Consider the following 55512-nt stretch of genomic DNA (forward strand, 5'->3'; position numbering starts at 1 on the left):
CATTACGACAAGAAATAGTTGATTTTCATCAAGAATTAAACTGCCATCGTAAAGTCATTAAAGCAGAGAGTGCCATAACATTTTGTGGTGCACAGGAAGTATTGTCAGCTATTTATCATAGCGTGTTAAATGCAGGAGATGAATTGGTAGTTATGACGCCTAGTTACCCTTCTTTGGTTGATATGGCAAAGTCGATGGGGGTTGTGGTTCGAGAAATACCGCTTTGTGCTGATAATAATTGGCAAGTTAATATTAACGACTTCAAACATGTGGTGAACGATAAAACTAAACTCATCGTGGTTAATTCTCCACACAACCCAACAGGCAGTATTATAACGACTGAACTGGCCGATCAAATACTGCAATTAGCGCAACAATACCAATGTTACTTATTAAGTGATGATGTTTCTCAAGCGAGTAATTATCATGGTCTAGCTTTAGCGCATCGGTATTTAGATTATCAAAAAAGTATTGTAGTTGGGGTTATGTCGAAAAGTTTAGGTTTAGCCGGTATTCGTATTGGTTGGGCAATCACATCGAATAATGAACTACTAGATAGCCTAATTGCGATTAAAGCGGTAAATGCTATTTGTTGCTCTAAAGTCGATGAAAAGTTGGCTTGTTTAGCACTGCAAAATCGCCGTGAAATTTTGGTTATTAACAACAACATTATACTTAATAATATTAAGTTGTTTACGGAGTTTATGGCGAGACATTCAGACAAGCTAAGTTGGAAACCACCCAAAGCGGGTATATTGACGTTAGTTGAAGTTAAGAATATTGTCGAAATGAAACGTTGGTGTTCTAACTTTACTCAACAAAGTGGTGTGCTTTTGTTGCCAAGCGACTTATTTGGTTTAACAGGTAATTATTTTCGCTTGGGCTTAGGCCAAAAGAGTTTTGCTAACACATTGTTAGTATTTGAACGTCATTTGTTATCAATGAGTCACAACATTACTTAAGAGATGAATTTAAGGTTTTAAATTTATAATACCTGCCATTAAAGTACGTAGAAAAATATCATAAAAAAGTGACAAACAGCGGCTGAAAACACAAAAAAGTGCCAAATTGCGTGGCTAAACTTTGAGTTTTTTCTCACATAAAAAATAGTTCCTAGCCCATAAATAATTCCACCTAAGGCGAGTAAAAACATACCTTCTGGTGCGAGTTTATCATTTAGTTTACCGATAAACGTTAGTGAAATTAAGCCAAGCCCTAAATAAGTTGAAAGCGAGAGCTTTTTATATTTATTACCAAATTTAATCTTAAAAACTATGCCCAATATGGCTAAAGTCCAAATAATGGCTAATACTGACGGGCCAATATCGTCGGCTAATGTAACTAACATTAATGGGGTATATGTGCCGGCAATTAATAAGTAAATAGCGCAATGATCGAGCAGTTTAAATATACTTTTTGCCTTTTCATGCAATAACGCATGATATAGCGTAGAGGCGCTAAAAAGTAACACCAAACTGACACCATAAATACTAAAGCTGACAACTTTTACTATGTCAGCTTGTATCCAAGCTAAAGTGACTAAAAGTGTTAAGCCAGCAACACTAAGCAATGCTGCTAGTCCATGACTTACTGCATTGATAATTTCTTCTGCTAAACCATATTCTTGAGTTTGCACGTTATATAATCCTATTTCAGTGTACATGTGTACGCTGAGTATCATAGCAAACCACAATGCATATTACTAGTGGTCTGACCTTTGGCTCTTTTGATAACAATTTAATTTATATTATGCTAATAAAATGAATAACTAAGGAGGATTTTTTAACGAAGGGAGAACAGAAAGTATCGCAATAAAAAAAATTGTGATGTAAAACGCAGGTTAATATCGAACTTATTTACACAAGTTCAAAACTAAAGGTATGACAGAGAATTTTTATCTAAACAAAAGGCACAAATAAATAAAGTTATTTGACTATTATTTTATATGCTCTTTTAATTAAAATTTGCGCTTATAAAAAGCAAGTAAAGTATAAGCGCAAATAAGAGTTACAATGCTAGGTCGATAACCATTTCACGTAACTCATCTTTTGAAATTGAGTTATCATGATTTTTATCAAAGCGATTGAATATGGTTTCACACATGCGAATACCTTTATCCTGTAACAAGCAGTCAATCAATTCGACAAATTCACTTCTATTGATAACCCCATCCTTGTCTTCATCAAACACTTCAAATAGTTCATCTACCCACTGATTTAATTCCATCAGTCATCCTCTTACTTGGCGGTTAATTCCTGTAATAGACTTTATCGTTATTTTAAGAGTATGTGAATAATTAATTATTTTATTTCGTGTAATTGCGTTTTTTTAATGCATTAGCGCACTATTTATCAAGTGTCATGCTCTGAATAAAGAGCGTGAAGGTTAAAGTGCAGACATAAATGGCTAAACGCTTGTAGCAACCAACGTACTTATTTTAAATTTGATCACTTATGACACACGGATTGAGACAACAGCATATATTAAGGTGATGTTTAAGTGGCTGGAAATAAATTCTAATTCTCTGGCTTTTGAAGCGGGATTATTCATAAATACATGCAAAATATAGCGTATAAAATTTAATTTTAAAAAAAGTGTAATAAAGTCACCGTTACTGCGACTAAGTAGTCAGTATTTTAAAAGGAAGTCAAAATGAAGATAAATTGGAAAGCTTTGTTTAGTGTGAGTCTGCTATTGGCGTTATCAAATAGTGGTTTTGCTGAAGAAATTGAAAAGCCACAGCTGTTATTGAAAAGTTGTCATGTAAAAGGTATTAGACAACAAGTGCAATGTGGCTCGTATAGCACTCTTGAAAATTATGCTAAACCCGATGGCACTACATTAAACATCAACTTTGTTGTTTTACCTGCGATTGATAAGAGTCAGGACAAGCTACCATTAATGTTTCTTGCTGGCGGACCCGGCCAAGCCGCCGCTGAACTTTCTGCACATATATATCGTGGTTTTAATGAAATTAGAAAAACACGCGATTTAATTTTGATTGATCAGCGTGGCACAGGGAAATCTAATCCTTTGCAATGTGAAGATTCGTTAGAAGTTAACCCATACACTAGTTTACCGGAAGACTTTTCAGTTGCTGACATAGAACAATGCTTAGAAAAGCTTAAAGGTGACTTAAGCCAATACAACTCAGAAAATGCTATCCGGGATTTTGACGCTGTTCGAGCGGCGTTAGGGCATAAACAGGTACACATTTATGGTGGCTCATACGGAACACGTGCTGGCTTAGTTTATATGCGCATGTTTCCAGAGTCGTTAAAAAGTGTGGTACTCGATAGCGTTGGTCCAATAGAAGTACCTATTGGCTTATTTGGCAAAAGTGCTGAACAATCTTTTAAAAAGTTAATCGATAACTGCCAAAATGAACCCAGCTGTGCAGCAGAATATCCGGCATTGTTAACAGAATTTAATGCTATTACAGACAAATTATCTAAAGCACCGGTAAGTGTTGAAATTGCGCACCCAAGGTTGGGAACGAATACGGTTTTTAATATCAATAATGATAAATTTATTTCGAGCTTACAAATGCAATTGTACTCTATGGAAACTCGAGGATTAGTGCCGCTGTTAATTCACCAAGCCTACATCGGAAACTATAAACCACTGGCGGGGTTAATTGCGCAAAGTGAAGGTGGAATGGGGGTCTATGTTGGTTTGCATTTTAATATCGTATGCAATGAAGATTTTCCAAAAATATCAACTAACATGAAAGCCACAGATGCTGATAATGATTTTGCTCAAGGTATGAGTTTAGAAATGGTCGCCAAAGTTTGTTCTGTTTGGCCTAAATATCAGCCCAGCGATGACTTTTATCAAACGGTTGATGCCGATATTCCAACTCTTATTATGTCAGGCGAGCTAGACCCTGTGACCCCTGCGAGTAATGGTGAGAAGTCGCATGAAAACTTACCCAATAGTCATCACATTATTTCTAAAAATAATGCACACATAGTTGCTTCTACCGTGTGTGGTATTCAAATTGTAAATGAATTTTTAACACAGCAAACACCAAAGGAACTTGATGAGTCATGTTTAGAAGAAATTCCTGATGAGTCATTTATGGTGGGTTTAAATGGCGGTGCATTCCCAGAAGTAAAGCCGCACGCTATGCCAACAACCGCAAAGGAGTAAATCATGATTGAAGTTAATAACTTACATAAAAGTTTTGTGAGTAAGAAAAATACCGTTAAAGCCCTAGACGGATTGTCTTTTACCGCTAAAGACGGTGAAATTACCGGTATTTTAGGCCCTAATGGCGCAGGAAAAACCACTTGTCTGCGAACGCTTTATGGCTTACTTCGCGCTGATGAAGGTTATGCAACTATTGATGGCATAAAAGTAACAGAAGAGCCGATAAAGGCGCGAAAACTGTTAGGTATTTTTCCAGACAAATTTGGTTTATACGAACGCCTAACTGCTTATGAGCAAATTGACTACTTTGCCAGTATTCACGGTATGAAAGGCGCGAATAAGCATGCCGCTATTGAACAAATATTAGCAGATTTAGAAATGACAGAATTAGCACATCGTAAAACAGTAGGGTTTTCTCAAGGACAGCGGATGAAAGTGACATTAGCTCAGGCTTTAGTGCATCAACCGAAAAACTTTGTACTCGACGAACCCACTCGCGGCTTAGATGTTATGAGTACACGCATATTGCGTAACCATTTAGCTAAATTCAAAGAAAAAGGTCACTGTATTTTATTCTCCTCACATGTAATGCAAGAAGTTGCGGCGTTATGTGATCGCGTGATTATTGTCTCTAACGGCAAACTAGCAGCGCAAGGTACACCGCAAGAGTTATGTGATTTAGCAGGAGAAAGCCTTCTCGAAGAGGCTTTCGTTAAATTAATTGGCTCGGATGAAGGAGTAGCAGCATGATGCAATTAAAAGCCTTAATGGTGAAAGAATTTAAAGAGGCCTTTCGAGACAGGCGTGCATTAATGGTTGCGATGAGCATGGCATTACTTATGCCAGTCATGATCATGGTGATGTTAAATGTGGCGATTAAAGAGGCGGTTGATAACCCCGCTGTCTATGTGAAATACAGTGGTGAACAGTACGCACCGAAATTAATTAAGGCAATGATAGACGAGAATATTTTATCGTTTGCTGATGTACCCGCTGATGAAGAGCGTAACTGGAATGAACGTAATATTGAGCTCACTATTCCAGACTCGTTTGCTGCCGATATGGCCGCTGGTAAACCTATCGAACTAACTTTGCGAGCCGACTACAACGAGAAGTCACTTTCTACGCCTATTCGCCGAATTAAAGATGTGATTAGCCAACACTCGTTGGCTATTGGTTACAAGCGTCTATTAGTTCGTGGTATTGATACCAAGCTATTACAGCCAATTAAGCTACTTGAACAAGACACGGCCCTTCCCAGCAGTAATGCGATGATGATCACCTTAATTTTAGGTGTATATTTAATGATGGCGGCATTTATGTCGGGCTTGCCTGTTGCTATTGACTCAAGTGCGGGCGAACGCGAGCGTAATGTATTGGAAATGTTATTGTGTCAGCCAGTGAGTACGCTAAAAATAGTACTAGCTAAGTTAAGTTGTGCAAGCTCAATTTCAATTATCTCTATTATATTAATGCTGGTGCTTACCTCCGTTGCGATGAATTTTGTTGATCTTACTAAAATAGGGGCAACGTTCAGTATTGACGCGAGTACCTTTGTAATTTTACTGATGCTATTGGTTCCTATTTGTTTTCTCGCAGCTTCACTGCAGTTATTGTTTGCTTTTCAAGCCAAGAGTTTTAAAGAAGCACAGTCAACGGTAACTATGTTGATAATGGCTCCTAGTTTTATTCCTTTTGCTCTGATGATGATGGACGATAAACCTGCCTGGGTTGAATGGATGCCTATTTCTGGTCAGTCATTACTTATGGAAGACGTATTTAAAGGCTTACCGATTGACTGGAGTGCATTGTTATTCACCAGTGTTGCAACAATAGCGTTAACCGTGGGGTTGGTGTTAATTTTAGCAAAAAGGTTAACTTCTGAAAAAGTAGTAATGTCACTGAGTTAGTAACGAAGCGTTCATGTTGTATAAAATGAGTAACCCAGTAAAATTAGACATCACAAAACAAAACTGTGTTCAAACGGCTAAACATAAACAGGGTTATTCATTGAGCAATCAAGAGATATTTATTAACTGGATTTCTGATCACGAGAAACTCTTGCGTCATATTATTAACGGCTTTGAAGCGACCCCAGCAATTCAAGAAGAGCTCTTTCAAGAGATAGCTTTAAATATATGGCGAGCTTTACCAAGTTTTCGCGCCGATTCAGCAGTGAAAACTTTTATCGCCCGAATTGCCCATAATGTTTTAGCAACCCATGTGGCAAAAGCGGTCAAAACAGTAAAAACAGAGCAGACTTCTAATGCTGTAGATACTGATGAATTAAGTCATGAAAGCGTGGCGCTGAATATGTCTGTTTGCCCACAACTTACCCCTTATCAATCGTTAGCTCAAAGCCAAAGGCAACAGCGGCTTGCTCAAGCTATTCGATTGTTGACACTTGAGCACCAACAAGTGATCACCCTAGCGCTTGAAGGCATGAGTTATCAAGATATTGCTGACGTGCTCGCCATTACCACGACGCTTGTGGGTGTTAGATTACAAAGAGCAAAAGCTAAATTAATGCAATTGTTGGAGGCAGTATGAGCAAAGAAAGCGATAAAATTAAACTGGCTGGCGAGAATGAAAACCCAATAAATAGTCAGACAACTTCAGCGTTGCTAAATACTGAACAAGAAACTCAAGCGGATAGCTCAGCTGAATTATCCGATGATACCTGGGCAGAGCTTCGTCAAGACTGGCAAAGTCAGCCGTATCAAAAAGTTGATGTTCAAGCATTATTAACTCAAACAAGAAAGCGCACATTTTGGGCTAAATTTTTATTAGCTATAAATATTTTAGCTACCATGGCCTTTATTGTGGTGGTGATTGTTTTATGGATGAATAACTCGCAAGACAAAGCAACTATCTCCTATCTTACTTTTGCCACGATTGGTTCTGTTGTCTTTGTTTATTATGAAATAAAGATTCGTTTAAAAGCTTGGAAGCAAATCTCTGCAAGTCCAGATTTAGCAATTAAAAATGCCATAAAAGGGATTGAATCATCAATTAATTACATTAGATTAACCAAATTTTCATGCTGGTTTTTAATCCCTGCGGGCAGTTGGTATGTAATTGAAATGGCAAAACAAAACGATAAATCAATCTGGTTTGGCTTAATTATAATGAATGTATCTGTCGGCGTTATGTGGGGAATTACGCATTTATTTCACCGCAAACGTAAAATGGAATTAGATAAGTTAATCTCTTCCTTATCTGAACATGATACTGAATAAAAGCCTGTATTTTCTATTCTTGATGAATTTAATTTGAATTTAACTCTTGTATGTTGTTTAAAATTTGTTATTTTGTTATTTATTAGGCAGTATGTTGTAGATATTATTTACTGAAGTGAGTGGTAAAAGTTTTTATGGCTCACTTCAGAGTATATTTGATTGCAAAATGAACTAACAGCACGCAGTTTTTGCGTGTACAAGCACCTTAATTTCAGGCAAAATATGCCGCAATTAATTTTGAACTAACGCCCACACCCCTGTATTGCCAATGGCAAACTATTTGAGGATAAAACATGTTTACACGTGATATGAATATTGCAGACTTTGATCCAGAACTTTATCAAGCAATGAGCAAGGAAGTTGTTCGTCAAGAAGAGCACATTGAACTCATCGCTTCAGAAAACTACTGTAGTCCACGTGTACTTGAAGCTCAAGGTTCACAGCTAACCAATAAATATGCCGAAGGTTACCCTGGTAAACGTTATTATGGTGGTTGTGAGTATGTTGATATTGCAGAGCAACTTGCTATTGATCGTGCAAAAGAGCTATTTGGTGCTACTTATGCAAACGTGCAACCACATGCTGGCTCTCAAGCAAACTCAGCTGTTTTTCAAGCGTTAGTTTCTCCAGGTGGTAAAGTATTAGGTATGAGCTTGGCTCATGGTGGTCACTTAACTCATGGTTCTCATGTTAACTTTTCAGGAAAGTCTTACGAAGCTATTCAATATGGTTTACACCCTGAAACTGGCGATATTGATTATGTTGAATTAGAGCGTTTAGCATTAGAGCATAAACCAGAAATGATCATTGGTGGCTTCTCAGCGTTTTCTGGTGTAGTTGACTGGGCACGTATGCGTGAAATTGCTGATAAAGTTGATGCTTACTTTTTCGTAGACATGGCGCACGTTGCCGGTTTAGTCGCTGCTGGTTTATATCCAAACCCAGTTCCACATGCTCATGTGGTAACAACGACAACACACAAAACTTTAGCAGGCCCTCGCGGTGGTTTAATTGTTTCTGGTTGTAATGATGAAGCGATTTATAAAAAACTAAACAGCGCCGTATTCCCAGGTGGTCAAGGCGGACCATTAATGCACATTATTGCTGCGAAAGCGGTGGCATTTAAAGAAGCATTAGCACCTGAGTTTAAAGTTTATCAACAAAACGTTTTAGATAACGCTAAAGCGATGGTAGCGGTTTTACAAGAACGCGGATATAAAGTTGTATCTAACGGTACTGATAACCATTTACTATTGCTTGATTTAATTGATAAAGATATCACGGGTAAAGATGCTGATGCCGCGTTAGGTCGTGCACATATCACGGTGAATAAAAACTCTGTACCAAACGATCCACGTTCACCATTTGTAACGTCAGGACTACGTTTAGGCACACCGGCTATTACGCGTCGTGGTTTTGGTGTTGAAGAAACAAAAACTACCACAGGTTGGATCTGCGATATTTTAGATGATATCAACAACGAAGATGTTATTGCTAAAGTTCAAGCTGGTGTTAGTGAACTTTGTGCTCGTTTTCCTGTTTATAAGTAATTAGCGTTAGTTTAAAAATTAGCGGTTAATTACGTTATAAAACGTAAATAAATAACTTAGAATGGCCACATTAGTGGCCATTTTTTTTGACTGATTTTTATTTGCTAGGTTATAGTGCGAATAATGCTAAGTTATTTCGCTTAATGAACTGTTTTCAATTAAAATACTGACATTAAAATGCTCATGACTTGTTAACAACGGAATTTATCAATGTATTGCCCCTTTTGTTCAGCCAACGATACTAAAGTTATTGACTCTCGATTAGTCTCAGACGGTCATCAAGTGCGTCGCCGTCGTGAATGTTTAGCCTGTCATGAAAGATATACCACTTTTGAAAGCGCTGAATTAGTGATGCCACGCATTATTAAACGTGATGGCTCTCGCGAACCTTTTAACGAAGATAAAATGCGAAATGGCTTATTACGCGCATTAGAAAAAAGACCGGTTAGCACTGAACAAATGGAGTTGTCGATTAATAAACTGAAATCGCAACTGCGAGCAACCGGTGAGCGTGAAGTGTCAAGTGAAATGCTCGGTACAATCATAATGGAGCAGCTTAAGAGTTTAGATAAAGTCGCTTATATTCGCTTTGCTTCTGTTTATCGCTCGTTTGAGGATATTAAAGAGTTTGGTGAAGAAATTGCACGCTTAGGTGACGACGACTAACCAGCTATATTGAAATAAAACACACTAAAATGATTTAACCTTGAGTCAAAAATGAAAACTTTTTCGTTACAAGATCATCAATTTATGCAACGCGCTATCCATTTGGCAAAGCGTGGGCACTATACAACATCGCCTAACCCGCGTGTTGGCTGTGTTATTGTGCTTAATGGCGAAGTGATTGGCGAAGGGTTTCATCAAAAAGCAGGGCAAGGGCACGCGGAAGTTCATGCCTTAAAACAAGCAGGTGCGAAAGCTAAAGGTGCTACAGCATATGTTACGTTAGAGCCTTGTAGCCATTTTGGGTTAACACCGCCTTGCGCAGAAGCATTAATTAAGGCGCAAGTGGGCCATGTTATTGCTGCTATGGTTGATCCTGATCCTAGAGTATCAGGTCGTGGTCTTGAACGGCTGAAAAGCGCAGGTATCACCACAAAATTTGGTTTATTAGAGCAAGATGCTAGGGCATTAAACCTAGGTTTTATTACATTGATGACGACTAAGCTCCCCTATGTTCGCTGTAAATTAGCAGCAAGCTTAGATGGAAAAACGGCAATGGCCAGTGGTGAAAGTCAGTGGATAACCTCTCCTGAGGCTCGCGAAGACGTGCAACGATTAAGAGCCCAAAGTTGTGGCATTATTTGTGGTGCAGACTCTGTTATTTGTGATGATGCCCAAATGACAGTGCGTTGGAATTCTCTAGGTGAGTTAAAAGACAGTTATGCAGAGGCAGACGTTAGACAACCGGTTCGAATTATTATTGATGGTAAAAATCGTCTAACACCCGATCTCGCTATGTTCAAAACCAGCGGTAAAATATTATTAATTAGATCTTCTATTGAAAATAGCCAAACATGGCCGCATTTTGTAGAACAAGTCGCCATTTCTCAGGCTAAAGATAGCGAGTATATCGATCTCAAACAGTTATTATCTTATCTGGCTCAACAAGGTTTGAATGACGTATTAATTGAGTCTGGTGCCAAGTTAGCAGGCGCGTTTATGAGTAAAGACTTAGTTAATGAACTGATACTTTATCAAGCGCCAAAACTTATTGGCAGTGACGGTAAAAGTTTAGTTAACATGCCTGCTTTATTGCAGTTATCAGATGCTAAAAACCTCAATATTAACGATGTTACTCTGGTAGGTAAAGATATCAGAATAACGGCACAGTTTACTGATAAATCAGTATGAAATTTAAATGTAAATCATCAGTTATAAAGACAACGAGATATAATATATGTTTACAGGGATCATAGAAGCCGTAGGGCAATTAAGCGCTATTAATAGTTCAGCTGGTGGCGCACGAGTTAGCATTAATACGGCGGCATTAGATTTATCAGATGTAAAGTTGGGTGATTCTATCGCCACTAATGGTATTTGCTTAACTGTGGTCGCTTTAGATAACACTAGCTTTAGTGCCGACGTTTCTAGTGAGACTTTAACACGAACGGGTTTAGCGCATTATAAAATTGGTGATAGTGTTAATCTTGAAAAAGCGATGTTACCTACCACGCGATTTGGTGGCCATATGGTATCAGGCCACGTTGATGCAGTGAGTGAAATTAGTGCCATTGAACATAAAGGTAATAGCATAGACTATTGGCTAACAATGCCAGAGGAACTATCACCCTATATTGCTGAAAAAGGCTCAATAACGATCGATGGAACAAGCTTGACGGTAAACAGCTTAAGTGATGATAAATTTCGTTTAACGATTGTACCGCATACCACAGACCAAACAATTATTAGCAAATACCAAGTGGGCACTAAAGTGAATCTAGAAGTAGATTTAATTGCTCGCTACATTGAAAGATTACTTACCAAGCAAACAGCTGATGAGCCAAAAGCATCAGGTGTTACACATGCGTTATTAGCGCGTAATGGTTTTATTAAATAAAGAGGTTGTCATGAATTTACACACGCCACAAGAGATTATCGACGATATAGCTCATGGTAAAATGGTCATCTTAATGGATGATGAAGATCGCGAAAATGAAGGTGACTTCATTATGGCGGCAGAAAAAGTTACACCAGAAGCGATTAACTTTATGGCAACCCATGGTCGTGGTCTCATTTGTATGCCAATGTCAGCAGAGCGTTGCGAGCTTTTAAAGCTGCCGTTAATGGTTGATAAAAATGATGCGCAGTTTACCACTAACTTTACTGTTTCTATTGAAGCTGCTGAAGGCGTAACAACCGGTATTTCTGCTGCGGATCGTGCTACAACTGTTTTAGCTGCTGTTGGCAAAAATGCTAATCACAATTCTATTGTACAGCCGGGTCATATTTTTCCTCTTATTGCTAAAGATGGCGGTGTTTTAAATCGTGCTGGTCATACGGAAGCTAGTGTAGATTTAGCTCGTTTAGCGGGTCTTGAAGCCGCTGCGGTTATTGTTGAAATTTTAAATGAAGACGGCACCATGGCGCGTCGTCCTGATTTAGAAATTATTGCCGAAAAACATGGCATAAAAATGGGCACCATTGCTGACTTAATTGAATACCGTAATGCCAACGAAACAACTATTGAGCGTGTTTCTCAATGTAAATTACCAACCGCCTTTGGTGATTTTGATTTAACGGTATTTAAAGACACTATTGACGGCCAAGCACATTTTGCCTTAACCAAAGGTGAAATTAAGCCTGAAGAGCCAACGTTAGTGCGTGTGCACTTAGAAAACACTTTTAGAGACTTACTGTTTAGCCAGCGTGAAAGTGTTGCTAAATGGCCAATGGCTGACGCTTTAGAAAAAATAGGCAAAGAAGGTGGTGTACTCGTCTTATTAGGTAAGCACGAAACGCCGCTAGAGTTAATCGCCCAAGTACAAAAGTACGCCAAGCTTGACGCAGGTGAAACTGTGAAAGAAGTGAAACGTCATGTCGGCTCACGCAATGTAGGTGTTGGCTCACAAATTTTAGCAAATTTAGGTGTGAGTAAAATGCGCCTGTTAAGCTCACAAACAAAATATCACTCACTTTCAGGCTTTGGTCTAGAAGTAGTAGAGTACATTGCTGATTAACGTTTTTTTACCATGAAATACGTTCAGTATTTCATGGTTTAATAAGACCTACATGGCTGAAAGTATTTAAAGCGGTTTGATATTACTCAAATCGCTTTTTTTGTGTCTAGCTTCTTTCACTTGTCTTTAAATCTTATACTATTTAAGCACTAATATTCTTAGGCACAATGTTTATTGTATCGATGTTTTCAGTTGATTAAGTGATGGTGCTAAATGAGCCAGTGGGCTGGTCATCTTAATGTTTTTTTTCAGATGACTATTGTGATCAGAATTGTGAACAGAATAGTGAAAAGTAGCGTGAATTAAACAATGTAGTATTGAGAAAAATAGGTAGGTTTTTTTAAGCTTACGATTGAGTTAAATAGCGACTTGAGTATTCTTGAGTAATCGACTTCAACACTATATTTTATAGAAAAAACACAGCCATATTCAATGGAAAGTGGCTGCGTTTTAGCATGTGTATGCTATTTATAAATTAATAAACTTACTTATTTTATCAATTATGCCAGTAGCATCTAAACCCAATTCCTGATGGATTTCTGCTTGTGTACCGTGTTTAATAAAGTTGTCTGGTAAACCAATGTTGAGAATTTTTTTCGCCATACCTTGACTAAGAATATACTCATTAACCCCTGAGCCTGCACCGCCTGCTATAGCGTTGTCTTCTATGGTCACAATGTAATCATGACTTTCACATAATGATTGAATTAGCGTTTGATCTAACGGCTTAACAAAGCGCATATCTACCAAGGTGGTATTAAGCGTTTCAGCTGTAATGGTTGCCTCAGCTAACGTTGTACCAAAGTTAAGTATCGCGATTTTTTTGTTAATGCTTTTGTTTTCTAATGAACGAATAACATTAGCTTTACCCAGCTCAATGGTTTCATCAATGCTAGGAAGCTCTGCTCCATTACCACTGCCTCGAGGGTAACGTACGGCTGCAGGCGCGTTTAACTTATAGCCAGTATTTAGCATGAGTTGGCATTCACGTTCATCAGATGGCGTCATGATGGTGATGTTAGGAATACAGCGCATAAAACTTAAGTCGAAAGCGCCTTGGTGAGTCGCGCCATCCGCACCGACAATACCCGCTCTATCAATAGCAAATAACACGGGTAAATTTTGAATGGCGACGTCATGAATAAATTGATCATAACCACGCTGTAAAAAGCTTGAATAAATAGCGACAACAGGTTTTTGTCCACCAATAGCTAAGCCGGCTGCAAAAGTAACTGCATGTTGCTCAGCAATCGCAACATCATAGTATTGTTTAGGAAAACGTTGGCTAAATTGCACCATGCCTGAGCCTTCTCGCATGGCTGGCGTAATAGCGGCAAGTTGTGAGTCTTGCTCAGCGACTTTACATAACCAATCACCAAAAATTGCTGAATAGGTGGGTAAACTTGGCGCACTTTTAGGCAAGCTAGTTTCAGTGTGATCAAATTTTGGTACCGCGTGGTACTTAATAGGGTCTTGCTCGGCTTGTTGGTAACCTTTACCTTTTGTGGTGGCAATATGGAGTAATTGCGGGCCTTTAAGGTTACGCATATTGGTGATGGTATCGACTAAACCATTAACGTCATGACCATCAATTGGACCAATATAGTTAAAACCAAGTTCTTCAAAGAAAGTGCTTGGAACAACCATGCCTTTTAAATGTTCTTCAGCTCGGCTCGCTAATTCTTTGATCGGTGGAATATTGTTAAGTATGCGCTTACTACCTTCGCGGATCCCAGTATAAATACTTCCGGAAAGCATTTTTGCTAAATGATTATTTAACGCTCCAACATTTTCTGAAATCGACATTTCGTTATCGTTTAAAATAACTAGCATATCTTTGTTGATGTCGCCGGCATGGTTTAAGGCTTCAAATGCCATACCTGCTGTCATAGCACCATCACCAATAACGGCAACGACTTTACGGTTTTTAGCTTCTTGTTCAGCTGCAACAGCTAAACCTAATGCGGCCGATATTGACGTGCTTGAGTGACCTACGCTAAGTACGTCGTACTCACTTTCTTCACGCCAAGGAAAAGGGTGCAAACCATCTTTTTGTCGAATGGTATGTAATTGGTCACGACGGCCAGTTAATATTTTATGAGGATATGCTTGATGGCCAACATCCCAAAGTAAATGATCAAAGGGGGTGTTGTACACATAATGTAAAGCGACCGTTAATTCAATTGTGCCCAAACCTGAAGCAAAATGTCCGCTACTTTTACTAACAGAATTTAAAAGATAACGCCTTAACTCTTCGCTGGTTTTTGTTAATTGATTTTTATTTAATTTGCGCAAATCATCTGGACAATCAATGTTGGCCAGTAAAGGATATTCAGCTAGGTTTATAGTCATATTATTCTATTAAATTTAAAAATTAATTTTTGCGGCTAACAATGAAAGTCGCAAAGTCGGACAAGCTTTGTGTATTGTAGGGCAAAGTGTCTAAAGCTTGAAGTGCTTGTTGATATAAGTTTTCTGCTTTTTCTTGTGCACCATGTAAACCCAGTAATGCAGGGTAGGTACTTTTATTGGCAGCAAGATCAGAGCCGGCTGGTTTACCCAGCTCTTCTTCCGTTGATGTAATATCGATTATATCATCACGTACTTGGTATGCTAAGCCAACAAGCTTAGCATAAAGTGCCAGCTGTGCTTTATCTTGTGCTGTGGCATTATTACTGCATTCTGCTGCCATTTTTACTGAAGCTTCAAGTAAAGCACCTGTTTTTAATGAGTGTAAATTTTCTAATTCTGCTAATGAAATGGCTTTATCTGTTGCGGCTAAGTCTAATGCTTGGCCTCCGCACATGCCTTGATAACCTGAAGCGGCTACCAAGTAACGCAATAAGTTTATGCGTTTTTTATCCACAACTTCAGAAAAATCATGATTAGCGATAATATCAAAAGCTAATGTTTGCAAACTATCTCCAGCGAGAATTGCGGTAGCTTCATCAAAGGCTTTATGACAAGTTAATTGCCCACGGCGCAAATCATCGTCATCCATCGCGGGTAAGTCGTCATGTAAGAGTGAATAAGCATGAATACATTCTATTGCCGCGGCAACACCATCAATATCACTTTGTTCTGCATCTAAAGTCGCACCTGTGATATATGCTAAATAAGGCCTCATACGCTTGCCACCAATAAGCAAGCCGTAACGCATAGCGTCTAAAAGCTTCTCATCGTTAATGACTAAACTGTCGAGCTTTTTAGTTAGATAATCATTAATGCGTGTTTGCACATCGTCAATAAAGGCAAGTTTAGTCAATGCTATCAGTCTCGTTAGTATTAAATTTTTCTAATGTTGCTTGGCCGTTTTTTTCGAGTAAAATATTGATTTGCTGTTCAGCACCTTTGAGCTTTTCTTGATTGTGTTGGCTCAAATGCAAACCACGCTCAAATAAGGCCATAGAATCTTCAAGATTCAGATCGCCTTGTTCTAAATTTTGCACAATTACTTCTAATTCAACCAATGATTCTTCGAAGCTTAAGTTTTCTATTTTTTTTCTGGCCATGGACTTTTGTTAGCGTGATATGAACTCTAGGCGCAAACTTACCTTAGCTGGGGCGCTGGGTCAATTAATGATGAATTTAAGACAATATTGCTAATATTCATATTATCTTCTTAAGTTATTGACAATATGGGCGATAATAGAGCTATAACTAACACTATAAGTATTCGCGTAAGACCTATTCATCAGGTATTATCGAACAAGTAATACCAATTGGTATCAGTATATCTAAGAAAATTTATCGGAGGCATTTGTGGATTTAGCAACGTTAATAGGCATAGTCGGTGCAATAGGGTTACTGGTTATGGCGATGTTACTAGCTGGTGACATTGGCATGTTTATAGATGCTCAGTCAGTGATCATTGTATTTGGTGGCTCAATATTTGTTGTGTTGTCCAATTATAATCTAGGCCAATTTTTCGGTATTGGAAAAATCATCGGCAAATCCTTTATGTTTAAGCTAGAAAAACCTGAAGAGCTAATTGAAAAGTCAGTTGAAATGGCTGATGCAGCTCGCAAAGGTGGTTTTTTGGCATTAGAAGAAGCTGAAATATCTAACGCGTTTATGCAAAAAGGGGTCGACATGCTAGTTGATGGTCATGATGCTGACGTGGTGCGCGCTACGATGCAAAAAGATATCGACCTAACGACTGAACGTCATGAAACGGGCTCCAACATGATGATGGCATTAGCCGATGTTGCACCTGCGATGGGGATGATAGGTACCTTGATTGGTCTGGTTGCCATGTTATCTAATATGGATGACCCTAAAGCGATTGGGCCTGCGATGGCTGTTGCTCTTTTAACAACGCTATATGGAGCCTTCTTAGCGAACGTTATCGCCATACCCATTGCCGCTAAATTAAAGCTACGTTTAGCGGAAGAAAAAATGAACCAAGAATTAGTACTTGATGCTGTTTTAGGTATTCAGGATGGTCAAAACCCACGCGTTATAGAAGGTTTGCTGAAAAATTACCTTGCTGAAGGTAAGCGTGCTGTTGATACCACAGAAGAATAGCAGGAGTTAATTATGGCCGATAAATGTAAATGTCCACCTCCGGGACTACCAGCATGGATGGGTACATTCGCTGACTTAATGTCGTTGCTGATGTGCTTTTTCGTGTTGCTTTTATCTTTTTCTGAAATGGACGTTTTAAAGTTTAAGCAAATTGCTGGCTCGATGAAATTCGCATTTGGTGTGCAAAATAAAATTGAAGTGAAAGATATTCCTAAAGGCACCAGTATTATCGCCCAAGAATTTAGACCAGGTAAGCCTGAACCAACACCCATTGAAGTGATTCAACAGCAAACTATGGAAATGACCCAACAAATGTTGGAGTTTCAAGCGGGTGATGAAACAGAAGCTGGTGGTCGACAAGAGCAACGTGGCGCTGAACGTGGCGGACAATCACAAAGTACGGCAGATGCAATGTCGTTAGAAGCTATTCAACAGGCGAAAGATGAATTAGAGCAAGCATCACAAGAAGAAGTGAATGAGCTTGTGAAAAAAATAGCCGAACAATTAGAAAAACAAATTCAGGATGGTGCTATTGAGCTCGAGTCTTTAGGCCAGCAAGTGATTATTCGCATACGAGAAAACGGTTCATTCCCTTCAGGATCTGCATTTTTGCAGCCACAGTTTAAACCGATTATGCGCGAAATTGGGTTGTTATTAAATACGGTACCTGGTGAGATAATGATCTCTGGCAATACCGATAACCAAGGCATAAGTTCTGAATTATTTACTTCTAATTGGGATTTATCAAGCAAGCGCGCGGTAGCTATTGCTCATGAAATTATTAAAGTACCAGGCTTTGACCAATCACGCTTACTGGTTGTTGGTCATGCAGATACTCGCCCCTTAGTGCCAAATACCAACCGGTTAAACAGGCGTCTTAATCGTCGAGTAGAAATTGCTATTAACCAAGGCAAGGCAAAAGAGACTGATCCCATATCAATTAAATAATGAGTTAGGTTAATTTTTCTTAGTTATTAAATTTAACAAGGAGTACAAATGATGTACTCCTTTTTTATGTCTGAATTTACCTGTAAGTCTCTATAAAAACTATGGTAGATAATTGCTCCTTCACTATTATTTAGTCTGAAGTTGTCATGCTTTGTTAGTACTGAAATTTTGCAAATTATAGTCGAACGAGTATATAATGCGCGCCATTCTATGTGTGGGTGTTATTGTTAATGAAATTTATTGTTAAATTACAGGCTGAAATTACCATCAAAAGCCGTCCGGTGCGAAAGCGTTTTACTAAGATTTTAGAGTCGAGTGTAAAAAACGTTTTACGTCGTGTTGATGAGCAAGTTACAACGCGAATGAACTGGGATAACATTGAAGTTAACACCGCTAATAATAGTCCAGAAAATCGATTAAAATTAATCGATACCCTAAAATCGATCCCTGGCATCCCAATGTTTCTTGAAGTTCAGCAGACAGACTTTACTGATTTGCATGATATTTATGAAAAAACTGCAGCTGTACATGCTCAAAACATTGAAAATAAAACCTTTTGTGTTCGTGTAAAACGCACCGGTAAGCACGAGTTTAACTCTATAAAAGTTGAGCAATATGTTGGTGGTGGTTTAAATCAACAGGTTGAATCGGCACGGGTAAAATTGTCGAAACCTGACTTTACTGTGCACCTTGAAATTAAAAATGAAAATCTATTTATTGTTACCGAACGCCACAAAGGTATGGGCGGCTTTCCAATTGCTACGCAAGAAGATGTATTGTCACTTATGTCGGGTGGTTTTGACTCAGGTGTTGCTAGTTATCAAATGATAAAGAAAGGCGCACGTACGCATTATTGTTTCTTTAATTTAGGTGGCGCGGCGCACGAAGTTGGTGTTAAACAGGTTAGTTACTATTTATGGAACAAATTTGGTGCATCACATCGTGTTAAATTTTTCGCCGTTGATTTTGAACCTGTTGTCGAAGAAATATTGGAAAATATTGATAATGGCTTAATGGGTGTTGTGCTTAAACGCATGATGATGCGAGCCGCCGAGAAAATAGCCAATAAAATGGGCATTCAAGCGCTTATTACGGGAGAAGCGGTAGGACAAGTATCGAGTCAAACATTAACGAACTTGAATGTAATTGATCGCGTAACCGAAACGTTAATTCTTCGACCATTAATTGCTTACGATAAACAAGATATTATTGATATTGCACGCAAAATTGGTACGGAAGATTTTGCTAAAACCATTCCTGAATATTGTGGTGTTATTTCTAAAAAGCCAACGGTCAAGGCGGTATTAGCTAAAGTTGAAGCTGAAGAAGCTAATTTTGATTTCTCAATTCTTGATAAAGTTATTGAAGAAACACGTATTTTCGACATTCGCGATATCGGCAAAGAAAGCGAAGAAGAAATTCATGCCGTTGACACCTTAGATAATATTCCCGCTAATTCAATTGTGCTTGATATTAGAAGCCCTGAAGAAGAAGATGACAACCCATTAGCGTTAGATGGTGTAGAAATAATGCACATGCCGTTTTACAAGCTGTCGACTCAATTTGGTGATTTAGATAAATCTAAAGAATATTTATTGTATTGTGACCAAGGTGTTATGAGTAAATTACAGGCACTATATTTATTAGGTGCGGGCTTTACAAATGTCAAAGTCTATCGCCCATAACTTATAAACTAGCGTAAAACGTTAGGTAAATTAAAGCTCTTTAACATCTGTTGTAGGGCTTTTTTTATATCAAAAAATAGTTATTGCTACGCTTCTAACGCTTTAATCTCACGCAGTAGCTTTTCATTTTCTGGAACTGAAAAATTCATTCTGTTTGCTACTTTGACAATATAGCCATTAATATAATCAATTTCTGTTTTTCGTTTATTTAGTATATCACTGCGCATTGATGAGCAGTTTTGTGCGGTACTTTGAGCCACAGCCATGATTTTTTCTCGTAATGCATCAAAGTTAAATTCTATATTTTCAAAAGCAGCAATGGCAATAATTTCAAGTATTAAAGCTGTTATTTTTACTTGGAACTTATCATTGATGAGTTGACCATTGTCGATGTTTTCTAATGCCGTGATTGGGTTTATTACACAATTAATTGCTAACTTAAGCCATTGCTTTTCTTTTATATTATCGGAATAAGTCAGTGTTGGTAAAGCGTGCATGAATGTTGAAGTTATATTGTTGCGGTCGGCATTGGAAATATTGCCATTGATAAGGCCTAAATCACTGTGCCCTAAGCCAGTGTGTTGTGCATGAAAAGGCTGGTTTATTTTACAGCCATGCGTGGTTAATAATGCTAAACACGGTTGCTCAAGTGCTGAAAAATCATTGAATGCTCCTAGGCCGTTATGGCAAAAAATGATTATTGCTTTAGTTGATATTTTATTTTTTAGGGCAAATATTGCCGCATTTACCTGATAAGACTTTACGCAAAGTAATATTACATCAGCGCCAGTTAACGCGTTATCGTCGGCGATATTTAATGAAAATTTAGCGTACTTTTGGTTAATATCTGTAAATTCATAACTCTTAGGCACAGATGTGACGCTTGAAGAACAGTGTAAGCTAACTAAGTTATTAGTTGCTTGTGATAAGTGATGATACCAGAGAAGCCCAATAGCACCTTGACCAATAACGGCTACATTCATTACCGAGACTTACGACTAGAGCGATTGCGATACATAAGAATAGACCACCTAATAATACCAAACATAGCAATACCAATTAAGTCAGAAATAAAGTCACTGACTTGAGCACTGCGAAAGCCTAAATAATATTGCCCTAATTCGGTCAGCACGCCATAAAACGCAACGGTTAACATGGTATTAAATAGCGGTAATTTCAATATGCTATGTAAAACCCAAGTTAAACAAAAAAAACTGATGATATGGCCAATTGAATCAATTTCAGTGCTACGAAAAACGATTCGTCTCAAGTCGGCAGAGCTAAAGTAAAGGCAAAAAAATAGTATGACAATAATAGCTAGAATGGATAAATGATAGCGACTTTTCATTGAGGTGTTAGTCATTGTTCTTTAGAGAGTTAAGTAATATTTATCATATCAGGGCTCAGCAATGAAAACTATCACTGTTCTAAAGTCTTAAATATATTACTCAATTAAAGTTAACTCCTTAGAAATATCGCCAATGGAATTAAATCTAATTAATTGATAATATATGCCTAATTTTTTTAGATAGAGAACTGTCATGCCTTCAATGGATATTGTTTCCGAAATTAATTTGGAAGAAGTAAAAAACGCGACTGAAAATGCTAATCGTGAACTTGCAACTCGTTACGATTTTCGTGACGCTGCAGCAAGCTTTGAATGGAAAAGCCCTGCAGTGACTATGAAGGGTGATTCAGATCATCAATTAAAGCAAATGACAGACGTACTGCGCGGACAATTGGTCAAAAGAAAGGTTGATGCTAAAGCGTTAACATTAGGAAGCATTGAAAGTTCGGGTCGCAACTATAGCCAAGTGGCCACTTTCAAAGAAGGCATAGAGCAGCCTGTTGCTAAAAAAGTGGTTAAGCTGATCAAAGACAGCAAGTTAAAAGTGCAAGCTTCAATCCAAGGTGAGCAAGTGCGCGTTACAGGTAAAAAACGTGACGATTTACAAGCCGTGATGCAATTACTTCGAGAAACAGAATTAGAACAGTCGTTTCAGTTTAATAACTTTAAAGATTAAAGATTAAATGTTTAAGGTTTAAGGTTTAAGAATAGGTCTTCACTAAAGCTGACCGCTGCATATATAGATTTTTTAAAGAGGCATTAGCCTCTTTTTTGCTTTTAATGTCTTTGGTAGTCATAGATAAAAGTAAATTCACTTTCGACTGTAATTTAACCAGTACTTAAATCTTTACGGTGTAAATATGAATTAAAACACCTTTCATGGCGATTTTTCATAAGAAACGCTGTTTTTTTCTTAGCAGTTTAAGTAAATTAGCTTATTCAATAATAATAATGATGATTTTAAATGGCTGCTTCTAGAGGTGCGTTCAGTTCTCGTATAGGTTTTATCATGGCTGCTGCGGGTTCTGCCGTAGGGTTGGGTAATATATGGGGTTTTCCTACACAAACAGCAAGTAACGGTGGTGCGGCTTTTGTACTGGTTTACTTGGTGTTAGCATTTTGTTTAGCATACCCAGCCTTTATGGCTGAATTGTTAATTGGTCGATATGGCCAAGCCAATGCCGTGACTTCCTTACAAAAAATATCGCGAAATATCTTTCATAAGCGCTTTGCCTTTGTCGTTGGTTTTGGCGGTATTATTTGTGCGGCTTTAATTTTAAGCTTTTATGGCATACTCGCTGGATGGATGATGTCGTTTGCTATTGAGCCTGTTACCTCTTTAATGGGCTTTAATGAAGCATCTAATTGGCTTACGTCTCAGTCTATTGGACGTAATTTACTTTTTACAGCATTATTTATGTTGCTGACCATATCCATTATTCGACGCGGTGTTGAACAAGGTATTGAGAAATGGTCGAAACGTTTAATGCCAATGTTGATTGGCTTATTGGTTTTAATGATCATTTATGTCTTCACATTAGATGGTTCAAAAGAAGGCTTTGCAGCTTACTTAAATCCTGATATTTCACGTGTATTTGAACCAGACCTATTGATTAGTGCATTAGGACAAGCGTTCTTTTCATTATCGCTGGGTACCAGTGTTATGGTGATTTACGGCTCCTACATTTCTAAAAAAGAAAACTTAGTCTCACTTGGTGCACAAGTCACTTTAATTGATGTCTCAATCGCTTTTTTAGCCGGCTTATTAATTATTCCTTCAATGTACGTTGCCCAAGCTCAAGGTGTTGCTATTTTCGATGCTGATGGAGGTTTAATCTCAGGTCCTAATTTAGTCTTTGATGTGCTGCCAACCTTATTTGATGGCATGGGAGCTATAGGTTTATTTGTTGGTTTTGGCTTTTTTGTTTTAATGTCAATTGCGGCGCTAACGTCTAGTATTTCAATGTTAGAAGGGCCGGTTTCTTTTGTGGTAGAGCGTCATAATGTTGAGCGGAAAAAAGCTACCACCTTTATTGGTCTAGGTATCTTTATTTTAAGCGCTTTAATTGTTTTAAATTTTGATGCACTGTTTGGCTTGGCAATTTCAATCTCCACTGTCTATGGTCAACCGCTCATTGCGATGCTGTGTTGTGTATTTGTTGGTTGGATTTGGTTTAGAAATGATATTTTAACTGAGTTAAAGCAAGGTAATGATATGGTTGAGCATTCATTATTTTGGAAAATTTGGCCTTGGTATACTAAGTTTGTTTGTCCGACGGCAATTGGTATTGTTTTTTGGCATTCATTGTAAAATTATCAACGAGTAACTTTTAACGTTGAAAAGTAAAAGGGAGCTAATTAGCTCCCTTTCTTGTTTTATATACCGGTAATTTTTAGTGTAACTTAAAGGCTAGGCCAAGAAAGATGCCAAGGAGATGTGATTTTATTAATAGCTTCTACCGTATTTTCATGGCTGAAAAAGGTCCCCGTACTTGGCGGCAGACAATACTGAAACTGTTGATTATTTAAACTAAACTTTAAAGCAAAGGCGTGCAGGTAACCTCGATCAGACACACTATTGGTGTTGTAAAGTGGATCACCCAGTATTGGCACGCCAACGCTATTCAGTGCGACTCTTATTTGGTGGGTTTTACCCGAGTGCGGTTTGATTAAATAAAGTCGTTGTTTTGGTGCTATTGTAAAAGATAAAAATTGACTAATTGCTGGGTTATTATTTGTGCGCAGCAATTTCCACATACCGCGTCGGCTTTTCTCCATATCGCCCTTAATCAATCCTTGTTTTTTATTCGGTTTGCCTTCGGCGATAGCAAGGTAATATTTTTCTACTTTATGCTGTACAAACATCTGTTGAAACGCGCTCGCAGTAGCACTATTTTTGGCAACAATAATCAGCCCGGATGTCATTTTGTCTAATCGATGAACCGGATAAAGTTCTGTAAGCGAAAACTGACTGCTAAGTTGTGCTTTTATTTTTGAAAAAAAACCACTACCGATTTGTTCTTCATCATGAAAACCCATACCTTGTGGCTTATTAATAACGAGAAAGTCAGTTTGGTGATCAACAATCGTTATGAGCTGATCTGTCATTAAAAACTGAGTCCGATGAGTATATAAATTATTAGTGTTAAAACACCGCCAAACAATGCGTAAGGCAATTGCGTTTTAACATGTTCAAAATGGTCACAACCACTGGCAATAGACGCAACAACGGTAGTGTCTGAAATCGGTGAAGCATGGTCGCCAAATATACCACCGCCGAGTACAGCGGCAACTAAAAACTCAATCGGCAAGCCACTTTGTTGAGCAATAGGTACGGCAATAGGAATAAGTATGGCAAACGTACCCCATGATGTACCTGTAGCAAATGCCATAATCGCCGCAGCTACGAATAAAATGGGCGCCATTAAATATAAGGGGACTTCAACATTGATTAATTGACTGACATAAACGCCAGTGCCTAAGGCTTTAATAGCATCACCAAATGCAAAAGATAATACTAAAATTGCAACCGCAGGTGACATGTATTTAATGCCAGTAAGTATAGTTTTAAAGATGACTGTAAGTGACATAAGCTTACGGTGCATAATTAATATCACTAAAAAGACTAGGGCTGTGACCACTGACCAAAATACTGAAAAAGAGCCTGAGCCTCGGCGAATATCACCATCACCTGTAAACCACAGTAAAATAAAAGTACCCACCAAGAGTGTTAGCATAGGAAGCCACATAATATAGGCTGGAGCAATATGGTCTACAGTTGTTTTTTGTTTATCTTCTATCACGGATTCAGCGTATTTTAATGGTCCAAAAACTTTGCCACTAAACGCGGTGTAATAGGCAAGTGCTACCGCAATGATCGCGTAAAAATTATAGCCTATTGTGCCAATTAAAATTCCCACAGGGTCATCAAATGAATATCCATCCAACAAACCTAAAACATATGCACCCCAACCATTAACTAAAAATAAAATACTAATTGGCGCACAAGTTGAATCTACTAAGTAAGCCAGCCTAGCTCGGCTAATTCCATGATGATCAAATAATTTTTGACTCGCCATGCCAGCGGTAAACATACTTAAGTTTGTATCGGTAAAAATTGATGTACCAATCACGGTTGGTAATATACTGGCTTGTCGGCTATTTTTAACTAAATTTAACGAAGCAAGGTGATTGATAAAACCATTCACCGCGCCTGATTGGTTCATTAAGGTGACTAATGCGCCAATTAATAAGCTGAAACTGACAATGTAAACGTTACCTAAAGAGGAAAAAACACCACCAATACCAAAAACTGTAGCCGTTAAACCTTCGATAGGGTTGCCATTTACGGTCATTAAATAACAAAGTGCTACACCAGATAGCAGGGCGAAAAGAGCGTTTTTTCGCCATATTGCAATAACAATAGCGACAAGTGGTGGGAGTAAGCTAAAAACGCTGTCTTGCATAGTAAACCTTTATTATTATTTTATGTCGGAGAAGTTTAATCGTTTGGCTATAACTTAAAAGCCCCTAACTTTACCGTAAGCTCAGGCAATAATAAACTTAATGCTTGGCTAACCGAGCGATAAAAAAGCTAAAAAAGAAATATAGATCGATAAAGTCGGGTCAATATCTGAGTCGATAAAGATAAAAGTGGTATTATATCGTATATTTGTCAATGTAATGTGCTGAGTTCAGCGATAGTTATCAACTTTTAACTTCACGCTTACTTATTTTTTGATTCGTTATTATGCAAATTTAGTTAATAATAAATCACGGTAGCCATTGAAAATTAACATTTCACCCTTAAATAACAGTTACTCGCTGGCGTAACGCATCAGGAACTATTTTGACATTATCACTAAACGAATATATCTCGGCTTTTACCGAACCAAAGCATCAATCTTCTTTAAGCCAATTTGGTCGAGGTATAGAACGTGAAGCACTTCGAGTGCTGCCACAAGGACGTTTGTCTGAACGCGGTCACAGTGAACGATTAGGCGCTGCGCTAACACATCCTAATATTACAACAGACTACTCAGAAACACTGATGGAATTTATTACGCCTGTTAGCCATAAACCTGAAACAGTTATTGCCCAATTAGAAGATGTACAAAAATTTACCTTAAGTCAGCTTGATGGCGAGTTACTGTGGCCGATGAGCATGCCTTGTTTTGTTGATGATGACGATAAAATACCTTTAGCCCAATTTGGTAAATCTAATGTTGGTAAAATGAAAACCGTATATCGCCAAGGCTTGAAAAATCGCTATGGCAGTATGATGCAGGTTATTTCAGGTATACATTTTAACTTTTCATTCCCAAAAAGCTTTTTCCAATCAATGCAAAAAATTGAACAAAATAGTGATGTACTTGATGATTACATCTCTGATAAATATTTTGCATTACTGAGAAACTACAAACGCTTTTGTTGGCTTATTCCATACTTATACGGAAGTTCTCCCGCTATTTGTGGTTCATTTTTAAAAAATAAACCTACAGATTTACCGTTTAAAAAAACCGGTAAAGGCTATTTGTATCTAGAACATGCAACGTCTTTACGTATGAGCGATTTAGGTTATACCAATAGCGAACAATCTTCGTTGCAAATTTGTTATAACAACCTTTCGGGTTATTTAGATGGGGTAAAAAATGCCATTAATTTACCCTCAAAGAAATTCGAAAAAATTGGCATTAAAGTCGATGGCAAATACCAACAACTTAACAGTAATGTTTTACAAATTGAAAATGAATTGTATGCACCTGTTCGACCTAAGTGTGTTGCTAAACCTGGCGAAAAACCATCTGAAGCCTTGAGAAATAGAGGCGTTGAATATATTGAAGTTAGAGCGCTTGATGTTAATCCATTTTCAGCAACAGGTATTACTACTGAACAAGTGAGATTTTTAGATGTTTTTCTTACTTTTTGTATGCTTGAACCTAGCTCGATACTTGATTGTAAATCACAAGAAATTACCGAAGAAAACATGGACGCTATTGTTATACGCGGACGTGATCCAACGTTATTGCTGCGTGACACCTCGGGTGAAAACGCCATAGAAAAATCTGTTAAACAATGGGGCAATGAAATTTTCGCTAAATTAGCGAGTGTAGCAACGTTGTTAGATGAAGCAAATGACAGTCATTTATACACTCAAGTGCTTGCAAATGAAGCGGCTAAAATTAATGACGCTAGTTTAACGCCTTCAGCTCAAATTTTATCTGCTGTTGTTAACGATAATCAGTCTTTAACGCAAATGGCACTTAAAAAGGCAACAGATTATCGCCAACAACTTTTAGGTAATGACTACCAAGCATTTAATGAGGAATACTTTATTAAATCAGTCGCAGACTCACTGAATAAACAAGCTGAAATAGAGCAAAGTGATAACGTTGATTTTGATACTTTCCTACAAAATTATTTTTCCTGATTAAGCTTAATTCTATTCAGGTTTGTGCTGATAAAGCAGGAATATCTATTAGATAAATAGCAGGCAAAAAAAAGCGCGTTAAGATAACGCGCTGGAAATAATAAGAAAGCAGTCCAGGGAGGTTTCGCTTTCATGTATTATGACCAACCAACTCGGTCGTAGTTCATTATTTATACGAATAATTTTAAATCTGCTAATTTTCGATGCAATAAATGCCTCCCCATTAAATACTTATCACTCTTCTTTTATATCTAATTTACTGATTTAAAAATAAAATACTTATTTACATTGCTAGGTGTGTTTTTAAAGCCAGACGCTTCAAATAAAAAAACATTATCGGTTTAAAAGGCTAACGATAAAGAAAGTGCGACTCAGTAAAATAAAGTAATTAATTTCCAGTCAATAGTGTAACTAAATACTAAAGTTATTGGTGTTGTTAACTGTCCTAAAAAAATAAGGTAAAAAATCTTGCGATATAAAAGTTGAATATTTGATGACATTATCATGATAAATAACAAATATTCTGGCATGATATTAACAATTCAACACTAAGTAACCGCGTTCATGACTTTTTTCAAAACTTTCATTATTTCTGCGTTAGCCTGTATAACCTTATCGAGTTGCGCGACAAGTCCACCAAAAAATCCTGAAAACCTCTGTGAAATATTTCGTGAGCATAGAGGATGGTACTTTGCTGCAAAAGACATGCGCGAGCGCTGGGGAGTGCCTATTCATGTTCCTATGAGTATGATGTATCAAGAAAGCTCATTTAAAGCAGGTGCTTTGCCTCCTAGAGATTACTTACTCGGGTTTATACCTTGGGGTAGAGTGAGTACCGCCTATGGCTACTCACAAGCAAAAACCATGACTTGGGAAGATTACACCAGAGAAACAGATAACTCAGGTGCTGATCGCGATGATTTTGACGATGCAATGGACTTTATGGGTTGGTTTATTTTTAAAACTCAAAAAATTAATAAAGTATCTAAATGGGACGCTTATAACCAATATCTAAATTATCATGAGGGATGGGGTGGCTTTAAGCGTAAAACTTATAAGAAAAAAGCTTGGCTAACTAAGGTTGCCCGAAAAGTAGATAGCCGTGCTAAACGTTATTCTAGCCAACTTAAAAGCTGCGAAAAAGAGCTTGATCATGGCTGGTTATGGCGCTTATTCTTTGAGGACTAGTGCTTTATATTTATATTTATCTTTATGAGAGGCATGCCAGTTAATGCCTCCATTTTATATGCTTTCTTAAGTTCCTTACTTTTGACACTTCCTCGCTGTTGGCTTTTCCTTACAACCTATAATCAATATCGGCTCTTTGGCTAAGTCTTAATTTTTTATATTCTAAGTAACTTATCAGTACCACGCATTTATAAATTAATTACTACACTTATTACTATTTCTGTTGAACCCCTGTTACATATGACATCCAATATGTATCAGCAAATGCAAACTTCAAAGGCAAGCACTTTGATAATCGTTTGACCCAATGGATGTTTGCAAAATCAGTAATTTCTAATGGTAATTTAAAGCCAGTATTAGAGTAATTATTACTGCATAGTTCTTGCCAAAGTTGATAAAAAAAACATTATTTTTTGGGGAATCAACGTGAATAAGGGCTAGCAAATATGCAACATAAATTTAATAAAAAACTTCCTTTTTTTACTAAAAATTGATTGCAAAATACAAAGTCGCTTTCCAATAGGGCTTGCAATTGTTATCCACAGAAATTGTGGAAACTTAATCCCCAGATCTAAAGCTGTGCATAACTTTGTTATTAACTTCCCATCAAATTATTTCTATCCACAATAAAACATTTATTGTTTAACATTATGCTTTCAGTGCCAAGCTTTACGATCAGGTTGTACACTGTTTTGAATGCCTTATTAGAGAATAGAGAATAGAGAATAGAGAATAGAGAATAGAGAATAGAGAACTGATAATTTTTAAACTGTTTTAAGGCCGGCTGCATCATCTTTCGATTAATCATAGGAGTAGCTATACGAATAACCCTAACAAAGCCGTTGCTTTTGTATTGCTAGCAAAAAATATCAGCTAGCTTTATGACTAATCAGGAGCAGTATTAAAACTGTTAAAGATGCTAAAGATGCTAAAGAGGTGTTTCTGCTGAAGATGTGAATAAAAAAAAGACAGCGCTGATACTAAATCAGAACTGTCCTTCATAGAGGTAAGTAACGCAATAATATTACGAATTAATACCGTCATAGAAATCGGGTAAGATTCTAACTGTTTTGATCATATTGTCTTTAACTTCGATAATCTCAAGCGGATAACCAGATATTCTTACGCTTAGATTCGCCTCAGGAATATCCTCAAGGTATTCTAATATTAAGCCATTTATAGTTTTTGGCCCATCAGTAGGAAAGCTCCACGTCATTTCTTTATTCACGTCGCGTACGGTTGCGCTACCATCAACTAAATAACTACCATCAGGTTGAATGTTAACTTCGTCGCTGGTGGTAGGTGTCATGGTGGTAGTAAAGTCACCCACTATCTCTTCAAGAATATCTTCTAAGGTGACTAAACCTTGAATATCTCCATACTCATCTACAACTAAACCGAGACGCTCTTTTGCATGCTGAAACTTTAATAGTTGCACATTAAGCGGTGTACCCTCAGGTATAAAGTAAATTTCTCGCACAGCACGCAGTAAGGTCGCTTTGGTAAATTGTTCTTTCGATACGAGACGTAAAGCATCACGCACATGAACATAACCCACAACATCGTCAATGTTGTCACGATATAGTAATACTCGAGTATGATTTGACTGAGTGAGTTGCTTTTGAATACGTTTCCATTCGTTATTGATATCAATGCCGACGAGTTCATTGCGAGGGATCATAATATCTTCAACAGTCACATTTTCTAAATCAAGAATACCAACTAACATATCTTGATCTTTTGACTTTAATAACGCGCCAGACTCATTAACCACTGTACGTAATTCTTCAGAGCTCAAGCTGTGTTGCTCTCTTTGCTCAGAGCTTATGCCTAATATGGCTAATATGCCATTGGTGATCCAATTTACCGCAATAACGAAAGGGTAGAGCAGCTTTAGCAGTATCGTTAGAATAAATGAGCTTGGAAAAGCGACTTTTTCTGGATACAAAGCCGCTAAGGTTTTTGGTGTGATTTCGGCAAATATTAATATAACGAGTGTGAGTAATAACCCAGAGTAAAAAACTCCAGCATCGCCATATAAACGTTGTGCAATAATACCCGTGATAAGGGTCGCAAAGATATTGACCAGATTATTACCAATTAATATCAAGCCAATTAATTTATCAGGTTTAGCAAGTAACTTACTTACCCGTTTTGCGCCACGGTGATGTTGTTTTTCTAAGTGTTTTAGTCGATATCGGTTGATCGACATCATGCCCGTTTCAGAGCCTGAGAAATAGGCTGATATAAATATGAGAATGCCGAGCACGACAAACAGCATATCGGTAGAGATGTTATCCAAAAGGGATCCTATATATTAATGATAATAAGTATTACAGCGCCAGAGCGGAAAAGTAATACAAAGTTAACTTATACGCTAAAATTTATAATAAGAGAAATTCTTTCACAAATCGGCTACCAAAATAAGCCAATGTAAGTAAAAAGGTCGCAATGACCGTTAATGTTAGAACGCGCTGACCACGCCAGCCTAATTTAAAATGCCCCCATAAGGTGACGAAATAAATTACACAGGCGATTAATGATAAAATTGTTTTATGCGCATTTTCTTTTGAAATCATACCGTCGAGAAATATAAAGCCAATAACTTGGCTCAGTAATAAACAAATACTACCCATTAACAAAATAATAAATAACTGTTGTTCTACTTGCATTAAAGGAGGTAAATGATGAACAGCTTGGAAGTTTTTACTCTTTAATTTGGTATTAATATAAGCAACTTGAAAGGCATATAGTGTCGCTATTACAAGGATACAATAGGCAATAAGTGCTAGCGTAATATGGCTTAGCATGGCTATTTTATCTGAAACAATTTCTAAGTTACTCACCGGTGAGATAAAAATCATGCTGAGCTGCCAAAGGCCAGCAAAGCCATAAATACCCGGTAATAATAAATTCACCTTAAAACGCAATGCAACAGCTGAAATAACAAGAGTAATAATTAAACTGACTAAAGAGACGACATTAGGCAATGAGAAGTTAAGGTGGTTGTGAGAATTTAAAAACTGAGAACTGCTTAAAACATGAAAAATAATCGCTAAAGAAGCAAAAATTAAGGTAATAATGATATTCGGGCCTTTCGGGTGAAACAAGCGAGATAAAATTGATATCGTCGCTACGCTGTAACAAACAAAGGCAGTAAATGCAGTGATACTTGAAAATTCCACAAAATGCTCCGAAAAAATGAAAAACTGTTTATCCGCTAGTTTACACAGCGATTCTAGCAGAATAGCTATCAGACACCATAACTATTGTTTATTTTATATCAACAGTTTAAGTCGTTGTGTAATCGTTAAGTAGAACAGGTGTTATGTGTTCACCGAACCCATAATAGATAGCCGGAATATCAGCAGTTTATCATAAAATTTTACAGTGATATTAACCGATATATCTGTTTTATACTTTCTTTATAGCTTAGTGATTACTTTAAAAGCATAACTTCTACTTTCGCTAATTAATTGTACGGGTATAATAGAGCTAATTTTTTGCGCAAAGTTAATATTTGAGTCCTTTATGTTTGAGAATCTTTCCGATCGTTTAACGAAATCACTAAAAAATATCAGTGGCCGTGGTCGTCTAACTGACGACAATATAAAAGACACTTTACGTGAAGTGCGAATGGCATTGCTAGAAGCTGATGTCGCCTTACCGGTTATTCGCGAGTTTGTTGCTAAAGTCAAAGAGAGTGCTGTAGGGCAAGATGTTTCTAAAAGTTTAACGCCAGGGCAAGTTTTCGTAAAAATAGTTCAAAAAGAACTTGAATCGGCAATGGGTGAAGTGAATGAAGCCCTTAACTTAAAAACTGCACCACCAGCTGTTGTCTTGATGGCGGGTTTACAAGGGGCGGGTAAAACTACCTCTGTTGCTAAACTAGCTAAATTTTTAACCGAGCGTGAAAAGAAAAAAGTATTAGTCGTTAGTGCCGACGTTTATCGTCCAGCAGCAATAAAACAACTTGAAATGTTGGCCACTGAAATTAATGTGGGTTTCTTTCCAAGTGATATTAAGCAAAAGCCTATTGATATTGCCAATGCTGCAATTGACCACGCAAAGAAAAACTTTTTTGATGTGGTAATTGTGGATACCGCCGGTCGTTTGCATATTGACGGCGAAATGATGGCTGAAATTCAGCAATTACATGCCGCCATTAACCCAATTGAAACGCTTTTCACGGTTGACGCCATGACAGGGCAAGATGCTGCCAATACTGCTAAAGCATTTAATGACGCCTTACCATTAACGGGTATTATCTTAACCAAAACTGATGGTGATGCTCGCGGCGGGGCGGCATTATCTATTCGCCATATTACTGGCAAGCCAATCAAGTTTATGGGTGTTGGTGAGAAAATTGAAGCCCTAGAGCCTTTTCATCCAGACAGAATAGCTTCACGCATATTAGGGATGGGTGATGTACTGTCTTTAATTGAAGAAGTAGAACAAAAAGTTGATCGTAAGCAAGCCGAAAAGCTAGCTAAAAAAGTTAAGAGTGGTAAAGGTTTTGATTTAGAAGATTTTCGTGACCAACTCGTACAAATGAAAAGTATGGGCGGCATGATGGGTTTAATGGATAAGTTACCTGGTATGGGTAATATGTCAGAACAAGTAAAAGGGCAAATGGATGATAAAGTCACTATCCGCATGGAAGCGATGATTAATTCTATGACCAAAGCTGAACGTCAACGTCCTGAACTGATCAAAGGCTCACGTAAACGTCGTATTGCTGCAGGTTCAGGCACGCAAATACAAGATGTAAATAAGTTATTGAAACAATTTACTCAAATGCAAAAAATGATGAAAAAAATGTCAGGTAAAGGTGGCATGCAAAAAATGATGCGCTCAATGAAGGGCATGATGCCACCAGGTGGCGGAATGGGCGGTGGTATGTTTGGCCGTTAATTTACTCGCCATTGATTTTTTTAACATAAAAAAGGTAGCTAATAGCTACCTTTTTACATTCTGTCGGTTAAATTTAATTATTTGAATGCATGTTTATCGGTTTCAATGCATACCTAAATAATAGCTGATCTAAACGCAATTATTTTTAAACCCTAAATAGTGTTTCACCATGTTTATATTTTTTCTATTCAGTATTCTGTCACCAAGTGCGGTTAACATTGAGCCACAAACAACCAAACCCGCGCCAATATAAGCGAGTATATTTAGATGCTGTGCTTGGAAAGTGTTTGGCCAAACTTGCTCTGCGATAGTAGCAAAAACAACAGTCAGTAGTGGTGTTATGGCTAAAGTCGCGCTGACTTTTGCCGTTGGCAAATATTCTAATGACTTAGCAAAAGTGCCATAGGCTATTAACGTGTTTGCGCAGCAAAATAATAACAAGAGCAAAGCCGTATTATCTAATGACGTTATTTGTGAAGGACTGGCCAACGGTAAAAAGAACACTGAGCTTAATAAGTAAATGCACCACATAATTTGGTTTGAGCTGTAATATCCCAACATCTGCTTTTGAATAATCGCATAAGCCGCCCAAGTGACTGCTGCGCCAAACATGATCATAAAGCCAAATAAAAAGTCACTATTATCAAGGCCCGTATGATTAATAAACTGCTGATTAAAAAACAGCACCAAACCGGAAATAAGCACCAAAGAACCCACCATTTGGCCACGGCTAAAATGTTCTTTCAAGACAACAACACTGCCAAGTAACATGAAGAAAGGGGCCATTTGAATTAGCATTTGTGCGGTTTCTGCTGGTATATAATGCAATGAAATCAGATATAAAATGTAGTTTAAGCTCAGCAGTATGGCTGCAAATAACAGTCGTTTCATTCTACTAACACTTTTTAGCGCTGAGCTGGGGATCTTATTTTTGGCACATAACAATAAGGTGACGAAAAAGGCGGCGAACACAAAACGATACCAAGTAATGGTATAAGCATCCATCAGTAACAAAACAGATTTTAGCGCCAGCGGTAAAATTCCCCACATAATTGCCGTGATCATGGCTAGCGTTAATCCTTTTGCACTATTATTTACGAGTTGAGTCATCGTTTATCCAGTCAGAAAAGACAAATTACAGCGCAAATGATGTGCGCTTAGTTACTAAAGTGTGGGTGTTGAACTATATCTTTATATTGATTATTACGGTACTAATTTGCGAAATAATTCATCTAATACTCGCTTTAGGTTGCTTTGTCAGCAGAAAAGCGTAAAATACGCGAGCTTTTCTGTCGCTGAGGCGATGGAAATGTCTGGAAAATTCGTTTTAACACTTAAATTATATAGAGGACGATATGGTTACCATTCGTTTAGCTCGTGGCGGCGCAAAGAAGCGTCCATTCTATCAGGTTGTTGTTGCAGATAGCCGTAACTCTCGCGATGGTCGATTCATCGAGAAAGTTGGCTTTTTCAACCCTACAGCGCAAGGTCAAGCGGAAAAATTACGTTTAGACTTAGACCGTGTCAACCATTGGGTTGGTCAAGGTGCAACTGTATCTGATCGTGTGGCCAAATTAGTTAAAGATGCTCAAAAAGCAGCTTAATTAACTTTGGTAGGTTTTAGGAGTTTGTTGTGGAAGTAATAGGTAAAGATGTCACTTTAGGTAAAGTAGGCGCAGTCTACGGTATCAAAGGTTGGTTGAAAATTCATTCATTCACAGATGACCAAGAAGCCATACTAGACTATTTTCCTTGGTCTTTAAAATTAGGAAATAAAGTTCAATCAGTAGAAATTACCGATTGGCGCAAACATAACAATGGTCTTGTTGTTAAAGTTGCAGGTATTGATGATCGTGATATAGCCCAAAAGCTAGTTGGATCAGAAATATTTGTTAGCGAAGATGCGTTATCAGACTTACCCGAGGGTGAGTTTTATTGGCGTGATCTAATCGGCATGGCAGTAGTTACTGACAAAGGTTACGACCTTGGTCATGTTTCCGACATAATGGAAACAGGCGCTAACGACGTACTGGTTGTTAAAGCTAATCTGAAAGATGGCTTTGGGAAGAAAGAAAGGTTAATCCCTTACTTAATGGACCAAGTTATACTTTCGATCAGCGCTGAAGATAAACAAATTTGTGTTGACTGGGACCCAGGTTTCTAACTTGAGTAATAGTGTATCAACAAACAAGCTTAGCAATAAGAAAATCTGGATTGGGGTGATAAGCCTTTTTCCTGAGATGTTTGACGCAATTACTGAGTATGGGGTGACAGGCCGAGCGATTCGTAATGGCTTAATTGAGTTTCACACGTGGAACCCAAGAGAGTTTGCACATGATAAACATCGTACTGTGGACGACCGACCTTACGGCGGCGGACCAGGGATGCTTATGATGGTGCAACCATTACGTGATGCTATTCAAGCTGCAAGAAAAGCTGCAGACGAAGATAGCAGCCCTGAACTTATTAAAGCAAAGGGTAAAGCGAAGGTTATTTATTTGTCGCCGCAAGGACGGAAATTGGACCAAGCTGGTGTACGCGAATTAGCACAGCATGACCGACTGATATTTATAGCAGGACGTTATGAAGGCATAGACGAGCGACTAATTGAGTCAGAAATTGACGAAGAATGGTCGGTTGGAGATTACGTATTAAGTGGTGGGGAATTACCTGCTATGAACGTAATTGATGCCGTAGCACGCTTTGTGCCCGGAGTATTAGGACATCAACAATCAGCTGAGCAGGATTCATTTTCTGACGGTTTATTGGATTGTCCACATTACACTAGGCCAGAGGTTATGGATGTTTCGGATAACGAGGCAAAGTCTGTTCCCAAAGTGTTATTAAGTGGTAATCACGAACATATTAGGCAATGGCGCCAATATCAGTCTTTAGAAAGAACGTGGACTAGAAGACCAGAACTTTTAACTAACCTAGCTCTGACAGCAGAGCAGCAAAAAATGTTAACAGCTATAAAAGCTGATAACAATAATGCTACTGATGACTGTGAAACCTAGGAAGAAGGTATTATGAGTAATATTATTAAGCAGCTTGAAGCTGAGCAAATGAAAAAAGATGTACCAGCATATTGCCCGGGCGATACTGTTGTTGTACAAGTAAAAGTTACAGAAGGTGATAAATCACGTCTTCAAGCATTTGAAGGTGTTGTAATTGCTATTAAAAACCGCGGCATCAATTCTGCATTCACTGTTCGTAAAATCTCGAACGGTGTTGGTGTAGAGCGTGTATTCCAGACACATAGCCCAATCGTTGATTCAATTGAAATCAAACGTCGCGGTGATGTACGTCAAGCTAAGCTTTACTATCTTCGTGAGCGTTCAGGTAAATCTGCACGTATCAAAGAGAAATTGGGCAAAAGATAATTCCTCTTTTATTAGAGCAATATCTGCTAATTTTTTAGTAAAGAAAGATGATGAGAAAAACCTGTTTGGGAAACCAAACAGGTTTTTTTGTGACTTTTTTTTGATAACAGTGATTTTACCTTTCAATAAATAACACTTGTATCTCTGGTTATACCAGATGTTAAATCAATGTAACTTATGGCTTTTACTTATAAAAAATTGAATAATAATTGCAAGTGTAACTAAATGTGTGTAAGTTTGTAACCGAAATGTTAATGGATTAATTTTTTCTAAAAATAACTTAAAATAATAACTTAGGAAATCCATTAATGCGCAGTTTGCAATTATTTAAACACATCCTTATTACAACTCTATTGATATCTTCTTGGTCATCTTCCGCATCGGTTATACAACGTGATTACATTGAGAAAGGTGATGGTGGAATTACTTATGATGATGTTAGTGGCTACGAATGGCTTGATTTAACGTATACGAGAACATTAAGTTTTGAGAAATACCAAGAGATTTTAGCTCGCACTACAGAAGGGTGGGAGTTTGCTGACACTCAACATGTCGCTGATTTATTTGCGCAGTTTACATTCACGGATGAAGTTAATGATGAATACGGTACAGCGATCCCTGAGCATATTACGCCTAAATCAGAATCAGATCCGGCATACCTAGCTTATTACTATTATAGCCCTCAAACTTCAGCGTTTAATGATCTTGTTGAAGACCTAACAATTTTAGGCGAAACTTTGAGTATCGGTACACAAAACGATGTTGTTAAATTTTATGGTGTTAGAGGCTATGTTGATACTGGTATTAAAGGTGAAACTAGTCAATATATGGCTTACAAAAATGAAAGTATTGGTGTAGCTTCCTTAGGTGATTTCAGAGGTAAACCCATTGGTAATAGATATGAATCTTTTTTTACATATCGTTTAGCGCAAGCTGAGAATAATTTCGACGTGCTAGGCATACGTGCTGCCAATGTTGATTTTCCTGCCATACCTGTTTCTGAACCGGCTACGTTTGGAATGTTTACCATGATGCTATCTATATTAGTTTTTCGACGTTCTAAACGATAAATCTATAAAAGAGTTAAGGTCTTAATATGAATACTGAGGCCTTAACTATAATTTAACCTCTATTTTTCAGTTCTTCTATTCCTACCATCGCAATTTCTATATTCTTTAGTCTGTTAAAAATATCTGATAGAAAACTCAACAATATCAGACTTTAGTAGGGTATTCTGAGGCATAAACTTACGTTATTATGACTGTAAGAGACCTGACAGTCAGTTGATAGCAACTCTAGTTTTATCTGTCAGCAAGTCATCAGATATTAAGTTCAAAAGGATTAATCATGCAAAAACTTAAAAGCCATTATCCAGTATTAGCACAGGCAAAAGCCCATACTTACATTGATGCAGAAAAATACGATGTAATGTATAAGCAGTCAATTGAACAGCCTGATGTTTTTTGGGCAGAACAAGCTGAAGAGTTTCTTGATTGGTATAAACCTTGGGACAGTGTGTCAGATGTAGACTTGAAAACTGCGGATATTAAATGGTTTTCTGGTGGTAAATTAAATGTTAGCTATAACTGTATTGACCGACACTTAGTCAGTAAAGCTGACGAAACTGCTATTATTTGGGAAGGCGACGACCCGAGTGAAGATAAAAAAATAACCTATCAAGAACTGCATGATCATGTGTGTCGCTTTGCTAATTTACTAAAAGCACGCGGCGTGAAAAAAGGTGATCGTGTGTGTATATATATGCCGATGATCCCCGAAATTGGTTACGCCATGTTAGCCTGCGCGCGCATAGGTGCCGTTCATTCTGTGGTATTTGGTGGTTTTTCAACTGAAGCTATTCGTTCTCGTATTATCGATGCTGATTGTAAGGTTGTTGTTACTTCGGATGAAAGCCTTCGTGGTGGTCGTGTTATTCCGTTGAAAGTAAATGTTGATGCGGCCGTTGCCGACTGTCCAAATGTTCATTCCGTGATTGTAGTACAACGCACTGGCGGAGACGTGGCTTGGAACAACAAAATTGATGTCAATTATCAAGAAGAAGTCGCCAAGCTACCAGCAGCATGTGAACCCGAAGTTATGGATGCTGAAGATCCGCTGTTCATCTTATATACCTCAGGTTCAACAGGGACACCTAAAGGTGTTTTACATACTTGTGGTGGTTATTTACTTTATGCCGCAATGACCCATAAATATGTTTTCGACTACAAAGAAGGCGAAATATATTGGTGTACGGCAGATGCAGGTTGGATAACCGGACATTCTTATATTTTTTACGGACCATTAGCCAATGGCGCGACAACCTTAGTATTTGAAGGTGTTCCTACTTACCCTGATGCTGGCCGATTTTGGCAAGTATGTGATAAACATCAAGTTAATGTATTTTATACCGCCCCAACAGCTATTCGTGCACTGATGAGTGTTGGTGATAGCTTTGTTGAAAAAGCAGATTTGTCATCGTTACGTTTACTGGGCACTGTTGGCGAACCAATTAACCCTGAAGCATGGCATTGGTATTATGAAGTCGTCGGTAAAAATAATTGTCCTATTGTTGATACGTGGTGGCAAACAGAAACTGGCGGCATTTTAATTACATCACTGCCAGGTGCGGTTGATATGAAACCAGGTGCTGCAGGCAAACCATTTTTTGGTGTTAAACCTGCATTATTTGATAAAGACGGCAATACCTTGGAAGGTGCTAACCAAGGTTTATTAATGGTAACCGGAAGTTGGCCGGGGCAATTACGTAGTGTTTATGGCGATCATGAGCGTTTCTATCAAACATACTTAAGCCAATATCCTGGAAATTACTTTACTGGTGATGGTGCAAGAAGAGATGAAGACGGCTTTTATTGGATCACCGGGCGTGTTGATGATGTTTTAAACGTTTCTGGTCATCGATTAGGTACGGCTGAAATTGAAAGTGCATTAGTGCTGCACCCTGCTGTTGCTGAAGCTGCGGTAGTAGGTTATCCGCACGAAATTAAGGGACAAGGCGTTTACGCTTATGTCACCTTAATGAATAACGCGACAGAGTCTGAAGAGTTATTAAAAGAATTGACAGAATTTGTAGCTAAAGAATTAGGTCGCTTTGCTAAACCGGATTACATTCAATATGCACCGGGATTACCTAAAACACGTTCAGGAAAAATTATGCGACGAATTTTGCGTAAAATTGCCGAAAACGATCTTGATACTTTAGGGGATACTTCAACCTTGGCAGATCCTGCAGTAGTGGAGCACTTGGTCAATAATCGCATTGTACATAGCTAGCCACTAATCTTATTTGAGATAAAAGCGCCGAGAGGCGCTTTTTTTTGTTCTATATTTAACAATAGGGCTGTACCCAGATAAATTATAGTGTAATATAAACGGTACGAATTAAGTAAACTTAAATTTACAGCTGAAAGGGTTTGGAAAGTGCACATTCTGCAAGATCTATATTATTACCTCCCATACTTTATCTAGTCGCTTTTATGCGGCCTAGTTATTAGCAGGCAATAGCTGCTAACCGAAAATTTTACTTAACGATTCAACTTAACAACTTACATTTATTGCTACATATTCAGGAAAGAACCATGTCAAACGTAACCGAAATACCTAAAAGCAGATTGAACGATATTCATGTGAATGCCGAAGACGTCTTGATTACTCCTAATGCTTTACGAGAAGAATTACCTTTACCTGAAGCTGGACGGGTTTTCGTTAAAAACGCTCGAAATATTATTGCTAATATCATTCACAAAAAAGATCATCGATTATTAGTTATTTCTGGTCCATGCTCTGTTCATGACTTAGATGGTGCAAAAGCTTATGCAAGAAAATTAAAAGCCTTGCACGATAAATATCAAGACAGTTTATACATAGTAATGCGCGTGTACTTTGAAAAACCACGTACAACTGTTGGTTGGAAAGGGCTGATTAATGATCCGCATATGGATGGCTCATTTGACGTAGAAAGCGGTTTACGAAAAGCCCGAGAGTTACTCATTTATCTTACTGAGCTAGGCTTGCCTTTAGCAACTGAAGCACTAGATCCTATTAGCCCACAATACTTGGCTGAATTGTTCAGCTGGTCGGCAATTGGCGCTAGAACCACAGAATCACAAACTCATCGTGAGATGGCTAGTGGTCTATCAATGCCAATTGGCTTTAAAAATGGTACGTCTGGCGGCTTAGGTGTTGCAATTAATGCTTTACAGTCTGCAGCATCTTCACATCGTTTTATGGGCATAAATCGTTTGGGACAAGTTGCTTTAATTAAAACATCGGGTAACCCAGATGGTCATGTAATTTTACGTGGCGGAAAAAAACCAAATTACGATGCTGAAAATGTAGCCTTGTGTGAAGCTGAGCTTGCAAAGCAGGATTTAGAGCCTGGTATAGTCGTCGATTGTTCTCATGGAAATTCGAATAAAGATTACCGCCGACAACCTATTGTAGCGGATAATGTTTTTGATCAAATTTGTGCTGGCAACAAAACAATTATTGGTATTATGTTAGAGAGTAATATTAACGAAGGTAATCAAAGTTCAGATTTACCATTTAATGAGCTTAAATATGGTGTTTCGGTAACTGATGCTTGCATTGATTTTGAAACCACTGAGCAGCTTATCGCCTCAGCGAGTGCTAAGCTTGAAACTGCTTTAAAGAATCGTATCGTTTAATTATTATTGTATAGGAATAGTCTTGGTAATGAGCAATGAACTTACATTTGAACAGCAACTAGGTGGGTTGCGTGACGAAATTGATGAAATAGATAGTCAACTCGTTGCGTTGCTAGCTAAACGCCGTGCTGTTACCACGAAAGTTGGATTACTTAAAAGCGCGGTAGGTATGCCAATTTTTGCACCTGAGCGTGAAGCCAATTTATTAAAGATTCGTCGTGAGCAAGCTATAGAAGCTGGATTATCACCCGAGTTAATAGAAGATATTCTTCGTCGCTTAATGCAAGATTCTTATATTAGCCAAGATGCCAGTGGCTATCGTTGTGTAAATCCTGATTGCAAAAAAGTGGTTATTATTGGGGGTGAAGGGCAATTAGGACGAATATTTGTCGATTTATTTAAACGCTCTCATTATCAAGTTGAAACTTTAGAACAAGATGACTGGCCAAACAGTGCTCAAATACTAGCAGATGCAGGTTTAGTCATTGTAGCAGTGCCTATTCGATTAACCGCTTCGGTAATTCAAAAGTTAGGCGCTTTACCTAAATCATGTATTTTGGCCGACGTTACCAGTGTTAAAGAAGCGCCATTGTATGAAATGATGAAAGTGCATACCGGTCCTGTAGTTGGCTTACATCCAATGTTTGGACCCGATGTAACCGGTTTAGTAAAACAAACTATTATCGCTTGTGAAGGACGTTTTGAAGATCAATATCATTGGCTTCTCGAGCAATTTAGAGTCTGGGGAGCTAAAATTCACCCAGTCGAAGCACATACGCATGATCAAGCGATGTCTATGGTGCAAGTTATGCGACATTTTTCGACGATTGCTTATGGTTATCACTTAATGGCTGAAGGCGCAGATATCGCTCAATTGGTAGAAATGAGCTCTCCTATTTATCGCTTAGAGTTGATCATGGTTGGACGTTTATTTGCCCAAAATCCAATACTTTACACCGATATTATTTTTGCTAATCAGGATAATATTGCTATGATGAAACGCTTCGCTTATCGATTTCTAGAGTTGCTGGAAGATGTGCAACTAAATGATAAAGATGCTTTCACTAAAATGTTCTCACAAGTTGCTGATTGGTTTGGCGATTATGCTGATGTTTTTATGCAGGAAAGCAAAGTGATGTTAACAAAAGCAGATCAGCTTAAAAAACACTAAACAAATTATAGGGATGTAGCTGTGATAATAATTACAGCTAGCGTGAGTGAATAGGGAACATATGAACAAACTTTCAGCGATGTTATTCAGTATTATTATGGTAGTAGTTTCTGCATGTGCTAGTAGTCAGTCGGAAAAGGTTAACTTGGCAATAGGTGAAATAAGCCAACAGCAATTATTGAGTGACTATCCATATTTTCAACAGAGTTATCGAATGTATAACTTATCGGATGAAGAAATTATGGCAATAAAACGTTGGCCAACAGATTTGCACGTTGCCGTTTACTTTGGCACCTGGTGTCACGATAGTCAGCGAGAAGTCCCTAGATTTTTAAAGATTTTAAATGAAAATATGAGCATATCATCTCGCTTAATTGGTCTTGATTATAATAAGTCAGAACCAAACGGTACGGCTAAAAACCGTGGTATTAAGTACACACCTACTTTTATCATTTACCGAAATAATAAAGAGATTGGTCGAATTATTGAACGGCCTAAAGTATCGATAACTGCCGATATTTCAGCCATGCTATAGCTACACTTAACTACAGTAAAATCGCATAGAATTAACATTTTATGCGATTTTTTTATGCTAATTAAATAGCAGTAACGTTAGTCGCTAAATAAAGTGTTTTAGGCAGGTGTTGTAATATAAAAGGTATGTACTATAAATGATTTGAAGTATCGACTGGCAATAAAGTCGAACAGTTTAATTGAATGGCTTTATATAAATAAACTGTTACTTCGAGCAATGTTAAATATTGTTTAAAGTAACAGTTTGAAAATTAGGTTTTGGCTCAAATTAAGCTAAGCTGCGTTAGGCTGAGTTAAGTTAGAACAAGTTACATTTAACTCAAATGTAACTTGTTCTAAGAAAAGTTTAATCAGCATACTGCTTAGTAGATTTATTGTTATGGCATTTAAAACTTAATAGCAATACCAACAGCAATAGAGCTGTCTATCCATAAAGAGTTATCAAAATTTGCACTACAGATATCTTGTTGACAAAACATGGCATCATCTTCATCAATGAGAGTCGCATAAGCTCGTAATTCTGTTACTAACGCCATTTGCTTAGAAAATTCGTAACGAGTGCCAAAAGCAACACTGGCTGAAGGGTAAACTTCATTATTACCTTGTTCAGCATCGAAATGTGCACCACCAAAGCCTAAGCTTAACGTTGTAACGTAATTTTGCTGGCGAAATAAAGCGACGCCATTAAAGTGTGCGTAAGTGATATCAAGTGAGCTCTGCTCTGCGTTTTCGCCAATAAAATCATGGCTAACACGGTTTAATAGAACTTGGCCTTGACCATTCACATTTTCTTGCCAAGCAATACCAATAGCAATATTGCTTCCTGAGTCAGTATTAATATCGCTGCTATCGCTTGCAACCAAGTCAGAACCATACATTTGCCCAGCCATAACGCTGACCTCAAGTTGATTTGCTTGCACCGCATTTGAAATAAATAAAGAGCAAAGCATTGCTATTGGTATTAATTGGCTGTTCACTTTCATTACGACATATCCTATGGTTTTTATTTTTATAAACCTAGCTGTAATCAACGGTTGATTTAGCTAGGGTTTTACCACTAAAGCATTGAAATTAACCAAATAAGTCGGTCAATTTCTTTTTAGCTTTTTCTTTAAGCTTTTCTTTGGCGTCATCAGTTAGCTTTTTCTTTTGTGTCTCTTTCGCTTGTTGCCAAATTTTAGATAATGCTTGTTTAACTATTTCACTACCTAGTTGGCTTGCAGGTAAACCGGCGTCACCACCAACATTGCTTAGCGTAATATCAGGCAAAGTTGCACTATGTTCTTTATTACCAAAAGCACTTAAATCAATTGTGAGTGCAGTACCTGCAAGTATAATCTTACTGACTTTAATTTTTGGTTCTGCGCCACCCGCTGTATCTTCAGCGTCAGCACCTGCTTTAGGTGTGTTGCGTTCAATTGCATCTAAAAGATCTTGAATGTTAGAACCACCAGTTTGAGTAAACTGAACAAAAGCTTGAGGTGACTTGATAACGATTGCATCGATAATAATAGGTGTTGAGGTCAGACTTTCTAAATTAATATCAAGAGTAACTTCATCTAAAGCGAATGCATTTGGTTGGCTATAGCTTTTAGGGTTAGCTAAATTCACACCTAGAATACTACCTGCGCCACTTGCGAGTTTAATATCTACAGCTCTAACTTTTACTGTCTGTTCTGTAACTTGTGTACCAACCGTTTCAATTTGATTTTTAATATACTCATTGAGTGAGCCATTAGCTAAAAACCAAAGTGCTCCACCACCAAGTAATAATAAAACAACAATAATTGAGGCAATAATTTTCACGAATTCAATCCTTAAATGTAAAATACGAAGCAATGGCAAGTACTGCCTATACTTCATCATATGTAGGTATAATTAAATTATATCTTAATAATAACAAAGTTAATTAATTTTTTATGATTTGCGACCAAAGCCTTAAATCCTAGGCTAAGTTGTATCGAGCAATACAGGTATCTAGGTTATAGTAATACTACTGTAATTTCCGTAAATTTAGAGATTTTGATTATGTCTGCCGCTTTTAGTCGTCGTATACCCTTGTTTTTACTTGTTGGAGTTTTAATCGCTTTAGTTATTTATTTGCAATGGCCGGAGCAGGTAACCAATAAAGTTAAACACGAACGTGTAGTGTCGGTAAAAACAACCAAAATTGCTTTAGCAGAATTTAAAGACGCTGTAGAAGCCGTTGGCACTTCGCGAGCGAATGAGCAAGTTTACATCACCAGTAAATACTCAGACGTAGTTGAAGAAGTACTATTTCAAGATGGTGAAGCCGTTAAAAAAGGTGAAGTTTTAATTCGATTAAATAGTCGAGAAGAAGCTGCAAAAGTTAAAGAGTTGCAGGCTAATCTTGCAGAGTCAGTATCGCAACTTAATCGTTTTCAAGATTTATATAAACAAAAAGCAACATCTCAATCGCTAGTAGATCAACAAGAAGCACAAACTAAAGCCATTTCAGCACAGCTATTAAGCGCTCAAATAAAGCTGGCAGAATTAACGATTAAAGCGCCATTTTCTGGGGTGTTAGGATTTCGCGAAATCAGCTTAGGTGCTTTAATTAATGTTGGTGATGTTATTACCAGTTTAGATGACCTGAGTATTATCAAAGTAGACTTCTCTATTCCAGAACGTTACTTAACAACAGTTTCTATAGGTCAGCGCATTGAAGCTACTAATACGGCTTATAATGAAGATGTATTTATTGGCGAGATTACCTCAATAGATTCTCGTGTTGATAGCATGACAAGAACCTTAAAAGTACGGGCGAAAATTCCCAACTCTGATCGTAAATTGCGTGCAGGCATGTTATTAAATTTACAAGTAGTTCGTAAAGTAGAGCAAGTATTGCAAATTCCAGAAAGTGCGGTTATTCCAATTGAAAATGACCACTTTGTATTTGTTATTGAATCAGATAAAGCCGTTAAAAAACAACTAGAAATTGGCCGTCGTTATCACGGTTTTATTGAAGTGATCAGTGGTCTTGATATGGGTGCGGTGGTCGTTATTGAAGGTGCTCTTAAATTACGAGATGGTGTAGCGGTTAATGCTATGGAGAGTAAGTCGTGATTTTATCTGATCTCTCTGTTAAACGCCCCGTTTTTGCTACTGTAATTAATTTACTCATAATCACCTTTGGTATTGTCGCATTTTTAACTTTACCGCTTCGCGAATATCCAGATATTGACCCACCTGTAGTCAGTATTAATACCACATATCCTGGTGCATCAGCAGCGATAGTTGAGAGCAAAATAACGCAAATTCTTGAAGATAGAATTAGCGGTATTGAAGGTGTTAAATCTATTAACTCTAACAGTCGAGTTGGCCGTTCTAATATTTCCATTGAATTTGAACTTGATCGTGATATTGACGCTGCTACAAACGATGTACGAGATCGAATCTCACGTGCGCTTAATAACTTACCTGACCAGGCCGAACCGCCTGAGGTCTTTAAGGCGAATGATGATGAAAGCACCATAGTTTGGTTTGTTTTACAAAGTGAAGCTATGAGTACATTACAACTTACTGACTATGCACAACGTTATATTGTTGACCGATTCTCCGTGGTAGACGGTGTTGCGCGCGTGCAAGTTGGTGGCGGAAGAACTTATGCTATGAACGTGGTGCTCAATCGAAAAGCCATGGCAGCAAGAGGTGTAACCGTTAATGATATCGAGCAAACTTTACGCGCAGAAAATGTAGAATTACCTGCTGGTAAGGTCGAATCAATTGAACGAGATTTTTCAATCAGAGTTGAACGCAGTTATCTAACCGTTGAAGACTTTGCCACTATGGTGGTGGCACGTAATGACACTAAATCGTTAGTTTACCTTGGTGATGTAGCCAAAATAGCTTTATCGGCAGAAGATGAAGAAAACATGTTTCGCGGTAATGGCAAGAACATGGTTGGTTTAGGCATTATCAAGCAGTCAAAAGCTAATACTTTAGAGGTTGTTAAAGCCGCAAGAAAAGAAATGATGTCTATTCGTGGTGGCTTACCTATGGGGACAACCATTACCAACAGTTATGACTCTTCAGTTTTTATTCAAGGCTCTATAGATGAAGTTTATAGTACCCTCGGCATAGCAATGCTGATGGTGGTGTTGGTTATCTTCTTGTTTTTAGGCAATGTTAGAGCAACGCTTATTCCTGCTGTTACTGTACCTGTAGCGCTTATTGGTTCTATGATGGTGCTGTCGTGGCTTGGTTTTTCTATCAATTTATTAACCTTACTCGCTATGGTCCTAGCCATCGGTTTAGTGGTTGATGACGCCATTGTGGTATTAGAGAATATTTACCGTCGAATCGAACGTGGGCAAACGCCTTTACTTGCTGCTTACGAAGGGGGCCGAGAAGTCGCCTTTGCGGTTATTGCGACGACTTTAGTGTTAGTGGCTGTATTTGTTCCTTTGATCTTTTTATCCGGAAACGTCGGCCGTTTATTTACTGAATTTGCCATTGCCATTGCAGCAGCGGTCATTTTTTCAAGCTTAACTGCACTATCGTTAACACCGATGATGTGTTCAAAAATGTTAAAGCACAAAAAGCGCAGCTCGTCATTTGGTCAAAAATTAGATCAAGGCTTTACTAAGTTAGAAGCCGCTTACGGGCGATCGTTAAAGGCCAGTATTCATCAACCTTTTATGATTTTCATTGTTATTGTTTTGTCTTTATTTGCTGTTTACAGTTTATTTAATCAATTACCTTCTGAATATACCCCCAAAGAAGATAGAGGAAATTTCTTTGTTATGATGCGTGGAGCCGAGGGTGCCAGTTATGAAAATAACGTCAGAAACATGCAGCAAATCGAAGAAAAACTATTAGTACATCAACAAAGTGGTGAACTCGACCGTGTTATTGTGCGTGTGCCAGGTTTTGGTGGCGCTGGAGGTATTGCTATTGTTGGTATGCCGGCATGGAAAGATCGAGTGACTGATACTTTTCAATTTATTAATAAAATGAATGGTGAACTATCTAAAGTCACTGACGTTAGAGCGTTTGCCATGATGCGTCGAGGCTTAGGCGGAGGCGGTGGTTCTTCATCACCAGTTGAGTTCGTACTGCAGGGTAATACTTACGAAGAATTAGCAAAATGGCGCGATATTATCATTGCTAAAGCGCAAGAGAACCCAGATTTAAGCGGAATTGACAGCGATTACAAAGAAACCTACCCGCAACTATTAGTTAAAATTGACCATAGCCGAGCATTTGATCTAGGCGTTTCGGTTGGTGATATCGGCCGCACGCTTGAAACTATGTTAGGACAGCGGAGAGTAACAAACTTTGTTGAACGCGGTGAAGAATATTATGTTGTTGTTAAAGGCGAGAAAACGGATTTCTCTAACCCCAAAGATATCGATAATATTTTTGTTCGCTCAACGGTGAGTCAACAACTGGTCCCTTTATCTAATTTGATCACTATCGAAGAGAATGCAACCTCTTCACAGTTGAATCGATTTAATCGACTACGAAGTGTGACCATTAGCGCTAATTTAGCTGATGGCTATGCACTGGGAGATGCTTTAAATTATCTAAACAATGCGGTTGCTGAACATTTGCCTGAAGAAGCACAAGTAGCCTACAAAGGTCAGTCGCAGTTATTACAAGAATCTGGTAACTCTATTGCCTTTATTTTTATACTCGCACTGGTAATAACCTACTTAGTTTTATCTGCTCAGTTTGAAAGTTTCATTCATCCTTTTGTGATCATGTTGACCGTGCCTTTAGCATTAGTGGGCGCGTTAGCAGGACTAAAACTGATGGGCATGAGTCTTAATATATACAGTCAAATTGGTATTGTTATGTTAATTGGTTTAGCGGCTAAAAATGGTATTTTAATCGTTGAGTTTGCTAACCAATTACGTGACAAAGGTATTGCTTTTGAAGAGGCATTAATTACCGCTGCAACTCAACGTTTAAGACCTATTGTAATGACGACATTTACTACCGTGACAACATCTATTCCTTTGGTATTAGCCGTAGGGCCAGGTGCTGAAAGCAGAATGGTAATTGGTGTTGTGATCTTTGCAGGTGTTTCCCTAGCCAGTATTTTTACTTTGTTTATTGTCCCTGGAGCATATTACTGGCTTTGTAGAAATACCGGCTCACCGCAAGTTATTACTCAAGAAATTGAGCGTCAGCAAGCACAAATCGCAGACAAAAGCTTGTAGCTAAATCTCTGAGAAAGAAACCCAATTAGCAGCGATGTTAATTGGGTTTTTTCATATTAGAGCGAAAACGTCGTTTTCAGGGGGAATGACTCTTTAATTTTCATACATAGCTAAGCATAAAATTTCATCATCTTGATTAAAAAGTATACATAGGATATAAAAGAGAAAAATAATAATAATAACTTTGGGAAATAGTGATGTTTAACGTTAATAAAAAGCTCTGGTCATTCAACTTTGGTTGTTTGATTGCGGGTTCATTAGTGTGGTTGGTCCATATCGGAAATTTAGCTCCCGTGCCCAGTGTTCTTCACCCTCATACCGACTTTATTCTTGACTATTATCCTGGCTCAGTTACCGCTTTAAGCGCAAGTATTGTTAGCATACTCATGCTGGTTTTTATGCATAAAGGTTTTAAATTATGTGCAAGTGAACATACATTTTGGCTATTATTACCAACCTTATCTTTTATGACATTAACCTTGCTCATTGGTCAGTTTATGCTTGCTTCAATTATGTATGCTGCTGTGCCGATATTAATTGTTTTAACTTTTAGCGCTATTGTCTTTAGGTTAAAAAGCAGAAGTCAGACCGTGAGTTAAAATTATTTGTTGTCGGCTTTTCGGTAAAACTCTAGGCAATAAAAAGGGCAGATTAACTGCCCTTAATTATTTTACAATAACGCGTTATATTATTGCGCTGCTTGGCACATTAGTTGGGCTAATATGTTCGATAGGGTAACAGCCTAAAATTTTAATGAAGTTTGTTTGCTCCGTAATTTGGCTGATCGCTTCTTGTAACGCTAAATTTTTCAAATTTGCTTCTACATCAATGTAAAACATTTCTTCCCAAGGACGTCCTTGAATAGGGCGCGACTCAAGCTTACACATATTAATGCCTTTATTTTTTAAGACTAAAAGGCATTCAACTAAAGCACCAGGTTTTTGTCCTGTTGCAATAACTAAGGTAGTTTTGGCCGGTATTTGCTCTGCAACATCAATAGGCTTGCGAGCGACTAGAATAAAACGGCTATGGTTTTCGGCTTGATTAGCAATTGATTTTTCCAAGGCGTGTAATTGATATAAGTTGCCGCCTTCTTCACTGCCAATAACTGCCACAGTATCATCTTGTAACTCGTAAACTTTAGCCATGGCATCAGCTGTACTCTCACAATATTCAATACGAATATCGCTTTGTTTATCAAGAAAGTTACTGCATTGAGCGAATGGTTGACCATGTGCATAAATAGTTTTTATTTTATTCAACTTTGTATTTACGGCAGTAAGTAAGCAGTGCTCAATAGGCTGCGTTATTTCACCAACAATCGATAAATTAGTATGTTGGAGTACATCATAAACTTCATTAATGCTTCCAGAACTGGTGTTTTCTATTGGCAACATACCATAGTCTACAGAGCCTGATTCTACCTGCTGCATAATTTCAGCAAAGCTTTGACAGCCGCTTTCAATAATTTTTTCTGCGCGGCGAGAAAAGTAACGATGACTTGCTAGGTAACTGTAAGAACCTTTATCACCTAAAAAGGCAACACTAACGGTAGGCTCTTGCATGTTTGGGTTAGCCAAAGTTTGCAAATAAGCTTGTTGATTTAATACCGAATCTTCAATAATAGTTTGAAAAACACTGGTTACGTAATGGGCATCTAAACCTAATAACTTACCTTGTGTAATTAAGCGGATCAGCAACTCTTGCTCTCGTTGTTGATCTCTTACAGGGCGAATGAGATGAGCTTTACTTTTTGCAACATTTAACGTTAGAGCACGGCGCTCAGCAAATAGGCTAAGTAGCTGCTGATCAAGGGTGGTAATCTTTTCACGTATTTTGGTTAAATCTAATGCTTCGTTCACCGTGTTTTCCTAATAAGTTGATATGAATTTAATGACTGAAATTATGATGTTTTAGTAACGGCTATTATTAATAGTTGTTTGTCACGATTACTAAAATTAAAAAACCTCCAAAAGGAGGTTTTTCTTGAATGCCAAAACCTAAAGCGCGCTCAGTAAACTGAGAAAAAGAAAGTATTAAAGAGAAAAAATGGTTTTGTCATTTGCATAGCTTTACTTTAGCCACCATCACGCAAGAGTACAACCGTTTCTTTATGCCAATTTTCAACTAATTGGGTAAAAAAAGCTTATAGCCTGAATTTAACGGTAAGTATTTCAGTCGCGTTAAACTCAAGCTTGGAGTGTTAAGGGGGACTTCTACCTTTCGTTTAACCTAAATACATAAGTAGATAATAGTAAAAGAGCTAATAATACCTATGGCCCAGAGTAAACTGCGAATTACACCAACATTGATTAAATACGCAACGTGATACAACACACGAGCAACAACATGTGTAATCGCTAGTTGTTCAATAAAAATACCGGTGTTTTGTGTTGCTATGGCTAACAATACCGCAGGAGCAAATATAATCAGGGATTCGAAGGCATTTTGATGAGCGGCGAAAGCTCTTGCTCCACAGCCGGTCAGTTTTGCTTGTTGGGCTCGAGGGTGATTATTGTCGTAGCCACCCAGTTTATTCATAGCAATAGCAACAGGAACCTTAGCTATGTAAGGTAGTACAGCTGCGATAAATAAACAAATGATTAATGTGGTCATAATGCTTCCTAAGTTAGTGAGTTATTTGTTAATAAGTGAGTAAGGTTAGTGTGTATTTGCTAGCACCTGGCAGAAAAGGCGTAGTTTCTCCTTTTATCCAACTTTCATGACCTAAACCATAATATGGACTCCAAGGGTGACCTGACTGGCTGGTAGGCATATGAAAAATACCTGTTTCTTCATGCCCAGGAGAAACTGCCATGCGTTGTGAGGCACCAAAAGATTGGCCTTGTACTCTTGGCATATAGCTATCACCGGGTAATTCAATTTCGGGCATATCAAGCCATTGACCAATAAAGGGCACAGCAAGGCTTAACGGATGTTGGATTTTACTGATATTTTGTTTACCCCAAGTCGCATTTGCGAGTGTGTTTGATTTTGTCATTTCAGCCAGGGTGGTTTCTAGACTTGCTTCAAATAACGCTTCCCAACTGTCAAAACCACGCCAGAGAAAATTCTCAGGTTGCTGGTTAACTAATTGCCATAAAGGAGTTTCTATTTGGTGACGAATCGTATTAAAACTATAGCTTTTGTCAACATTAGTCATATTTTCATTGAAAATATCAAAAAGTTTATCTCTAAGATTTAATCTAAAATTCCTGACCAAACGATAAGCAACAGAGTCTGTGCTGGCAGATAAGTTTTCAATATCAATAATATCTTTAACCTCATGCCATGCCTGATGCTTGGCTAGCATGGTGTCATTGAGAACTTGTGTTAACAGAAAGTCTTGCCACCGTAATAAAAATATTGCGCTATCATCTAAGGCTATATTGAGTAAAGCCTGTTCATCAAACGAGGTTTTGGCTTCAAGGTTTTGCTTTATTTGCGAAGATCTCGCGCCAATAGCATAGCCTCCATTACCGATTTTTTTTAACATATTTGCACCAACCACACGGGAATTAGCCGTCCATAAACGTGAATTATTAGGGTTGATGATTTTGGGGTACTTTGCAGGTGGTAATGGTTCAAGCCATTTGTTTTCTCCACTGGCCCATGACGTTGGTATTTCACCAAAAGAAGCGCTGCGCTGGGGTATTGGTCCCATAATGGTCCAAGCAATATTACCTTGCTTATCACCTACCATTAAGTTTTGAGCTGGCATTCCAGAGCGTGCGGCAATAGCTACGGCTTGATTTACATTTTGGGCGGTTTCGAGTTCTGTTATCACCATATTAACTGCTCCATTGTTATGAGCAATCCATTTATAGGCTAATAAATCTCCTTGTTCATTTTCACCGATTACAGGGCCCCAAATAGTATCAGACACTGTAATATCAATGGCATCTTGGTCTTTTACCGCGATAATTTGTTTACGTTTTATAAAGCTTTGGTAGCCATCAGGCGTTAAGTATTGGCTTTTATCTGCATTAGTTTCAAGCACAATAACATCGCTCCAATCACCATAGCTATTGGTAAAACCCCAAGCAATATGGCCATTGCTACCAATAATTATGTTTGGAGTGCCGGGTAATGTAGCACCAGTAACTTTTACTTTAGTATCATTAAGATCTTGGTACTCAAAAGAAGCCCTAAACCATGTGTTAGGTACTCGAATGCCTAAGTGCATATCGTTAGCAACAATGGCACTGCCAGTGGTACTAATTTTACCGCTAACTGCCCAGTTATTTGATCCTGGAAACGCTTCGCTTTGTGTTGAGCTTTCGCTGTTTAGCGGTGATGAAATAGCGACAGAAAAAGCTTCGCCATTCAGTTTTTTGTTTATTTGAGCTATATGTTCGCTAGACGCTGAGGGCCAAGGGGCTTTGGGCAATGGTGACGACGAAAACATAGTGCCATCTATGGCTGCATCCCATTGGCTGCCTTTTGGGTTAAGAAATGCAAATACTTCAGGACTTAATACAGAGTGCAGTAAACCTAAAGTACGTTCGCGTTTACCATCTTGATATTGTAAGTCGATATACATGCTGAACACACTCAGAATAGTATCTTCTTCTTGCCATTCTACTGGCGCTTGGCGTAGCAATAAATATTCAAAAGGTGCCGCTTTAAGAAATTTCAATCCTTGGTTTACGCCGCGAGTATAAGCTTTTAGTAATGCTGAATCAGAGTCGGATAGTTGATTGACTATAACGCTAGCGCGCTCTCTGAAACGGTGGCGACGAATTTCACTATCATAATCGATAGCAGCTGCGCCAAATAAGCTGGAAAGTTCTCCTGCTGAGTTTCTCCGTAATAAATCCATTTGGAAAAAACGTTCTTGGGCGTGAATAAAACCTGTTGCTAAGGCTATATCTAAACGGTTAGCCGCTTTTATCGTCGCAACTCCCTGAATATCTCGCTCAACGACAGCGCTCGCTGATAAGCCATACAATGTTTGTTTACCGTCTAATTGCGGTAGTGCACTGTCAATCTGGCTATATATCCAGGTACTTGAAGTCGCAAGGACTAAAAGAAGAATAAATAGCATACCGATTAATATGTTTTTTAAATGTTTCATTAAGGTAAAATGCCAAAATATAGATAAGTTAGAGTACCTTAAAACAATTGAAGTTTGAATCTTGAACTTCATCCTTTTTCGGTATTTATATTTTAATTCTGTGCTGCATACTATTTTGTTATTAACCTGAGTTATGGCTTATCATTACTACACTGGTTTTATTCGGTATTACAATTTAGACTGGTTACCAATCAAAGAGTTAAGTTGATGAAAGAGAGTCGTTGACGATGATCAATTGTGAAAATAATAATATTGCTATTATAATGTTAGCTGCAGGGCAGTCTTCTCGCTTAGGGCAAATGAAGCAATTAATCACGATTAAAGATAAAAGCTTGTTAGAATGGCAGTTAGAGCAAGCGTTAACAGTGTCTAACAAGGTTTATTGTGTGTTAGGTTTTAATGCCGAAGAGGTTAAATCTCGCATTGATCATTTACCAATACACACGGTAATTAATAAAGCATTCTCAACTGGCATGGCATCATCAATTGCTGCCGGTGTTGAGGCTTTGGCATTAGATATAAAAGCAGTTATGATCGTGTTAGTTGACCAATGGCAATTAACATCGAATGACTTGATCCACCATATATCGTGTTGGAAAAATAGCTCTCATGCTATTGCTGTTGCACAAAGTAAAAATTTGATTGGGGTCGATGATAGAGAAAAAATTGGCCCGCCAGTTATATTTCCACAAATGTATTTCAAAGAGTTAACAAAGTTAACCGGTACGCAAGGCGCAAAGTCCTTATTAGAGAAATATCAACACAACTTATTAAAAGTGCCATTAGCTCAGGCTTTTATTGATTTGGATACAC

49 protein-coding genes are annotated in these 55512 nt (G+C 37.9%); 32 read left to right on the forward strand and 17 right to left on the reverse strand.

The genetic code is table 11. The features are described 5' to 3' along the window. Positions 1-962: pyridoxal phosphate-dependent aminotransferase (locus H4J50_RS06325; protein WP_182255178.1), on the forward strand; the 962-nt coding region annotated here is incomplete at its 5' end. A 38-nt stretch (positions 963-1000) separates the two neighbouring features. Here the strand turns inward: H4J50_RS06325 and H4J50_RS06330 are convergent. Both H4J50_RS06330 and H4J50_RS06335 read right to left on the reverse strand, forming a co-directional pair. Beyond that, positions 1001-1636, reverse strand: a complete 636-nt coding sequence (locus H4J50_RS06330; RefSeq protein ID WP_239059019.1) for a hemolysin III family protein — start codon at positions 1634-1636, stop codon at positions 1001-1003. Positions 1637-2007: 371 nt separating this feature from the next. Then, complete coding sequence (locus H4J50_RS06335; protein ID WP_077286225.1) at positions 2008-2226, reverse strand: EF-hand domain-containing protein; 219 nt, start codon at positions 2224-2226, stop codon at positions 2008-2010. 426 nt (positions 2227-2652) lie between these two features. On the opposite strand from H4J50_RS06335, the gene H4J50_RS06340 reads away from it, so the two are divergent. The 10 genes from H4J50_RS06340 (at position 2653) to ribBA (ending at position 12621) form a co-directional block, all read left to right on the forward strand. Further along, positions 2653-4152, forward strand: a complete 1500-nt coding sequence (locus H4J50_RS06340; protein WP_182255180.1) for an alpha/beta fold hydrolase — start codon at positions 2653-2655, stop codon at positions 4150-4152. A gap of 3 nt (positions 4153-4155) precedes the next feature. Further along, positions 4156-4902 (forward strand): ATP-binding cassette domain-containing protein, encoded by a 747-nt coding sequence (locus tag H4J50_RS06345; RefSeq protein WP_108457191.1) that lies wholly within the window; start codon positions 4156-4158, stop codon positions 4900-4902. Continuing rightward, positions 4899-6062, forward strand: coding sequence for an ABC transporter permease (locus H4J50_RS06350; RefSeq protein WP_108457190.1), 1164 nt, complete (start codon positions 4899-4901; stop codon positions 6060-6062). The genes H4J50_RS06345 and H4J50_RS06350 overlap by 4 nt, the downstream gene beginning before the upstream one ends. Before the next feature lie 13 nt (positions 6063-6075). Continuing rightward, positions 6076-6702, forward strand: coding sequence for an RNA polymerase sigma factor (locus tag H4J50_RS06355; RefSeq protein WP_259366180.1), 627 nt, complete (start codon positions 6076-6078; stop codon positions 6700-6702). Then, on the forward strand, positions 6699-7391 hold the full coding sequence (locus H4J50_RS06360) for a hypothetical protein (RefSeq protein ID WP_182255182.1): 693 nt from the start codon (positions 6699-6701) through the stop codon (positions 7389-7391). Before H4J50_RS06355 ends, H4J50_RS06360 begins: the two co-directional genes overlap by 4 nt. 293 nt (positions 7392-7684) lie before the next feature. Continuing rightward, positions 7685-8941 (forward strand): serine hydroxymethyltransferase, encoded by a 1257-nt coding sequence (gene glyA / locus H4J50_RS06365; RefSeq protein WP_108457188.1) that lies wholly within the window; start codon positions 7685-7687, stop codon positions 8939-8941. 210 nt (positions 8942-9151) lie between these two features. After that, positions 9152-9607, forward strand: coding sequence for a transcriptional regulator NrdR (gene nrdR / locus H4J50_RS06370; protein ID WP_108457187.1), 456 nt, complete (start codon positions 9152-9154; stop codon positions 9605-9607). 51 nt (positions 9608-9658) lie between these two features. Continuing rightward, entirely contained in the window at positions 9659-10795 is a 1137-nt protein-coding gene (ribD, locus tag H4J50_RS06375; protein WP_259366181.1) for a bifunctional diaminohydroxyphosphoribosylaminopyrimidine deaminase/5-amino-6-(5-phosphoribosylamino)uracil reductase RibD, read from the forward strand. A 46-nt stretch (positions 10796-10841) separates the two neighbouring features. Further along, on the forward strand, positions 10842-11501 hold the full coding sequence (locus H4J50_RS06380) for a riboflavin synthase (protein ID WP_108457186.1): 660 nt from the start codon (positions 10842-10844) through the stop codon (positions 11499-11501). Between the two features lie 10 nt (positions 11502-11511). Beyond that, positions 11512-12621, forward strand: a complete 1110-nt coding sequence (gene ribBA, locus H4J50_RS06385) for a bifunctional 3,4-dihydroxy-2-butanone-4-phosphate synthase/GTP cyclohydrolase II (protein ID WP_108457883.1) — start codon at positions 11512-11514, stop codon at positions 12619-12621. Between the two features lie 468 nt (positions 12622-13089). Here ribBA and dxs read toward each other — a convergent pair whose 3' ends face one another. From dxs to xseB, 3 genes are read right to left on the reverse strand one after another with little or no spacing between them, the layout of a single operon-like run. After that, positions 13090-14973, reverse strand: a complete 1884-nt coding sequence (dxs, locus tag H4J50_RS06390; protein WP_182255184.1) for a 1-deoxy-D-xylulose-5-phosphate synthase — start codon at positions 14971-14973, stop codon at positions 13090-13092. A 22-nt stretch (positions 14974-14995) separates the two neighbouring features. After that, on the reverse strand, positions 14996-15886 hold the full coding sequence (gene ispA / locus H4J50_RS06395; RefSeq protein ID WP_182255186.1) for a (2E,6E)-farnesyl diphosphate synthase: 891 nt from the start codon (positions 15884-15886) through the stop codon (positions 14996-14998). Further along, complete coding sequence (gene xseB / locus H4J50_RS06400; RefSeq protein WP_182255188.1) at positions 15879-16133, reverse strand: exodeoxyribonuclease VII small subunit; 255 nt, start codon at positions 16131-16133, stop codon at positions 15879-15881. The genes ispA and xseB overlap by 8 nt, the downstream gene beginning before the upstream one ends. A gap of 250 nt (positions 16134-16383) precedes the next feature. On the opposite strand from xseB, the gene pomA reads away from it, so the two are divergent. The 3 genes from pomA (at position 16384) to thiI (ending at position 19781) form a co-directional block, all read left to right on the forward strand. Beyond that, positions 16384-17148 (forward strand): flagellar motor protein PomA, encoded by a 765-nt coding sequence (gene pomA / locus H4J50_RS06405; protein ID WP_108457182.1) that lies wholly within the window; start codon positions 16384-16386, stop codon positions 17146-17148. A gap of 12 nt (positions 17149-17160) precedes the next feature. Continuing rightward, entirely contained in the window at positions 17161-18096 is a 936-nt protein-coding gene (locus H4J50_RS06410) for a flagellar motor protein MotB (RefSeq protein ID WP_108457181.1), read from the forward strand. Positions 18097-18326: 230 nt separating this feature from the next. Beyond that, on the forward strand, positions 18327-19781 hold the full coding sequence (thiI, locus tag H4J50_RS06415) for a tRNA uracil 4-sulfurtransferase ThiI (protein WP_108457180.1): 1455 nt from the start codon (positions 18327-18329) through the stop codon (positions 19779-19781). Between the two features lie 86 nt (positions 19782-19867). Here the strand turns inward: thiI and H4J50_RS06420 are convergent, their stop codons facing one another. Together H4J50_RS06420 and H4J50_RS06425 are read right to left on the reverse strand one after the other, a co-directional pair. Beyond that, entirely contained in the window at positions 19868-20764 is an 897-nt protein-coding gene (locus H4J50_RS06420) for a ketopantoate reductase family protein (RefSeq protein ID WP_182255190.1), read from the reverse strand. Beyond that, positions 20764-21144: a VanZ family protein gene (locus H4J50_RS06425; protein WP_182255192.1), complete on the reverse strand. Its 381-nt coding sequence runs from the start codon at positions 21142-21144 to the stop codon at positions 20764-20766. The genes H4J50_RS06420 and H4J50_RS06425 overlap by 1 nt, the downstream gene beginning before the upstream one ends. 178 nt (positions 21145-21322) lie before the next feature. Here H4J50_RS06425 and H4J50_RS06430 point away from each other — a divergent pair, with 178 nt between their 5' ends. Both H4J50_RS06430 and H4J50_RS06435 read left to right on the forward strand, forming a co-directional pair. Then, positions 21323-21805 carry a YajQ family cyclic di-GMP-binding protein gene (locus tag H4J50_RS06430; RefSeq protein ID WP_108457177.1) on the forward strand — a complete coding sequence of 161 codons (483 nt, stop codon included), beginning with the start codon at positions 21323-21325 and terminating at the stop codon, positions 21803-21805. Between the two features lie 288 nt (positions 21806-22093). Continuing rightward, positions 22094-23440, forward strand: a complete 1347-nt coding sequence (locus H4J50_RS06435; protein WP_108457176.1) for a sodium-dependent transporter — start codon at positions 22094-22096, stop codon at positions 23438-23440. A gap of 92 nt (positions 23441-23532) precedes the next feature. Here H4J50_RS06435 and H4J50_RS06440 read toward each other — a convergent pair whose 3' ends face one another. Both H4J50_RS06440 and H4J50_RS06445 read right to left on the reverse strand, forming a co-directional pair. Beyond that, a complete protein-coding gene (locus H4J50_RS06440) occupies positions 23533-24237 on the reverse strand; it encodes a TIGR01621 family pseudouridine synthase (RefSeq protein ID WP_182255194.1) in 705 nt (234 codons plus the stop codon). Then, a complete protein-coding gene (locus H4J50_RS06445) occupies positions 24237-25595 on the reverse strand; it encodes a Na+/H+ antiporter NhaC family protein (RefSeq protein WP_182255196.1) in 1359 nt (452 codons plus the stop codon). Before H4J50_RS06445 ends, H4J50_RS06440 begins: the two co-directional genes overlap by 1 nt. Positions 25596-25978: 383 nt before the next feature. On the opposite strand from H4J50_RS06445, the gene gshA reads away from it, so the two are divergent. Continuing rightward, the gene (gshA, locus tag H4J50_RS06450) at positions 25979-27559 is read left to right on the forward strand and encodes a glutamate--cysteine ligase (protein WP_108457173.1); all 1581 of its coding nucleotides are present in this window, start codon (positions 25979-25981) and stop codon (positions 27557-27559) included. Positions 27560-28123: 564 nt separating this feature from the next. Beyond that, positions 28124-28747, forward strand: coding sequence for a hypothetical protein (locus tag H4J50_RS06455; RefSeq protein ID WP_182255198.1), 624 nt, complete (start codon positions 28124-28126; stop codon positions 28745-28747). 1024 nt (positions 28748-29771) lie between these two features. Here the strand turns inward: H4J50_RS06455 and H4J50_RS06460 are convergent. Together H4J50_RS06460 and H4J50_RS06465 are read right to left on the reverse strand one after the other, a co-directional pair. Next, the gene (locus H4J50_RS06460; RefSeq protein WP_108457171.1) at positions 29772-31049 is read right to left on the reverse strand and encodes an HlyC/CorC family transporter; all 1278 of its coding nucleotides are present in this window, start codon (positions 31047-31049) and stop codon (positions 29772-29774) included. Between the two features lie 82 nt (positions 31050-31131). Continuing rightward, on the reverse strand, positions 31132-31932 hold the full coding sequence (locus H4J50_RS06465; RefSeq protein WP_182255200.1) for a cytochrome c biogenesis protein CcsA: 801 nt from the start codon (positions 31930-31932) through the stop codon (positions 31132-31134). Positions 31933-32278: 346 nt separating this feature from the next. Between H4J50_RS06465 and ffh the strand changes: the two genes are divergently transcribed. Next, complete coding sequence (ffh, locus tag H4J50_RS06470; RefSeq protein WP_182255202.1) at positions 32279-33661, forward strand: signal recognition particle protein; 1383 nt, start codon at positions 32279-32281, stop codon at positions 33659-33661. A 129-nt stretch (positions 33662-33790) separates the two neighbouring features. On the opposite strand, the gene H4J50_RS06475 is transcribed toward ffh, so the two are convergent. Then, a complete protein-coding gene (locus tag H4J50_RS06475) occupies positions 33791-34771 on the reverse strand; it encodes a DMT family transporter (protein ID WP_182255204.1) in 981 nt (326 codons plus the stop codon). Between the two features lie 245 nt (positions 34772-35016). Between H4J50_RS06475 and rpsP the strand changes: the two genes are divergently transcribed. The 9 genes from rpsP to H4J50_RS06520 all read left to right on the forward strand — a co-directional run bounded on the left by rpsP (position 35017) and on the right by H4J50_RS06520 (position 43435). Beyond that, complete coding sequence (rpsP, locus tag H4J50_RS06480; RefSeq protein WP_077286254.1) at positions 35017-35265, forward strand: 30S ribosomal protein S16; 249 nt, start codon at positions 35017-35019, stop codon at positions 35263-35265. 29 nt (positions 35266-35294) lie between these two features. After that, a complete protein-coding gene (gene rimM / locus H4J50_RS06485; protein WP_404842747.1) occupies positions 35295-35825 on the forward strand; it encodes a ribosome maturation factor RimM in 531 nt (176 codons plus the stop codon). A 43-nt stretch (positions 35826-35868) separates the two neighbouring features. Further along, the gene (gene trmD / locus H4J50_RS06490; RefSeq protein ID WP_182255224.1) at positions 35869-36678 is read left to right on the forward strand and encodes a tRNA (guanosine(37)-N1)-methyltransferase TrmD; all 810 of its coding nucleotides are present in this window, start codon (positions 35869-35871) and stop codon (positions 36676-36678) included. Between the two features lie 12 nt (positions 36679-36690). Next, on the forward strand, positions 36691-37044 hold the full coding sequence (gene rplS, locus H4J50_RS06495; protein WP_081148524.1) for a 50S ribosomal protein L19: 354 nt from the start codon (positions 36691-36693) through the stop codon (positions 37042-37044). Between the two features lie 308 nt (positions 37045-37352). Further along, positions 37353-38114, forward strand: coding sequence for a hypothetical protein (locus H4J50_RS06500; RefSeq protein ID WP_182255206.1), 762 nt, complete (start codon positions 37353-37355; stop codon positions 38112-38114). A gap of 277 nt (positions 38115-38391) precedes the next feature. Beyond that, positions 38392-40335, forward strand: coding sequence for an acetate--CoA ligase (gene acs, locus H4J50_RS06505; protein ID WP_182255208.1), 1944 nt, complete (start codon positions 38392-38394; stop codon positions 40333-40335). Between the two features lie 323 nt (positions 40336-40658). Further along, positions 40659-41729 carry a 3-deoxy-7-phosphoheptulonate synthase gene (locus H4J50_RS06510; RefSeq protein ID WP_108457880.1) on the forward strand — a complete coding sequence of 357 codons (1071 nt, stop codon included), beginning with the start codon at positions 40659-40661 and terminating at the stop codon, positions 41727-41729. A gap of 28 nt (positions 41730-41757) precedes the next feature. Then, positions 41758-42900, forward strand: coding sequence for a bifunctional chorismate mutase/prephenate dehydrogenase (tyrA, locus tag H4J50_RS06515; protein WP_108457166.1), 1143 nt, complete (start codon positions 41758-41760; stop codon positions 42898-42900). 61 nt (positions 42901-42961) lie between these two features. Beyond that, positions 42962-43435, forward strand: coding sequence for a thioredoxin family protein (locus tag H4J50_RS06520; protein ID WP_182255210.1), 474 nt, complete (start codon positions 42962-42964; stop codon positions 43433-43435). A gap of 385 nt (positions 43436-43820) precedes the next feature. On the opposite strand, the gene H4J50_RS06525 is transcribed toward H4J50_RS06520, so the two are convergent. Continuing rightward, entirely contained in the window at positions 43821-44417 is a 597-nt protein-coding gene (locus H4J50_RS06525; RefSeq protein ID WP_182255212.1) for an outer membrane beta-barrel protein, read from the reverse strand. An 88-nt stretch (positions 44418-44505) separates the two neighbouring features. Continuing rightward, positions 44506-45240, reverse strand: coding sequence for a hypothetical protein (locus tag H4J50_RS06530; protein WP_182255214.1), 735 nt, complete (start codon positions 45238-45240; stop codon positions 44506-44508). A gap of 222 nt (positions 45241-45462) precedes the next feature. On the opposite strand from H4J50_RS06530, the gene H4J50_RS06535 reads away from it, so the two are divergent. From H4J50_RS06535 to H4J50_RS06545, 3 genes are all read left to right on the forward strand, one after another. Next, the gene (locus tag H4J50_RS06535; RefSeq protein ID WP_182255216.1) at positions 45463-46521 is read left to right on the forward strand and encodes an efflux RND transporter periplasmic adaptor subunit; all 1059 of its coding nucleotides are present in this window, start codon (positions 45463-45465) and stop codon (positions 46519-46521) included. Further along, a complete protein-coding gene (locus H4J50_RS06540) occupies positions 46518-49622 on the forward strand; it encodes an efflux RND transporter permease subunit (protein ID WP_108457161.1) in 3105 nt (1034 codons plus the stop codon). Before H4J50_RS06535 ends, H4J50_RS06540 begins: the two co-directional genes overlap by 4 nt. Before the next feature lie 197 nt (positions 49623-49819). After that, positions 49820-50221 carry a hypothetical protein gene (locus H4J50_RS06545; RefSeq protein ID WP_182255218.1) on the forward strand — a complete coding sequence of 134 codons (402 nt, stop codon included), beginning with the start codon at positions 49820-49822 and terminating at the stop codon, positions 50219-50221. An 84-nt stretch (positions 50222-50305) separates the two neighbouring features. Here H4J50_RS06545 and pheA read toward each other — a convergent pair whose 3' ends face one another. The 3 genes from pheA to H4J50_RS06560 form a co-directional block, all read right to left on the reverse strand. Beyond that, entirely contained in the window at positions 50306-51484 is a 1179-nt protein-coding gene (pheA, locus tag H4J50_RS06550) for a prephenate dehydratase (protein WP_108457159.1), read from the reverse strand. Positions 51485-51854: 370 nt separating this feature from the next. Then, positions 51855-52238 carry an MAPEG family protein gene (locus tag H4J50_RS06555; RefSeq protein ID WP_182255219.1) on the reverse strand — a complete coding sequence of 128 codons (384 nt, stop codon included), beginning with the start codon at positions 52236-52238 and terminating at the stop codon, positions 51855-51857. Positions 52239-52266: 28 nt separating this feature from the next. After that, entirely contained in the window at positions 52267-54699 is a 2433-nt protein-coding gene (locus tag H4J50_RS06560) for a penicillin acylase family protein (protein ID WP_182255220.1), read from the reverse strand. 227 nt (positions 54700-54926) lie between these two features. On the opposite strand from H4J50_RS06560, the gene H4J50_RS06565 reads away from it, so the two are divergent. Next, the coding region (locus H4J50_RS06565; protein ID WP_182255221.1) for an NTP transferase domain-containing protein at positions 54927-55512 on the forward strand (586 nt) is incomplete at its 3' end.

It is taken from the genome of Colwellia sp. 6M3, assembly GCF_014077595.1.
GTDB lineage: Bacteria > Pseudomonadota > Gammaproteobacteria > Enterobacterales > Alteromonadaceae > Cognaticolwellia.

What these genes read in the sequence shown, in the direction of transcription:
- thiI (WP_108457180.1), top strand. Translation starts at nt 18,327, where the DNA reads ATGAAATTTATTGTTAAATTACAGGCTGAAATTACCATCAAAAGCCGT.
- H4J50_RS06440 (WP_182255194.1), bottom strand. Translation starts at nt 24,237, where the DNA reads ATGACAGATCAGCTCATAACGATTGTTGATCACCAAACTGACTTTCTC.
- rpsP (WP_077286254.1), top strand. Translation starts at nt 35,017, where the DNA reads ATGGTTACCATTCGTTTAGCTCGTGGCGGCGCAAAGAAGCGTCCATTC.
- H4J50_RS06475 (WP_182255204.1), bottom strand. Translation starts at nt 34,771, where the DNA reads ATGACTCAACTCGTAAATAATAGTGCAAAAGGATTAACGCTAGCCATG.
- H4J50_RS06380 (WP_108457186.1), top strand. Translation starts at nt 10,842, where the DNA reads ATGTTTACAGGGATCATAGAAGCCGTAGGGCAATTAAGCGCTATTAAT.
- H4J50_RS06425 (WP_182255192.1), bottom strand. Translation starts at nt 21,144, where the DNA reads ATGACTAACACCTCAATGAAAAGTCGCTATCATTTATCCATTCTAGCT.
- H4J50_RS06535 (WP_182255216.1), top strand. Translation starts at nt 45,463, where the DNA reads ATGTCTGCCGCTTTTAGTCGTCGTATACCCTTGTTTTTACTTGTTGGA.
- rplS (WP_081148524.1), top strand. Translation starts at nt 36,691, where the DNA reads ATGAGTAATATTATTAAGCAGCTTGAAGCTGAGCAAATGAAAAAAGAT.
- H4J50_RS06350 (WP_108457190.1), top strand. Translation starts at nt 4,899, where the DNA reads ATGATGCAATTAAAAGCCTTAATGGTGAAAGAATTTAAAGAGGCCTTT.
- H4J50_RS06555 (WP_182255219.1), bottom strand. Translation starts at nt 52,238, where the DNA reads ATGACCACATTAATCATTTGTTTATTTATCGCAGCTGTACTACCTTAC.
- tyrA (WP_108457166.1), top strand. Translation starts at nt 41,758, where the DNA reads ATGAGCAATGAACTTACATTTGAACAGCAACTAGGTGGGTTGCGTGAC.
- H4J50_RS06430 (WP_108457177.1), top strand. Translation starts at nt 21,323, where the DNA reads ATGCCTTCAATGGATATTGTTTCCGAAATTAATTTGGAAGAAGTAAAA.
- H4J50_RS06345 (WP_108457191.1), top strand. Translation starts at nt 4,156, where the DNA reads ATGATTGAAGTTAATAACTTACATAAAAGTTTTGTGAGTAAGAAAAAT.
- xseB (WP_182255188.1), bottom strand. Translation starts at nt 16,133, where the DNA reads ATGGCCAGAAAAAAAATAGAAAACTTAAGCTTCGAAGAATCATTGGTT.
- H4J50_RS06455 (WP_182255198.1), top strand. Translation starts at nt 28,124, where the DNA reads ATGACTTTTTTCAAAACTTTCATTATTTCTGCGTTAGCCTGTATAACC.
- acs (WP_182255208.1), top strand. Translation starts at nt 38,392, where the DNA reads ATGCAAAAACTTAAAAGCCATTATCCAGTATTAGCACAGGCAAAAGCC.
- H4J50_RS06500 (WP_182255206.1), top strand. Translation starts at nt 37,353, where the DNA reads ATGCGCAGTTTGCAATTATTTAAACACATCCTTATTACAACTCTATTG.
- H4J50_RS06545 (WP_182255218.1), top strand. Translation starts at nt 49,820, where the DNA reads ATGTTTAACGTTAATAAAAAGCTCTGGTCATTCAACTTTGGTTGTTTG.
- H4J50_RS06360 (WP_182255182.1), top strand. Translation starts at nt 6,699, where the DNA reads ATGAGCAAAGAAAGCGATAAAATTAAACTGGCTGGCGAGAATGAAAAC.
- ffh (WP_182255202.1), top strand. Translation starts at nt 32,279, where the DNA reads ATGTTTGAGAATCTTTCCGATCGTTTAACGAAATCACTAAAAAATATC.
- H4J50_RS06410 (WP_108457181.1), top strand. Translation starts at nt 17,161, where the DNA reads ATGGCCGATAAATGTAAATGTCCACCTCCGGGACTACCAGCATGGATG.
- H4J50_RS06420 (WP_182255190.1), bottom strand. Translation starts at nt 20,764, where the DNA reads ATGAATGTAGCCGTTATTGGTCAAGGTGCTATTGGGCTTCTCTGGTAT.
- dxs (WP_182255184.1), bottom strand. Translation starts at nt 14,973, where the DNA reads ATGACTATAAACCTAGCTGAATATCCTTTACTGGCCAACATTGATTGT.
- H4J50_RS06525 (WP_182255212.1), bottom strand. Translation starts at nt 44,417, where the DNA reads ATGAAAGTGAACAGCCAATTAATACCAATAGCAATGCTTTGCTCTTTA.
- H4J50_RS06335 (WP_077286225.1), bottom strand. Translation starts at nt 2,226, where the DNA reads ATGGAATTAAATCAGTGGGTAGATGAACTATTTGAAGTGTTTGATGAA.
- H4J50_RS06520 (WP_182255210.1), top strand. Translation starts at nt 42,962, where the DNA reads ATGAACAAACTTTCAGCGATGTTATTCAGTATTATTATGGTAGTAGTT.
- H4J50_RS06560 (WP_182255220.1), bottom strand. Translation starts at nt 54,699, where the DNA reads ATGAAACATTTAAAAAACATATTAATCGGTATGCTATTTATTCTTCTT.
- ribBA (WP_108457883.1), top strand. Translation starts at nt 11,512, where the DNA reads ATGAATTTACACACGCCACAAGAGATTATCGACGATATAGCTCATGGT.
- H4J50_RS06435 (WP_108457176.1), top strand. Translation starts at nt 22,094, where the DNA reads ATGGCTGCTTCTAGAGGTGCGTTCAGTTCTCGTATAGGTTTTATCATG.
- ribD (WP_259366181.1), top strand. Translation starts at nt 9,659, where the DNA reads ATGAAAACTTTTTCGTTACAAGATCATCAATTTATGCAACGCGCTATC.
- H4J50_RS06340 (WP_182255180.1), top strand. Translation starts at nt 2,653, where the DNA reads ATGAAGATAAATTGGAAAGCTTTGTTTAGTGTGAGTCTGCTATTGGCG.
- nrdR (WP_108457187.1), top strand. Translation starts at nt 9,152, where the DNA reads ATGTATTGCCCCTTTTGTTCAGCCAACGATACTAAAGTTATTGACTCT.
- glyA (WP_108457188.1), top strand. Translation starts at nt 7,685, where the DNA reads ATGTTTACACGTGATATGAATATTGCAGACTTTGATCCAGAACTTTAT.
- H4J50_RS06445 (WP_182255196.1), bottom strand. Translation starts at nt 25,595, where the DNA reads ATGCAAGACAGCGTTTTTAGCTTACTCCCACCACTTGTCGCTATTGTT.
- H4J50_RS06355 (WP_259366180.1), top strand. Translation starts at nt 6,076, where the DNA reads ATGTTGTATAAAATGAGTAACCCAGTAAAATTAGACATCACAAAACAA.